The organism is Paenibacillus xerothermodurans, assembly GCF_002220865.2.
Taxonomy (GTDB): domain Bacteria; phylum Bacillota; class Bacilli; order Paenibacillales; family NBRC-103111; genus Paenibacillus_S; species Paenibacillus_S xerothermodurans.
Map to the genome: position 1 here is coordinate 1 of NZ_NHRJ02000018.1, position 57,671 is coordinate 57,671.

The 57,671-nt window shown below is 51.2% G+C and carries 50 protein-coding genes, 9 tRNA genes, 1 rRNA gene and 1 other RNA gene; 51 read left to right on the forward strand and 10 right to left on the reverse strand.

The genetic code is table 11. The features are described from left to right. From CBW46_RS18900 to CBW46_RS18940, 9 genes are all read left to right on the forward strand, one after another. Positions 1-81, forward strand: a 23S ribosomal RNA gene (locus tag CBW46_RS18900); the annotation flags it as partial. Positions 82-176: 95 nt separating this feature from the next. Beyond that, positions 177-265: transfer RNA gene (locus tag CBW46_RS18905), tRNA-Ser, on the forward strand. Positions 266-319: 54 nt separating this feature from the next. Next, positions 320-396 (forward strand) — tRNA-Met (locus CBW46_RS18910). 66 nt (positions 397-462) lie between these two features. After that, positions 463-538, forward strand: a tRNA-Val gene (locus CBW46_RS18915). 89 nt (positions 539-627) lie between these two features. Next, positions 628-703: transfer RNA gene (locus tag CBW46_RS18920), tRNA-Thr, on the forward strand. Between the two features lie 15 nt (positions 704-718). After that, positions 719-795, forward strand: a tRNA-Asp gene (locus tag CBW46_RS18925). A 30-nt stretch (positions 796-825) separates the two neighbouring features. Then, a tRNA-Phe gene (locus CBW46_RS18930) sits at positions 826-901 on the forward strand. Positions 902-937: 36 nt separating this feature from the next. After that, positions 938-1,022, forward strand: a tRNA-Tyr gene (locus tag CBW46_RS18935). Between the two features lie 7 nt (positions 1,023-1,029). Further along, positions 1,030-1,102 (forward strand) — tRNA-Lys (locus CBW46_RS18940). A gap of 62 nt (positions 1,103-1,164) precedes the next feature. On the opposite strand, the gene CBW46_RS18945 is transcribed toward CBW46_RS18940, so the two are convergent. Together CBW46_RS18945 and CBW46_RS18950 are read right to left on the reverse strand one after the other, a co-directional pair. After that, positions 1,165-1,470 carry an MTH1187 family thiamine-binding protein gene (locus CBW46_RS18945; RefSeq protein ID WP_089201535.1) on the reverse strand — a complete coding sequence of 102 codons (306 nt, stop codon included), beginning with the start codon at positions 1,468-1,470 and terminating at the stop codon, positions 1,165-1,167. Positions 1,471-1,531: 61 nt separating this feature from the next. Next, on the reverse strand, positions 1,532-2,794 hold the full coding sequence (locus tag CBW46_RS18950) for a nickel-dependent lactate racemase family protein (RefSeq protein WP_243633402.1): 1,263 nt from the start codon (positions 2,792-2,794) through the stop codon (positions 1,532-1,534). A 232-nt stretch (positions 2,795-3,026) separates the two neighbouring features. Between CBW46_RS18950 and CBW46_RS18955 the strand changes: the two genes are divergently transcribed. The 23 genes from CBW46_RS18955 (at position 3,027) to CBW46_RS19065 (ending at position 26,761) form a co-directional block, all read left to right on the forward strand. Then, positions 3,027-4,136 (forward strand): PucR family transcriptional regulator, encoded by a 1,110-nt coding sequence (locus tag CBW46_RS18955; RefSeq protein WP_089201536.1) that lies wholly within the window; start codon positions 3,027-3,029, stop codon positions 4,134-4,136. 93 nt (positions 4,137-4,229) lie between these two features. Then, on the forward strand, positions 4,230-5,354 hold the full coding sequence (locus tag CBW46_RS18960; RefSeq protein WP_089201537.1) for an ABC transporter ATP-binding protein: 1,125 nt from the start codon (positions 4,230-4,232) through the stop codon (positions 5,352-5,354). A 142-nt stretch (positions 5,355-5,496) separates the two neighbouring features. After that, entirely contained in the window at positions 5,497-6,438 is a 942-nt protein-coding gene (hprK, locus tag CBW46_RS18965) for an HPr(Ser) kinase/phosphatase (protein ID WP_089201538.1), read from the forward strand. Between the two features lie 34 nt (positions 6,439-6,472). After that, on the forward strand, positions 6,473-7,564 hold the full coding sequence (gene lgt / locus CBW46_RS18970; RefSeq protein ID WP_089201539.1) for a prolipoprotein diacylglyceryl transferase: 1,092 nt from the start codon (positions 6,473-6,475) through the stop codon (positions 7,562-7,564). 184 nt (positions 7,565-7,748) lie between these two features. Continuing rightward, positions 7,749-8,414 carry a pyrophosphatase PpaX gene (gene ppaX, locus CBW46_RS18975; protein ID WP_089201595.1) on the forward strand — a complete coding sequence of 222 codons (666 nt, stop codon included), beginning with the start codon at positions 7,749-7,751 and terminating at the stop codon, positions 8,412-8,414. Continuing rightward, on the forward strand, positions 8,398-8,895 hold the full coding sequence (locus CBW46_RS18980; protein ID WP_089201540.1) for an acyltransferase: 498 nt from the start codon (positions 8,398-8,400) through the stop codon (positions 8,893-8,895). Before ppaX ends, CBW46_RS18980 begins: the two co-directional genes overlap by 17 nt. Positions 8,896-9,355: 460 nt before the next feature. Then, on the forward strand, positions 9,356-10,555 hold the full coding sequence (locus CBW46_RS18985) for an ATP phosphoribosyltransferase regulatory subunit (RefSeq protein ID WP_089201541.1): 1,200 nt from the start codon (positions 9,356-9,358) through the stop codon (positions 10,553-10,555). A gap of 12 nt (positions 10,556-10,567) precedes the next feature. Continuing rightward, on the forward strand, positions 10,568-11,206 hold the full coding sequence (gene hisG / locus CBW46_RS18990) for an ATP phosphoribosyltransferase (protein WP_089201542.1): 639 nt from the start codon (positions 10,568-10,570) through the stop codon (positions 11,204-11,206). Between the two features lie 259 nt (positions 11,207-11,465). After that, positions 11,466-12,755, forward strand: coding sequence for a histidinol dehydrogenase (gene hisD, locus CBW46_RS18995; protein WP_089201543.1), 1,290 nt, complete (start codon positions 11,466-11,468; stop codon positions 12,753-12,755). After that, positions 12,748-13,353, forward strand: a complete 606-nt coding sequence (gene hisB, locus CBW46_RS19000; RefSeq protein ID WP_089201544.1) for an imidazoleglycerol-phosphate dehydratase HisB — start codon at positions 12,748-12,750, stop codon at positions 13,351-13,353. The genes hisD and hisB overlap by 8 nt, the downstream gene beginning before the upstream one ends. Position 13,354: 1 nt before the next feature. After that, positions 13,355-13,969 carry an imidazole glycerol phosphate synthase subunit HisH gene (gene hisH / locus CBW46_RS19005; protein ID WP_089201545.1) on the forward strand — a complete coding sequence of 205 codons (615 nt, stop codon included), beginning with the start codon at positions 13,355-13,357 and terminating at the stop codon, positions 13,967-13,969. A gap of 33 nt (positions 13,970-14,002) precedes the next feature. Continuing rightward, positions 14,003-14,761: an imidazole glycerol phosphate synthase subunit HisF gene (gene hisF, locus CBW46_RS19010; RefSeq protein ID WP_089201546.1), complete on the forward strand. Its 759-nt coding sequence runs from the start codon at positions 14,003-14,005 to the stop codon at positions 14,759-14,761. Next, entirely contained in the window at positions 14,758-15,477 is a 720-nt protein-coding gene (gene hisIE / locus CBW46_RS19015; protein ID WP_243633403.1) for a bifunctional phosphoribosyl-AMP cyclohydrolase/phosphoribosyl-ATP diphosphatase HisIE, read from the forward strand. Before hisF ends, hisIE begins: the two co-directional genes overlap by 4 nt. Before the next feature lie 15 nt (positions 15,478-15,492). After that, the gene (gene hisJ, locus CBW46_RS19020) at positions 15,493-16,311 is read left to right on the forward strand and encodes a histidinol-phosphatase HisJ (protein WP_089201547.1); all 819 of its coding nucleotides are present in this window, start codon (positions 15,493-15,495) and stop codon (positions 16,309-16,311) included. A 245-nt stretch (positions 16,312-16,556) separates the two neighbouring features. After that, positions 16,557-17,507: a ribose-phosphate diphosphokinase gene (locus CBW46_RS19025; protein WP_089201548.1), complete on the forward strand. Its 951-nt coding sequence runs from the start codon at positions 16,557-16,559 to the stop codon at positions 17,505-17,507. A 119-nt stretch (positions 17,508-17,626) separates the two neighbouring features. After that, a complete protein-coding gene (locus CBW46_RS19030; RefSeq protein WP_089201549.1) occupies positions 17,627-19,384 on the forward strand; it encodes a tetratricopeptide repeat protein in 1,758 nt (585 codons plus the stop codon). A gap of 37 nt (positions 19,385-19,421) precedes the next feature. Further along, on the forward strand, positions 19,422-20,369 hold the full coding sequence (gene trxB / locus CBW46_RS19035) for a thioredoxin-disulfide reductase (protein ID WP_089201550.1): 948 nt from the start codon (positions 19,422-19,424) through the stop codon (positions 20,367-20,369). A 128-nt stretch (positions 20,370-20,497) separates the two neighbouring features. Further along, on the forward strand, positions 20,498-21,445 hold the full coding sequence (locus tag CBW46_RS19040; protein WP_089201551.1) for an ROK family glucokinase: 948 nt from the start codon (positions 20,498-20,500) through the stop codon (positions 21,443-21,445). A gap of 97 nt (positions 21,446-21,542) precedes the next feature. Further along, on the forward strand, positions 21,543-22,442 hold the full coding sequence (gene rapZ / locus CBW46_RS19045; RefSeq protein ID WP_089201552.1) for an RNase adapter RapZ: 900 nt from the start codon (positions 21,543-21,545) through the stop codon (positions 22,440-22,442). Next, complete coding sequence (locus tag CBW46_RS19050) at positions 22,439-23,425, forward strand: gluconeogenesis factor YvcK family protein (protein WP_089201553.1); 987 nt, start codon at positions 22,439-22,441, stop codon at positions 23,423-23,425. Before rapZ ends, CBW46_RS19050 begins: the two co-directional genes overlap by 4 nt. A 6-nt stretch (positions 23,426-23,431) precedes the next feature. Then, positions 23,432-24,361, forward strand: a complete 930-nt coding sequence (gene whiA, locus CBW46_RS19055; RefSeq protein WP_089201554.1) for a DNA-binding protein WhiA — start codon at positions 23,432-23,434, stop codon at positions 24,359-24,361. Positions 24,362-24,516: 155 nt separating this feature from the next. Further along, positions 24,517-24,786: an HPr family phosphocarrier protein gene (locus tag CBW46_RS19060; RefSeq protein ID WP_076230567.1), complete on the forward strand. Its 270-nt coding sequence runs from the start codon at positions 24,517-24,519 to the stop codon at positions 24,784-24,786. A 190-nt stretch (positions 24,787-24,976) separates the two neighbouring features. Further along, complete coding sequence (locus CBW46_RS19065) at positions 24,977-26,761, forward strand: copper amine oxidase N-terminal domain-containing protein (RefSeq protein ID WP_089201555.1); 1,785 nt, start codon at positions 24,977-24,979, stop codon at positions 26,759-26,761. 84 nt (positions 26,762-26,845) lie between these two features. Here CBW46_RS19065 and clpP read toward each other — a convergent pair whose 3' ends face one another. Continuing rightward, positions 26,846-27,427, reverse strand: coding sequence for an ATP-dependent Clp endopeptidase proteolytic subunit ClpP (gene clpP, locus CBW46_RS19070; protein ID WP_089201556.1), 582 nt, complete (start codon positions 27,425-27,427; stop codon positions 26,846-26,848). A gap of 153 nt (positions 27,428-27,580) precedes the next feature. Continuing rightward, a tRNA-Arg gene (locus CBW46_RS19075) sits at positions 27,581-27,655 on the reverse strand. A gap of 339 nt (positions 27,656-27,994) precedes the next feature. Here CBW46_RS19075 and CBW46_RS19080 point away from each other — a divergent pair. From CBW46_RS19080 to CBW46_RS19135, 12 genes are all read left to right on the forward strand, one after another. Then, the gene (locus tag CBW46_RS19080; RefSeq protein ID WP_089201557.1) at positions 27,995-29,023 is read left to right on the forward strand and encodes a sugar-binding transcriptional regulator; all 1,029 of its coding nucleotides are present in this window, start codon (positions 27,995-27,997) and stop codon (positions 29,021-29,023) included. 61 nt (positions 29,024-29,084) lie between these two features. Next, positions 29,085-30,089 (forward strand): type I glyceraldehyde-3-phosphate dehydrogenase, encoded by a 1,005-nt coding sequence (gap, locus tag CBW46_RS19085; RefSeq protein ID WP_089201558.1) that lies wholly within the window; start codon positions 29,085-29,087, stop codon positions 30,087-30,089. Between the two features lie 245 nt (positions 30,090-30,334). Further along, the gene (locus tag CBW46_RS19090; RefSeq protein WP_089201559.1) at positions 30,335-31,516 is read left to right on the forward strand and encodes a phosphoglycerate kinase; all 1,182 of its coding nucleotides are present in this window, start codon (positions 30,335-30,337) and stop codon (positions 31,514-31,516) included. Between the two features lie 76 nt (positions 31,517-31,592). After that, complete coding sequence (tpiA, locus tag CBW46_RS19095; protein ID WP_089201560.1) at positions 31,593-32,342, forward strand: triose-phosphate isomerase; 750 nt, start codon at positions 31,593-31,595, stop codon at positions 32,340-32,342. A 1-nt stretch (position 32,343) separates the two neighbouring features. Beyond that, complete coding sequence (gene gpmI / locus CBW46_RS19100) at positions 32,344-33,876, forward strand: 2,3-bisphosphoglycerate-independent phosphoglycerate mutase (RefSeq protein ID WP_089201561.1); 1,533 nt, start codon at positions 32,344-32,346, stop codon at positions 33,874-33,876. A 72-nt stretch (positions 33,877-33,948) separates the two neighbouring features. Then, on the forward strand, positions 33,949-35,241 hold the full coding sequence (gene eno, locus CBW46_RS19105) for a phosphopyruvate hydratase (RefSeq protein ID WP_089201562.1): 1,293 nt from the start codon (positions 33,949-33,951) through the stop codon (positions 35,239-35,241). 222 nt (positions 35,242-35,463) lie between these two features. Further along, the gene (locus CBW46_RS19110) at positions 35,464-36,174 is read left to right on the forward strand and encodes a M50 family metallopeptidase (protein WP_089201563.1); all 711 of its coding nucleotides are present in this window, start codon (positions 35,464-35,466) and stop codon (positions 36,172-36,174) included. Between the two features lie 249 nt (positions 36,175-36,423). Beyond that, positions 36,424-36,663 (forward strand): preprotein translocase subunit SecG, encoded by a 240-nt coding sequence (secG, locus tag CBW46_RS19115; RefSeq protein WP_089201564.1) that lies wholly within the window; start codon positions 36,424-36,426, stop codon positions 36,661-36,663. A gap of 500 nt (positions 36,664-37,163) precedes the next feature. Continuing rightward, positions 37,164-39,677 (forward strand): ribonuclease R, encoded by a 2,514-nt coding sequence (gene rnr / locus CBW46_RS19120; RefSeq protein WP_089201565.1) that lies wholly within the window; start codon positions 37,164-37,166, stop codon positions 39,675-39,677. Positions 39,678-39,763: 86 nt separating this feature from the next. Then, positions 39,764-40,243 carry an SsrA-binding protein SmpB gene (gene smpB / locus CBW46_RS19125; RefSeq protein ID WP_089201566.1) on the forward strand — a complete coding sequence of 160 codons (480 nt, stop codon included), beginning with the start codon at positions 39,764-39,766 and terminating at the stop codon, positions 40,241-40,243. Positions 40,244-40,402: 159 nt separating this feature from the next. Next, positions 40,403-40,766: a transfer-messenger RNA gene (gene ssrA / locus CBW46_RS19130) on the forward strand. 133 nt (positions 40,767-40,899) lie between these two features. Beyond that, the gene (locus tag CBW46_RS19135; RefSeq protein WP_089201567.1) at positions 40,900-42,051 is read left to right on the forward strand and encodes a YecA family protein; all 1,152 of its coding nucleotides are present in this window, start codon (positions 40,900-40,902) and stop codon (positions 42,049-42,051) included. A gap of 240 nt (positions 42,052-42,291) precedes the next feature. Here CBW46_RS19135 and CBW46_RS19140 read toward each other — a convergent pair whose 3' ends face one another. Beyond that, a complete protein-coding gene (locus tag CBW46_RS19140) occupies positions 42,292-43,281 on the reverse strand; it encodes a sulfite oxidase (RefSeq protein WP_243633404.1) in 990 nt (329 codons plus the stop codon). Between the two features lie 382 nt (positions 43,282-43,663). Here CBW46_RS19140 and CBW46_RS19145 point away from each other — a divergent pair, with 382 nt between their 5' ends. From CBW46_RS19145 to CBW46_RS19175, 7 genes are all read left to right on the forward strand, one after another. Further along, positions 43,664-43,843 (forward strand): hypothetical protein, encoded by a 180-nt coding sequence (locus tag CBW46_RS19145; RefSeq protein ID WP_089201568.1) that lies wholly within the window; start codon positions 43,664-43,666, stop codon positions 43,841-43,843. 262 nt (positions 43,844-44,105) lie between these two features. Further along, positions 44,106-45,572, forward strand: coding sequence for a PTS mannitol transporter subunit IIBC (locus CBW46_RS19150; RefSeq protein ID WP_089201569.1), 1,467 nt, complete (start codon positions 44,106-44,108; stop codon positions 45,570-45,572). An 85-nt stretch (positions 45,573-45,657) separates the two neighbouring features. Continuing rightward, the gene (locus CBW46_RS19155; protein WP_165842375.1) at positions 45,658-47,793 is read left to right on the forward strand and encodes a BglG family transcription antiterminator; all 2,136 of its coding nucleotides are present in this window, start codon (positions 45,658-45,660) and stop codon (positions 47,791-47,793) included. A gap of 7 nt (positions 47,794-47,800) precedes the next feature. Continuing rightward, positions 47,801-48,241, forward strand: a complete 441-nt coding sequence (locus CBW46_RS19160) for a PTS mannitol transporter subunit IIA (protein WP_089201571.1) — start codon at positions 47,801-47,803, stop codon at positions 48,239-48,241. After that, complete coding sequence (locus CBW46_RS19165; protein ID WP_089201572.1) at positions 48,238-49,392, forward strand: mannitol-1-phosphate 5-dehydrogenase; 1,155 nt, start codon at positions 48,238-48,240, stop codon at positions 49,390-49,392. The genes CBW46_RS19160 and CBW46_RS19165 overlap by 4 nt, the downstream gene beginning before the upstream one ends. 31 nt (positions 49,393-49,423) lie before the next feature. After that, positions 49,424-51,142: a phosphoenolpyruvate--protein phosphotransferase gene (ptsP, locus tag CBW46_RS19170; protein WP_089201573.1), complete on the forward strand. Its 1,719-nt coding sequence runs from the start codon at positions 49,424-49,426 to the stop codon at positions 51,140-51,142. 1 nt (position 51,143) lies between these two features. Continuing rightward, positions 51,144-51,407: an HPr family phosphocarrier protein gene (locus CBW46_RS19175; protein ID WP_089201574.1), complete on the forward strand. Its 264-nt coding sequence runs from the start codon at positions 51,144-51,146 to the stop codon at positions 51,405-51,407. A gap of 281 nt (positions 51,408-51,688) precedes the next feature. Here the strand turns inward: CBW46_RS19175 and pdxA are convergent, their stop codons facing one another. The 5 genes from pdxA to CBW46_RS19200 form a co-directional block, all read right to left on the reverse strand. Then, positions 51,689-52,687, reverse strand: coding sequence for a 4-hydroxythreonine-4-phosphate dehydrogenase PdxA (gene pdxA, locus CBW46_RS19180; RefSeq protein ID WP_089201575.1), 999 nt, complete (start codon positions 52,685-52,687; stop codon positions 51,689-51,691). Next, positions 52,680-53,990 carry a four-carbon acid sugar kinase family protein gene (locus CBW46_RS19185; protein WP_089201576.1) on the reverse strand — a complete coding sequence of 437 codons (1,311 nt, stop codon included), beginning with the start codon at positions 53,988-53,990 and terminating at the stop codon, positions 52,680-52,682. Before CBW46_RS19185 ends, pdxA begins: the two co-directional genes overlap by 8 nt. Before the next feature lie 84 nt (positions 53,991-54,074). Beyond that, on the reverse strand, positions 54,075-55,034 hold the full coding sequence (locus tag CBW46_RS19190) for a 2-keto-3-deoxygluconate permease (RefSeq protein ID WP_089201577.1): 960 nt from the start codon (positions 55,032-55,034) through the stop codon (positions 54,075-54,077). Positions 55,035-55,167: 133 nt separating this feature from the next. Next, complete coding sequence (locus tag CBW46_RS19195) at positions 55,168-57,003, reverse strand: sigma-54-dependent Fis family transcriptional regulator (protein WP_089201578.1); 1,836 nt, start codon at positions 57,001-57,003, stop codon at positions 55,168-55,170. A 147-nt stretch (positions 57,004-57,150) separates the two neighbouring features. Beyond that, positions 57,151-57,489: a hypothetical protein gene (locus tag CBW46_RS19200; RefSeq protein WP_089201579.1), complete on the reverse strand. Its 339-nt coding sequence runs from the start codon at positions 57,487-57,489 to the stop codon at positions 57,151-57,153. Positions 57,490-57,671 lie beyond the last annotated feature (182 nt).

Genomic DNA, 57,671 nt, shown 5'->3' on the forward strand with positions numbered 1-57,671 from the left:
ACGACGAGGTTGATAGGTTCGGGGTGGAAGCACGGTAACGTGTGCAGCTGACGAATACTAATCGGTCGAGGGCTTATCCAACTTACTGTCATGCCAACACGCATGCACAGAGCAAGCGTTGCTCACGCTGTTGTTTCGGTTCTAGTTTTTAGGGAACAATAACATTGTTCTACTTTGGAGAGATACCCAAGTGGCTATAAGGGGACCCTCTGCTAAGGGGTTAGACTGCGTAAGTGGTGCGAGGGTTCGAATCCCTCTCTCTCCGTATGTTACCCAATTGGATGTTAGGGCAGACACAACCCGCTTCTCTATACTATATGGCGGTGTAGCTCAGCTGGCTAGAGCGTACGGTTCATACCCGTGAGGTCGGGGGTTCGATTCCCTTCGCCGCTACCATTTTAATTTTCCACTTGACTTACTTTCTCGAGACATGATATGATTTAATTTGTGCCACGACAGCATGGAGGCTTAGCTCAGCTGGGAGAGCATCTGCCTTACAAGCAGAGGGTCGGCGGTTCGATCCCGTCAGCCTCCACCATTTCTATTAAACTCTTGCACTCTGATTGAGAGATTCATACTTTTGCAACTTTTACATAATGGCAATCTCTTAAGAGTGAAGGTACATATGCCGCTGTAGCTCAATTGGTAGAGCAACTGACTTGTAATCAGTAGGTTGGGGGTTCAAGTCCTCTCGGCGGCACCATGTAAGTCACATTGCGGAGCCGTGGTGTAGAGGCCTAACATGCCTGCCTGTCACGCAGGAGACCGCGGGTTCGAATCCCGTCGGCTCCGCCATGATATGAACGAAATTCTTACACAACATATGGCTCGGTAGCTCAGTCGGTAGAGCAGAGGACTGAAAATCCTCGTGTCGGCGGTTCGATTCCGTCCCGAGCCACCATTAGCTGATCTGCACTCGCAGTGAAGGTTGATAGATGGAGGCTTAGTGAAGTGGCTAAACACGGCAGACTGTAAATCTGCTCTCTACGAGTTCGGTGGTTCGAATCCATCAGCCTCCACCATCATTGTGAGTCATTAGCTCAGCCGGTAGAGCACCTGACTTTTAATCAGGGTGTCGTAGGTTCGAATCCTACATGACTCATTCATACGTACAAATCGCACAAAAAAAGGACCCGTGAGGGGTCTTTTTTTTTGTTCGTGTGATCACTGCAATTTGTCTTCCACCGACTGTAGTTTTTGCTGCATTGATGATATTTGATCTCGGCGGTCATCGATTTTAATCGAGGTGGATACCCGCTGTGCACCATTGTGAAATGGGACTTCGTGCAGCCTGCGAAGGACTATGAGTAAATCCTCCAAGTCGCCTTCTATAATCGTACTCATCGGCGTCATCTGGTACTGAATTGGCTCAGGGGTATCTTTCAGCGTCCGTTGGATATCTGCGACATACTGACTAACACTGGTGGAGCCTGTCCCGACTGGTATGATGGTCAATTCCACGATCGCCATACTGCAGTTCTCCTCTCTCAATAGCCTACATGCTCCATTGTAGTTCCTTGCAAATCATCCTTCAATTGTTTTTCACTACAGGATAAGTGAGAGCGCCATGCGGCATGACTGCAATGCTGGGACTAACACTGTTTGAAATTATGTGCTTAAAGCTGCTGCGCAAGTCATCCACAGGCTCGAAACCTAGCAATTTGACCAGCGGCTGGGGGACGGTTGATTTTAAGTATACGGTATGTTTGCTTATTACTTCGTCCACATGCAAGACCTTGTGCGGCCCTAGCACAAATTGCTGCTTCAATGAAGCCACCGCATGCTCCCGGTCTTTTGTTTCCACCCAGAATTGAAAGAGCCCATTGCCGAACATCTCGGAGCATTCTGCGGCCATTAGGATCGTTCCGCCGGGTTTTGTGATGGTGGCAGCGTTGCGCAGAGATTTAATCGCTTGATACAGCTGAATGTCCTTTGGATGACCGCCCGGTGAAACAAGCACTATATCATACAGCTGATCTACGGGCACCAAAAAGTAGCACTCCGCCAAAGTGACACCTATTCTATGGGCAGTCACGGGATCTCCTGCGACGGCTTCCATCACGTTTTGGTTGTGGTCCACTACCACATTGAGCAAAAAGTCGATGCTGATGAAATTCAGAGCCTCTTCCAAATCGCGATGTATCGCATTATCCGGCTGTCCTACTATGGGTGTGTGCTGAAGCGATAGACTATGGTTATGTTCTATGCAGTTTCGGCTGGCAATGCCGGGGATCAAAGCTTTTACTCCTCCCGATATGCCAACCAGCGCATGGGGTTCGATATTACCGGTCGCTATACGCAAATCCGCTTTTGTGGCGGTGCGATTGATTTCAATTGGGGTACCTGCAGAAGTCACACCCAGCCTCACGCAATCTTGCTCTGCCGCTGAATGATTGTGTATGCGGACGCGATGGAATGTATCGCTGCCTACGAGCTCTTTAATCTCCGCTTCCGTATGTTTGCGGTGCATGCCTAGTGCGATAATGACGTCTACAGCATCGTCAGGCACGCCGGCTTCGTTAAGTTCGTGTAAGATCTCAGGCAGCAGGACGGCGCTTGGGCTTAAGCGGGTGCCGTCGCTTATGAGAATAACCACGCGCTGCTTGCCGCGCGCAAGTACACGAAGCGGTGCGGTGCCGTGCGGCTCAACCAATGCGTGGCGTATGCGTGATGCTGACGTGTCTGCGCTGACGGCTGCATTTTTATGTGAGTATGTAATCGTGTCTGCAGATAGTGGAGAGATAGAGAACTCCAAGGTGCTTTTACCGTACGGTAGAGTAATAATGCTGATCACCCTTTCTGTCAGTCCCTGTGGCAGGGCGTTAACACGTTAAATTGTCTCCAATCATGCAGATAATATCCGGCGCGGGCGGTGCAATCATCGCAGGAAGAAGCACCGGCCGACACGACGTACGCTCATTCCATCTTAATAGAAGAATCAATGATTTAATGGGATGTCTTTTTCTGCTATGATAAATTACGATACATCTTGTAGAGACAAATATCTTATGTGGGGAGTTCGGGATATGGACTGGGAGCCGTTGAGGAAGCAGCTTGAAGAGATCTTGGGCGTACCTATACATTTGTCTAAAATGAGTGGGGCAGACTGGGTTAGCCGGACTGGTCAAACAGCTCAGGGCAAGAGAAGCGTTACCAAAAGTATGGTGGCAGATGGAGATGTGTTATTTTTTGTTGAGAAACAGGGGGATGCGGCGGTGATCCTGTCCGTTGCTGCGCGCAGCATTACGCCGACCGAACGGCAGTTGGTGGAGCTTATGCTCGAATCTAGGCTGGCGGCGACCAAAAACAGTCCCGAGGTCAGTGACGATGAACGCACAGCGGTAATAGTGCGGGATTGGTTTAAGCGGCAGCAGGAACTTGGTTTAACTCATGCTGAACTGCCGGACTCGATCGTAACACAGCTATCATTATATAGTACAAAAATTCCATTGTTATTATACGGAGATTATTCACAGCCGCGCCGGGTCAGCTATAAGGAATTAAAGAAGCTGCTGGAATCATTTTTCGACTCGGAGTTGACGTTAATTCCCCTGATGGACAAGGAATGGTTAATTTTGGGCTCAGAAAGGCTCCTGACTATGGGTACCACGGATGACCGTGATCTGGAGGAGGAATGTCTCGAGGACACGCTGGCCTCGATCGGTCACGGATTGCACGAAATGCTGGAAAATGAATGGGTTGGTGAGTGCCACTTGGCGGTGAGCTATCCGACCGTGCCGGCCAAATCGCTGTACTCGACCGTACTGCAGCTAAGGGAGACGATGATGCTGGGCCGCACCTATCATGTGGGAAATAATATACATTTTCCGTGGCAGCTGCAGTTGGAGAAGTTGATCAACTTGATTCCGGAGGCGGACAAAACACAATTTTTAGAACGCGTGCTGAAGCGTCTGGATGCGGTTCTCGATACGGAAACGACCACAACGCTGGAGCATTTTTTTCAGCTGGATTGCAACGTCAGCGAAACGGCGAAGAAGCTCTACATTCACCGTAACACGCTGCTCTACCGGCTCGACAAATTTAAGCAGGAGACCGGGCTGGATGTGCGCACGTTCAACGATGCGGTGTTGGTCAAGATCGCGCTGTTATTGTATAAAGTAACGAAAAGAAACTGATTTTTTTGTGAACATTGTGCATAGTCACGCGATGGGAGGTACGGTATGATGGGTACATAAAGCTGATACTAAATATGTAGGAGGAATTAAACCATGGCAGGTGTACGCTTAAACCACATCGTGAAGAAATACGCTGGTGCAGAGGAAGCTACGGTGAAAGATTTTCATCTTGAAATCAAGGACAAAGAGTTTTTGGTTCTTGTAGGCGCTTCTGGTTGCGGTAAGTCCACAACTCTTCGTATGATTGCGGGCTTGGAAGAAATCACTGAAGGCGAACTGTACATCGGCGATCGCTTGGTGAATGACGTAGCACCGAAAGACCGTGATATTGCGATGGTGTTCCAATCCTACGCGTTGTATCCGCATATGAGCGTGTATCAAAACATGGCTTTCGGTTTAAAACTGCGTAAGTTCAAAAAAGCCGACATCGACGCCCGTGTGCAAGAGGCGGCTAGAATCCTTGATATCACACACTTGTTGGATCGTAAGCCAAAGGCTCTTTCCGGTGGTCAACGCCAGCGTGTAGCCTTGGGTCGGGCGATCGTACGTGAACCGCAAGTGTTTTTGATGGATGAACCGCTCTCCAACTTGGATGCCAAATTGCGCGTACAAATGCGTGCTGAAATCCAGAAGTTGGCTAAGCGTTTAGAAGTTACGACGATTTACGTAACGCACGACCAAACCGAAGCTATGACAATGGGCGATCGTATCGTCGTTATGGAAAAAGGAATCATCCAGCAAGCGGCTACGCCTGAAGAGATTTATAATCATCCTGTGAACATGTTCGTAGCGGGCTTTATCGGATCCCCGTCCATGAACTTTATCAGTGGAGGATTTTCAGATGAAGGCGGCACGTTGTACTTTAATGCAGAGGGTGTAAAAGTGGCCCTACCGGAAGGTAAAGCAAAAGGCATTCGCGAAAACGGCTACGTTGGGAAGTCCGTTGTGCTTGGTATTCGTCCTGAAGACTTGCACGAAGAGCCAGTGTTCCTCGAAGCATCACCTAACACCGTGGTCACTGCTAACGTTGAAGTTTCTGAGAACCTGGGTCATGAAATGATCCTGCACTTGAGCGGTCTTGGCAAAGGAAATGTGGTGGCTCGTGTTGACGGCCGTGCCGGTATCGTGGAGAACACACAAGTTAAATTGGCATTGGATATGAACAAAGTTCATTTCTTTGACCAAGAAACTACATTGTCCATCCTGAATAACAAGTAATCCGTTGATCGGGAAGGCCAGTCGATAGCGACTGGTCTTTTTCGTCGTGTGCTTGGGATTGTTATTTTCCCCCTTTCGGTTGATTTATCACAGCTTTTTTTATACGATGGGGGTATTGGGAAAACGAAGGAGACGGAACAACATGTCGAAAAAAGTGAAAGTGTCCGATCTGGTAGCCGAGTTCGATTTGGAAGTGATTTGCGGCGAAGGTGGGCTGAAACGGCCGATCACAACGGCCGACTTGTACCGTCCAGGCTTAGAGATGGCCGGCTATTATGAGTTTCACCCATCCGAGCGTGTTCAAATATTAGGCAGGACGGAATTAACGTTTTTCAACGGCTTATCACCAGCCGAGCGCATGGATCGCATGAATCGCCTGTGTGCTTACGACGATACGCCGTGTTTTTTGATCAGCCGAGGGTTGGATGTCCCCGAGGAGCTCGTGTCAGCAGCCTCGGATCAAGGCATTCCCGTGTTAAGAACCCCGACTGCAACAACGATTTTGGCAAGCCGTATCACCGGCTTTTTGGAGAATAAATTGGCCCCCTCGACTACTATTCATGGGGTGCTTGTCGATGTATACGGCATTGGTATGCTTATTTCGGGATCAAGCGGTATTGGGAAAAGTGAAACCGCACTCGAGCTCGTTAAAAGAGGGCACCGTTTGATCGCAGACGACGCTGTGGAAATACGGCAAACCGCTGATCACGTGCTGATAGGAAACGCTCCCGAGCTTATACGCCATCTGTTAGAAATTCGCGGGGTCGGCATCATCAATATGATGACATTATTCGGCGCTGGTGCCATTCGTAATGTCAAGAAAATATCCGTAGTTGTCAAGCTCGAAACATGGCAGCAGGACAAACAGTACGATCGGCTCGGCTTGGACGAAGAGACCACGCGCATCATTGACACAGATCTGCCGTTGGTAACCATACCGGTGCGTCCCGGCCGTAACTTGGCGGTGATCATCGAGGTTGCCGCCATGAATTACCGTCTCAAAAGGATGGGTTATAATGCAGCGCTGCAGTTCACGAACAAACTAACTGAATCGTTGGCGGAAGATATGGACGATATGGAATAGGAAATAATAGTAGATAATCGAAAGGAGGAACTGTATGTTTTTAGCACTTAATCCGGTGGCATTCACAATCGGTGCACTGACCGTTAACTGGTACGGCATTATCCTCGGTGTAGCGGCGATGGCAGGGTTGATGCTCGCCATTCAGGAAGGAAAACGATTCGGTATGAATCCTGATTTTTTTATGGATTTGGTACTGCTTGGCGTACCTTCGGCGATCATCGGCGCTAGGATCTATTATGTAGCCTTCAAATGGGAGGACTATAGAGATAACCCGCTGGAGATATTCATGGTGTGGCACGGCGGGATAGCTATTTACGGGGCATTGATCGGCGCGATTATTGCTGCTGTCTTTTACGTTCGCCGTATGGGTTATTCGTTCTGGCGAATTGCAGATATTTGTGCGCCTGGTTTAATTATCGGGCAAGCGATTGGCCGTTGGGGCAATTTCATGAACCAAGAAGCGCATGGCGGCCCTGTCAGTGAGGAATTTTTGCGCAGTGCGCTGCATTTGCCTGAGTTTATCATCAGTCAGATGTATATCAAGGGTCAATTTTACCACCCGACTTTTTTATATGAGTCCTTATGGAACGTAACTGGTCTGCTGCTGCTGCTGTGGCTGCGGAGACGACCATTCCTCAGAGCCGGCGAACTGTTCATCAGTTATTTCATTTGGTATTCTATCGGACGATTCTTCATCGAAGGACTGCGGACTGACAGCTTGGATTTCGAAGGTCCGGAGTGGCTGGCCTCGTTCATGGATGCGCTATGGGTGCCCATGCATTGGCTAGGATTTGAGCCGGGCTACATGACTTACGGGGGCAATGTGCGGATATCCCAACTGTTGTCCGTCCTCATTGTGCTTGCTGCCATAGCGCTGATTGTGTATCGTCGAAAAAGCGGTGCCGCAGCGGTCCGCTACGCTGATCCGATCGAACGGATCGGCGGGGCGCATGAGCAAACCAATGAACCTACGCCTACTGCTGAATTGACGAAGCCAACCGACGGTGATCCAGAGCTGCAACCGCGAACGAGTACTACAGCATCCGGGCCGACACAGCCGGAAAAATCCGATGGCGCACGGACGGCAGACAAGTCTCAGCAGTTGAGCACGAACGAGAACGTGTGAGTACCCAAAGATTCGTGCCTGCACCGTTCACCGTCGCACAGAAAAACTATTCACGCCATTAATAGGATGACACATTAACAGTTAACCTCATGAAATTAGTCTTCGGTGCTTGAGCCGAGATATGTGAGTGCCACCTGGCTAGAAAAAAGAGGTTGAAATGACAAAGAAGGAGCCGGAGTCACGTATGATCCATACGGTATTGTTTGATTTGGACGGTACGATTATCGACACGAATGAATTGATCATTCAGTCTTACCTGCACACTTTTGAGGGGCTCACTCCTGAACCCTTGACGCGGGAATACATCATTCCAAACATGGGCAGGCCTCTTGTAGAACAAATGAGATTATTTTCAGGCCAAGACGATGTCGACGAGTTAATCAAAAAATATCGCAAGTTCAATATTGCACGGCACGATGAGTTTGTAACAGGTTTTCCACAGGTACGCGAGACCTTGGCCGAGCTGCACGCTGCAGGAATCAAGCTGGGGGTCGTGACCAGCAAAATAAGGCTGACCACGGAGATGGGTCTGAAATTTTGCGGCATGTACGATTACTTTGACACCATAGTGACCGTGGATGATGTCGAGCGGCCTAAACCTGACCCTGAAGGCATACACAAGGCTCTCACGCAGCTAGGCACCTCCACAGACGGAGCCCTCATGGTAGGTGACAGCCATTATGACATCGAGGCGGCGCACAACGCGGGAATCCCTTGCGCAGCGGTAGCTTGGTCGTTGAAAGGAATAGATTATTTGCAGCAGTATAAGCCCGCTTATATCATCAACGATATCCGGGAGCTATTGCCGATCGTTGGAGTCGAGGGGATGCATATTGAGACAAACGGATAAGTATCCGGTGCAAGGTCCGAACTCGCTGTGGCAGGTGTACAGCACCATCAGCCGGTGGAAGGCGATTCGTAACTTTATATTCATTCAAATTTCACGGTATGCGCCCTCTTTGCCCTTTAAGCGTTGGATATATCGCAACGTGCTTGGGATGAAGGTGGGAGAGCATACCTCCTTTGCTTTAATGGTCATGGTAGATGTGTTCTTTCCAGAGCGGATTCAGGTTGGGGAGAACACGATCATCGGTTATAATTCAACTATTTTAACGCACGAGTACCTGATAGAAGAATATCGTCTTGGCAGCGTCAGGATTGGTTCGCATGTGATGATCGGTGCAAATACCACGATTTTGCCGGGCGTTACGATTGGGGATCACGCGGTTGTGGCTGCGGGCTCAGTTGTACATAAGGACGTCGCTCCATACAGCTTCGTGGCGGGCAATCCACTGCAGGTGATTCGGGAGGATGTTAGAGCGGAGGAATGAGCCGGCACGCGGTGTCAAGCGTTGAGTAAGCCGCACTTGGCCACACCAAGCCTAAGAGGGATCGTTGCACGGTGTTATAGCGCAAGCATAAGCCGCACATGGCAAACCAAGCGTAAGAGGGAGCGGTGCACGGTGTTATACCACAGGAGCAAGCCGTTCGTAGGGACCGAGCGTGAGAAGGCGCTGTGTGTGTGAGACCAAGCTAGAGGAAGGCACCTTCGGCGGCTGGCTCCCGTGCGGGTTACCCCATCGAGTTTTGGGGCGCAAACGGTGACAGCAAGGGATGGCTAAGCCGGTTATGCAGGGGAAATTTTCTGCTTCTAGCACACAGTTTTCATTGACGCAATCAGGTTTGGATGATAAACTTACGATTACATTCTTTATTTTGGTAGTATGGTAGCATATTATCGCGCTAAAGCGAATTATTACTTATAAAGGTTACTGATAGGCGGGTGAGCATGTGTCGAAACCGAAAGTGTTTGAAAAACCGGCCGGCGTAAAGGACTATCTGCCGGAGGCCGTGGGCAAGCTGCGTGCCATAGAAACGAATGTGCTTCAATGTATGGAGAGCTGGGGTTACCGGGAAATTATGACGCCGACGTTGGAATTTTATGATACGGTGGGGGTGGCCAGCTCCACGGAGGACAGGAAGTTGTTCAAACTGTTGGACCGTAAGGGTACAACACTGGTTATGCGTTCTGATATGACTGCGCCGATTGCACGTGTCGTATCCTCGCTGCTGCAGGAGCAGCCTTTTCCGATCCGGTTGTCCTATCATGCGAATGTGTTTCGGGCTATTGAAGAGGAAGCCGGGCGGGATGCGGAATTTTTCCAAACCGGTGTCGAACTGGTAGGGGATGCCTCTTCGGAGTCGGACGCAGAGGTTATTGCGTTAGCGATCGCCTGTCTGCAAGCCGCAGGAGTTCAGGAATTTAAGATCGCGCTTGGCCATGTAGGTTTCCTCACGGGACTGTTCGAGGAAACGCTCCAGGAGCATAAGGATGCGCAGCACAGTCTCAAGCGATGTCTGTTGAACCGCGATCACGTCGGCTATCGGGAGATTATCAGGTCATTAGCATTGCCTGACACAGTTAGTCAGGAGCTGGAGGGTGTTCTCAGATTGCGGGGGGGGCAGGAGATTTGCGAGCAAGCGCGGCAAGTGACGGCAGATCCCACGGCCCAAAAGTCAATATCCCATTTATGCCAGGTTTGGGATGTGTTGCAAGCGTATGGCGTGAGTGACCATGTGATGATTGATCTGACGATGATCGGGGATTTCTCTTATTACACGGGGATGACTTTTGAAGGCTATGCCGCGGATCTTGGTTTTCCGGTTTGCAACGGGGGGCGCTATGACAACTTACTCACTCATTTCGGCCGTCCGGCGCCGGCTACCGGCTTTGCGTTGAAGACTAACCGTATACTGGAAGTAGTAGGCACGCGGCCGGATCGGCCAACTCACCGGCAGCTGGTGGTTTATTCGGCATCACGCCGTGCAGAAGCATTCAAGATCGCCGGGGAGCTGCGCGCGCGGGAAGGTGCAGTGGTCGAGACTCGATTGCGCGAGGATGGAGCTCAAGCGGTGAAAGTAATCCGGCAGGGTGACGACAGCTATCTGGTAAATGGAGTGCTGTATCAAGACGTGATCGAGCTAGTATAGAGGAGTGAGGACATGCAGGATGTATTGAAGGTAGCCATGCCCAAAGGGCGTATATATAAGCAGGCCTCTAAGCTGTTTCGCGAAGCGGGGCTAGAGATTCCCGACGATATCGACGACTCCCGGAAGCTCATCATTGCGGTGCCTGAAGCTCATATGGAATTCATTATGGCTAAACCTGTGGACGTCCCAACCTACGTGGAATATGGAGTTGCGGACATCGGGGTGGTCGGCAAGGATGTGTTGATGGAAGAAAACCGCAACGTTTACGAGCTGCTCGATCTAGGTATCGCCCGCTGCCGGATGTCCGTGATCGGCCTACCCGACTGGCAGCCTATGTTGAACCCTCGTGTGGCGACGAAGTACCCGAATGTGGCTTCACAGTATTTTCGTGAACAGGGTCAGCAGGTTGAGGTTATCAAGCTGAACGGGTCAATCGAATTGGCGCCTCTCATCGGACTGGCCGACCGAATTGTGGATATGGTTGAGACGGGACAAACATTGCGCGAGAACGGTTTGGTAGAGCAGGAGCAGATTTTTGCTATTACAAGCCGGTTAATCGCGAATCGAGTGAGCTACCGCTTGAAGAATGAGACGATTCAGACACTGTGTGACCGATTGCAGCGGTTGATTGTTGCCAGCGGGAGAGCATAGCGTGAATGTTCACACTGTAACGTAGATGCCAAACGAAGCGAGCGTGCCACACAGAGGTTGGTGTATGTTGTAGTACAGTCATGTTGGTGTTATGTGTCGTGCAGTGAAGTTCGTGTATGTGGATGTGCGGTACAGCTAAGGTGCAATCGCCCTGTGTGACTGCAGCCAAGCGAATACGTGTTCACAGCAGTACGTGCGCTCGTTATAAAATAGATGTCAACGTAGGCCTGCGGCCTATCAGCGATAAGGGGGATGTGGGATGAAGATCATGCCGGCAGGCGCGTTTGCGCTGGAGCGCCAGGTGGTGTACGGTTCGGAGGAGCAGAACCGCCGCGTGAAGAGCATTATTGAACACGTGCGCAGCGAAGGGGATGCGGCGCTGAGAAGCTTCGCTCAGGAGTTCGACGGTGTGACGGTCGACCAACTCCGCGTGAGCGAAGCGGAAATCCAGGCCGCCTATGCCAGGGTGGACGAGAGCTTTCTCGCCGCCATCCGGGAGGCGGCGGACAATATTCGGCGCTTCCATGAGAAGCAGAAGCGCACGTCTTGGATGGATCTGCAGGCCGACGGCAGCATCCTGGGGCAAATCATGCGACCGCTGCGGCGGGTCGGATTGTATGTTCCGGGCGGAAAGGCAGCATACCCGTCTTCCGTCCTGATGAACGCCATTCCGGCCCAGGTCGCCGGTGTGCCGGAGATCGTAATGGTAACGCCGCCGGCTACAGCCGGGGTGGCAGGCATTGACCCGCACATACTCGTAGCTGCTGCAGAAGCGGGCGTGAGCGAGATTTACCGTGTCGGCGGAGCTCAAGCAGTAGCAGCGCTCGCATACGGCACGGAGTCGATCCCCGCGGCTGATAAAATCGTAGGCCCGGGCAACATCTACGTCGCTCTGGCTAAGCGTTACGTGTTCGGCGTTGTGGATATCGACAGCATCGCGGGACCGAGTGAGATCGTGGTGCTTGCCGATGATACGGCCGATCCGGCTTACGTAGCGGCGGATCTTCTGTCCCAGGCCGAGCACGACGAGATGGCCTCGGCGATTCTGGTGACGCCGTCGGCGGCTCTGGCGAAGGCGGTAGCCGCCGAGGTCGACCGGCAGCTGGAGTCGCTCCCGCGGCGGGCCATAGCGGAGAAGTCGATCCGCGACAACGGTGTAATTCTGACGGTCGCAACACTCGAAGCGGGCGTACGTGTCGTCAATCAACTGGCACCGGAGCACCTTGAGATTCTCGCTGCGGATCCGTTCCAGCACTTGAGCGCGATTGAGAACGCTGGCGCCATTTTCCTGGGACCTTACAGCTCGGAGCCGGTAGGGGATTATTTCGCGGGCCCCAACCATGTGCTTCCGACCAATGGAACGGCACGGTTTTCGTCCCCGCTCAATGTGGATCATTTTATGAAGAAATCCAGTGTCATCTATTATAGCAAGGAAGCAATACAGCAGAATGGTGATAAAATTATGGCGCTGGCCCGGCATGAAGGCTTGGAAGCACATGCGAGAGCCATTCAAATAAGATTGCAGAAAGAAGGGATTGCCCGTGGCTGAACAGCAGCAAAGCACACGCTCGTCTCGGATTGCACGCGAAACTAATGAAACTGACATTCAACTGTCCTTTAACGTAGATGGTACCGGTATTTCCGAGATTGAAACTGACGTACCATTCCTGAATCATATGTTGGATTTATTCACCAAGCATGGCCAGTTCGATTTGCAGGTTAAGGCGGTCGGAGATGTTGATATCGACGATCACCACACGGTGGAGGATATCGGTATCTGTCTAGGCCAGACGCTGCGTGAAGCATTGGGCGAAAAGAAAGGTATTAAACGGTACGCCAACGTCTTCATCCCTATGGACGAGGCTTTGGCTCAGGTCGTGATTGATATCAGCAATCGCCCGCATTTTGAGTATCGAGCGCAGTACCCTTCCCAACAGGTCGGCAGCTTCTCAACCGAAATGGTGCACGAATTTCTGTGGAAGCTCGCTTTGGAAGCCAGAATTACTCTGCACGTCATCGTGCATTATGGACAAAACACACATCACATGATCGAAGCCATCTTCAAAGCTCTCGGACGCGCGATTGACGAGGCGACCACGATTGATCCCCGGGTGAAAGGCGTACCGTCGACGAAGGGAGTACTGTAGCATGATCGCGATCTTTGATTACGGCATGGGCAATCTGCACAGCGTGAGCAAAGCGGTGGAACGGCTTGGCTACCAGGCGCTGGTGACAAGCAATGAAGCGGAAATCATGCAGGCCGATGGTTCGATCCTGCCGGGCGTCGGCGCGTTCGGAGATGCCATGCAGCAGCTGCGGGAAACGGGCTTGGATGATACGGCGCGGCGCTATGCGGCGAACGGCAAACCGCTGCTTGGCATTTGCCTGGGCATGCAGCTGCTGTTCACCCGCAGTGAGGAGCACGGCTCCTATGAGGGACTCAATTTACTACCAGGGCGGGTTGTGCGCTTCAACGGCAGATACAAGGTACCGCACATGGGTTGGAACCGACTGGAGTATAAGCAACCGAGCCCGCTGTTCGCCAATGTGGCTGAAGGACACGTCTACTTTGTTCATTCGTACTACGCACTGCCGGAACAGTCTTCGGATCTGCTCGCCGTCACTGATTACAATGAGCAGGTGGCAGCGATTGTCGGCCGGGACAATGTGTTCGGAATGCAGTTTCATCCGGAGAAAAGCGGTGAGACCGGCATGCAACTGCTTGGCAATTTTCTCGGTTTCTGTGCCGGGACTCGTAAATAGTAGTTTCAATTCGCTGAGGGAGAGTGAAAAAGAATGCTGGCAAAACGGATCATACCGTGCTTGGATGTGAAAGATGGCCGCGTGGTTAAGGGTGTTAACTTCGTGAACTTGCGCGATGCCGGCGATCCCGTGGAGCTAGCTGCGATCTATGACCGCGAAGGCGCCGATGAACTGGTCTTTCTCGATATCTCGGCTTCGGTAGAGGGTCGTGCCACGATGGTGGAGGTAGTCAAGAAGACCGCTGGCGAAATTACCATCCCGTTTACGGTAGGCGGCGGAATATCCAGTGTGGATGACATGAAGCGCCTGCTTCGTGCCGGGGCGGATAAGATCGGTATCAATACGGCTGCAGTGACAAATCCCCAATTGATTTCGGATGGAGCCCGGCGCTTCGGCGTACAGTGTATCGTAGTCGCAATCGATGCCCGTTATAATCCGGCTTGGGGTGAATGGGAAGTATTTACCCACGGCGGGCGCAAGGAGACGGGGATTAAGGCATTAGAGTGGGCCAAACGGGTCGAAACGCTCGGGGCGGGGGAGATTTTGCTGACCAGCATGGATGCAGATGGTACAAAGGACGGTTTTGATCTGCCGCTGACCAAGGCGGTGTCGGACAGCGTTGGCATACCGGTTATCGCTTCCGGAGGTGCCGGCACGACGGAGCACTTCTATGATGTGTTTACCGAAGGTAAGGCGGATGCGGGGCTAGCGGCAACTATTTTTCATTACAAAGAGCTAACCATACAAGAGGTCAAAGATAGCCTTAGAAGTAAAGGAGTGGAGATCCGGTGAGCAACGATAACATACAGCAACCGGACGGCCAGCCGGCCGTTGCGAATATTGAGCAGTTAGAGGCAGCTATTAAGTGGGATACGAACGGGCTGGTACCGGCGATTATTCAAGATGCAGCCAGCAAAGACGTGCTGATGATGGCTTACATGAATCTGGATTCCTTGAAGCTCACGCTTGAATCCGGCCAGTCTTGGTTTTGGAGCCGTTCGCGCAGCGAACTGTGGCACAAGGGGGCGACCTCGGGCAACATTCAAAAAGTCAGGTCGTTGAAGTACGATTGCGATGGCGACACATTGCTGGTTCTGGTAGAGCAAATCGGTCCCGCGTGCCATACGGGCAAATACAGCTGCTTCCAGCACGAAGTGCCGGTGGCAGGACAGGCGGGTGAGCAGCAGTTGGCACAAGACGCCGGTGCGGCTGGAGACCGTTTTGCGATGCTGTCTAAGCTGGAATCCGTGATTGCACAGCGCGAAGCGGAGCGTCCGGAGGGCTCTTATACGACATATTTATTCGAAAAAGGGATCGACAAAATACTGAAGAAGGTCGGCGAAGAAAGCGCCGAGGTGATCATTGCCGCCAAAAACCGCGACAGCGTCGAGCTGCGCTGTGAAACCAGCGACCTTATTTTTCATACCATGGTATTGCTGCGCGAAGCCAAGCTTCCGCTCGACGATGTGCTGCGTGAGCTGGATAAGCGCCACAATTCCAAAAAATAAACAGGAGAGATTCCCATGCTCATCGATTATCATACCCACCATGTCCGCTGCGGGCATGCGTCGGGCGAGCTGGAGGAATACGTGCAAAAGGGCATTGAGCTCGGATTGACCCAGTTGGGCCTTTCCGATCACATGCCCTTACTGCATGTAGACCCCGCCACCTATCTTCCCGGCATGGCTATGCCGATGGAGGAGCTGCCGAGATATGCCGAGGAGGCTTTGCGGCTGCAGCAGCAGTACAAGGGGCAAATTGACATCCGCGTAGGCTTGGAAGGTGATTATATCGAGGGGTACGAGAAAGAAATAGAACAAATCGTGACGGCTTACCCATGGGATTATGTCATTGGGTCCGTGCATTTTCTTGGAGAGTGGGATATTACCGATCACCGTCAACTCGCGGGCTGGGAAGGCCGTGACCCGTATGAGGTGTATGTACAATATTATGATGCGGTAAATAAAGCGGTCCGCACGGGTTTTTTCGATTATATAGGGCACATTGATGTTATCAAACGGTTTGGCTTTAAGCCGGAGCGAAGTGCGACTCATCTGGAGGACGATGTGCTGTATGCGGTGAAGGCGGCGGATATGGCTATCGAACTTAACGCATCCGGCTTGCGTATGCCTGCGAATGAAATGTTTCCCAGCCGCCGAATGTTGGAAAAGTGCCGCGAACTCGGCATTCCCGTTACGCTCGGTTCGGATGCACATCAGCCCGAACGGCTGGCGCAATTTCTCGATCAAGCGGTGGCGATGTTACAAGATATCGGCTTTAACGAGCTCGCGACTTTCAGGAACCGGCAAAGAGGCATGCTGTCTATGCAAATTAGACCATAACATGAAATATTAGACATAAAGGACCTGTTATTTTCACCGAAACGCCTTTTTCTTAATGAGTTTTTTTCATGTATAATGGAGTTGTGAACTTTGTTTATGTATAATGACTGTTGGTGTTCTAATATGGTTTCGAGTTGCTACACAAGAGATTCCACCATGACGCACTATACGTACAACGTCCCTGCCATGACGTTCTGGGAACGTTCTGCACACGTGAACGTAAACAATCCATAGCGGAGGTAACCATGTACAGCGACAATTTTAAAGTCTTTTCGGGCTCTTCCAATCCCAAACTGGCCGAAAGGATTTGCAAGGAACTGAATGTGCCGCTCGGCAAGGTTAAGTTGTCTCGATTCAAAAGCGGCGAAATTTACTGTCTTTATGAAGAAAGTATGCGAAACTGCGATGTGTTTCTGGTACAGACGTTTTCCCATCCGATCAACGAGCATTTCATGGAACTGCTGGTAATGATGGATGCAGCCAAACGGGCTTCGGCCAGAACGATCAATTTGGTTGTCCCTTACTATGGTTATTCCCGTCAGGAGCGGAAAGCAGCGCCACGTGAGCCGATCACTGCCAAGCTGGTGGCCGACTTGATGAATGCCGCCGGTGCTGACCGCGTGATTACGATTGATTTGCATGCTCCGGCGATACAAGGATTTTTCGACATTCCGGTGGACCATTTGACTGGGCTGGATTTGTTGAGTGCACATATTAAAAAGAAAAACCTCGAGAATCTAATCGTCGTCTCCCCGGACGCGGGCGGCGTTACACGGACGGAAAACTTGGCTAACGTGCTGGGAGCGCCGATCGCGATGATGTTCAAAAAGCGTTACGCCCATAACGAAGCGGTAGTTACGCACGTCATCGGTGATGTCGAAGGCAAAACTCCGGTAATCATCGAGGACTTAATCGATACGGGCACGACGATTGTTAACGTGGTTGAGAGCCTCAAGGAGAGAGGCGCCAACGACGCTTATATACTGGCAACGCACCCTGTATTCTCAGGCCCGGCCCTGCAGCGGCTGGATCACCCCAACATCAAGGAAGTCGTAATCACCGACTCAATTGCCATACCTGAGGACCACTCGGCCCGTTTTACAGTACTCAGCGTAGCGCCGCTTTTGTCGCGCGCGATCAGCATTATCAAGAACGGTGGATCAATTAGCTCACTATTCAAATATGGTGGCGTTTGATCGTATCACTTAGCATTTGAGCAGGAGTGTGCTATACTTTTGTTAGAAGCTTTTCAATTGCCACGCAATAACGCTGGTTTCTTGTATATTCCAGACGGAACCGGAGGTGCCTTATTTTAATGGAGAAGAAAAAGCGTGCCAACCCAACACAACCCGCCAAAGTGATCTCGATGAAAATGGATGCCACGTTCTTTTTCGAGCGAGCCGTTCAGTCTCTGGACAGATATCATTATGATAAGGCACTCAAGTATTTTCGTCGGGCGGCCGAATATGAGCCGGAAAATCCGGTGAACCATTGTAATTTGGCGGGCCTTCTCTCGGAGATGGGAAATTATGAGGAATCGAACCGCGTACTTCAGCATGTGCTGGACCAAATTGACCCTCAGATGACAGAATGTTATTTCTACATGGCTAACAATTTTGCCAATATGGAAAACTACGAGTCGGCGGAGAAGGCTATCATCCACTACTTGGAGAACGATGAAGCCGGGCAGTTTCTTGAGGAGTCCGAAGAGATGATCGAGCTGCTCGCTTACGAGCTGGATCGTCCCACTCAGCTTACTTCCATTAAGAGCCGCGAGGGCATGTTCGAGCACGACCGCGCCCGCTCTATGTTGGAGGAAGGCAAGTTTGGCGAAGCTGTGCGAATTTTGGAGAATATTATCAAGAAGTATCCGGACTTTATGGCTGCCCGTAACAATCTGGCACTCGCCTACTATTATATGGGGCATTTCGACAAGTCAGTTGATATGATTCGACAGGTGCTTGAGCTGGAACACGGCAACCTGCACGCGCTGTGCAATTTGGCGATATTTTATCAACATTTTGGCGATAAAGACAAGCTCGGCGAACTGCTTGCGGTGCTGCGCAAGATGTATCCTTTTCATCAGGATCATGTGTTTAAGCTTGCGACCACGATGGGCATCTTAAGCGAGCATGAGACGGCCTACCGTTTATTTAAAAGATTGCTAAAAACGGGAGAGGCGGGCCTCGACCCTTGTTTGTTCCACTACACGGCAGTGGCAGCTTACAATACGAAGCGCTATGACGAAGCGGAACGACAATGGCGACAGGCGCAGAAGTTCGATCAGGGCTCGGAAATTCCCGGATTCTACTTAACGCTGCTGGAGAAGTCTCGCGATGAGCACGTTAAACCGCCGGTCAGCTATCACTACCACCTGCCGTTCGAAGAGCAGTTTCGCGGCTTGGAAAAGTCGACGGAAGGCCTTCCCGATCATTTGAAAAGGGATCCGCTGGTTAGGTCATCCTTTTTCTGGGCACTTCGCCACGGAGATATGGAAACTAAGCTGCAAGTAATCCAAGCATTCGGCCTAATCGCTGACAGCGAGGTGCGCGAAGCTTTGCTTGAATTTATACAAGAGCCCGCTGAGGATGATTACCTGAAAAAGGTGGCCATCTTCGTGCTTCGCAACATCGGGGTGCATGAGCCCGTAACGGCGGTACTGGATGGTCGGAAGCTGACTGTACCTGCCTCCCCTTTTTCACCGAATCTCCCGGTATGGCAGGCCAAATGGCAGCAGATTATGGAGATGGCCATGACTGAAATGAGCCGGCGGTACGATATGGTGCAGCAGTATGACCTTCAGACGCTTTGGGTGGAGTACCTTTCGCGCGTGTACCCTGATCGGGAACCGAAAATCAACAAAGTTGAAGGCTGGGCGGCGGCATTGGAATATTTGACAGCCAAAATGCACCGGAGGGCGATCTCCTATCAGGAGCTGGCTCAGCGGTACGGAGTGTCTGTGGCCACGATCAGTAAAAACGTCAAAATTATAGACGAAGCCTGCGGACTAAAGGAGAAAATGCAAGCCATTTTTCCAAAGTTCTCAAGCTTTGATCATAAGATAAATAAATAAAGTCACAAGCTCGCTTATCGGTGAAGGAGGATATCGCATGTATAAAACTATCGTTATCGGTACTGGTCCTGCAGGATTGACTGCGGCTATTTATCTGGCTCGCGCTAACCTCAACCCACTGGTGATCGAAGGACCGGAGCCAGGCGGTCAGCTGACAACTACAACTGAAGTGGAGAACTTTCCCGGATTTCCTGAAGGCATCATGGGTCCTGAGTTGATGGCCAACATGCGTAAGCAGGCGGAACGTTTCGGAGCCGAGTTCAAAACCGGCTGGGTCAACAATGTGGACATGTCCAAGCGCCCATTCAAGCTGTCTGTGGAAGGCATGGGCGATATTGAGGCAGAAAGCCTTATCATCTCGACCGGCGCTACCGCTAAATTGCTGGGCATTGAAAACGAAAGGGAGTCAGTTGGGCGCGGTGTCAGCACCTGTGCTACATGTGACGGATTTTTCTTCCGCGGGAAAAAGATCATCGTGGTCGGCGGCGGGGACTCGGCAATGGAGGAAGCAAACTTCCTGACCCGCTTTGCTTCCGAAGTTCGTGTAGTGCATCGCCGCAGCGAGCTGCGTGCATCTAAGATTATGCAGGACCGTGCGCGTGAGAACCCGAAAGTGGCATGGGAACTTAACAAAACACCGTTGGCTGTTATCTCCGGCGACAAAGGGGTAACCGGTTTAAAAGTGCGTAACAACGAAACCGGCCAGGAAGAAGTTATGGAAACCGATGGAATTTTCGTTGCGATCGGTCACAAGCCGAACACGGAGTTTCTCGGCGGACAGATCAACACCGATGAGCTAGGCTACATTTTGGTAAAGCCAGGTACAACTCAAACCAATGTCGAAGGCGTATTCGCCTGCGGCGACGTGCAGGACAGCACATACCGTCAGGCCATTACCGCGGCCGGCAGCGGCTGCATGGCAGCGTTGGATTGTGAGAAGTTCCTGGAAGGACATATGGTGCACGACTGGAGCCAATCCTTGTAAGTCATACCAAACGTGGAACGCCGGTTCCACGTTTTTTTCATACCCCTTATCTTGACCTGTGATTGGGGTTAGCTTATAGTTGGGAAAGAAGAAAATACGTGATCATGATTGTATGAGGTGACCAAGGCATGACAGACAAGATATACGTCGGAGTCGATTTAGGTGGTACGTCTATAAAGGTTGGACTGTGTGATATCACCGGCAAACTGCTGCACACATATGAGGGTCCGACAGGGACGGAGCACGGCGCCGATGTCGTATTGGAAAACATCGCTCAGTATGTGCGCAAGCTGGTAGCGGACACTTCATATGATTGGGACCAAGTGGCTGGCATTGGTGCGGGAATCGCCGGATTCATGGATATACCGACGGGGTTTATGAAGCTGTCGGCCAATCTGGGATGGCGTGACGTTCCGGTGAAAGCGATACTTGAAGAGAAACTGGGCAAGACCGTGAGGATAGATAACGACGCCAACGTAGCGGCGTTAGGCGAGGCATGGGCTGGCGCCGGCAGGGGCATACCGAACGTGGTGTGCTACACGCTTGGAACAGGCGTCGGCGGCGGTATTATCATAAACAACCGTATCATTCAAGGTAACGGTATGGCCGGTGAACTTGGGCACATGAATCTAATTCCGGACCTGGAAGCCATTCAGTGCGGATGCGGTATGACAGGCTGCCTAGAAACGGTCTCATCGGCTACGGGTATTATTCGTATGGCCAAGGAGGCGGTTGAACGCGGTGAGCACACCTCGCTGGCGTTAATTGAAAATATCACGGCCAAGGACGTATTCGACGCAGCAAAGTCAGGAGATGAAGTCGCTCACCGGATTATTAACCGTGCAGCGCTGTACTTGGGCAAATCCATGGCTATGATTGCGGTAGTGTTGAATCCGCAGCGGTTTATCGTTGGGGGCGGCGTGTCCAACGCCGGTGACATTTTATTCGACGCAATTCGTAAATATTTCGATCAATTCGCCGTGGCGACAGCGAAAGAAGGCGTAGATATTGTGCCTGCTATTCTCGGCAATGACGCCGGTGTGGTCGGAGCCGCGGGTTTGAACCTGCACTCTTAATCTTAAATTCAGCAGATCAGCGCGTTGGGTGTCCCACGCGCTCTATTATATAATTGATGGGACTCGCCCACCTGACGGCATGAAGGAGGAGCAAGCCATGGATGAAATGCATACCCTAGGCAAGCTGGTCATTATCACCGGTATGTCCGGTGCCGGCAAAACGATTGCTGTGCAAAGCTTGGAAGATTTGGGCTTTTTCTGTGTGGATAACCTCCCTCCCGTTTTGATTCCGAAATTCGCGGAGCTCATCGAGCAGTCCAAGGGCCGCATAGGCAAGGTGGCGCTCGTGATCGACCTGCGGGGGCGGGAATTTTTCACCTCTTTATCAGAGTCACTGCGTTATATTAAAGACAATCATACGCTCACTTATGAGATCTTGTTCCTAGACGCCACCGATTCTGTCCTGGTACAGCGCTATAAGGAAAGTCGGCGGAAGCATCCACTGGCGCCAACTGACGCGCCTCTTGAAGGAATCTCGCAGGAACGCAAACTTCTCGAAGAATTAAAAGGTGCCGCCACACAAGTGATCGACACTAGTAATCTGAAGCCGGCGCAGTTGAAAGAGAAAATAGTTGCACGCTTTACCAACCTGGAGTCGAATGGCATATCTATTAATGTGATTTCCTTTGGCTTTAAGTATGGAGTCCCGATTGACGCAGATTTGATCTTTGATGTGCGCTTTCTGCCAAATCCCCATTATATCGAAGGCTTACGCCCCAATACCGGTCAAGATCCCGAAGTGTACGAATACGTGATGAAATGGAATGAAACGCAGGAATTTTTGAGTAAGCTTCTCGACATGCTGCATTTTCTTGTACCTCAGTACAAAAAAGAAGGCAAGAGTCAGGTGGTAGTCGGCATAGGTTGTACCGGTGGCAAGCACCGGTCTGTAGCAATTGCTGAATACCTTGGCAAGATGTTGGGCAACAGCGAGACAGAATTTGTGCGGGTTAATCATCGCGACGCTGAACGGGATCGGGTTGAGGTGAAAAAATGACAGCCATTCCAGGGGAAACCGGTAAACCGCGCATCGTTGTGATAGGCGGGGGTACAGGTCTTTCCGTTATGCTTCGCGGCTTGAAACAGAAACCGGTTGATATCACAGCTATCGTGACGGTAGCGGACGATGGAGGCAGCTCGGGCATACTTCGTGCCGAACTCGAGATGCTGCCGCCGGGGGATATTCGTAACGTGCTCACCGCTCTGGCGGACGTAGAGCCGTTGCTGGGACAATTGTTGGAGTATCGTTTTCACAAAGGACAGGGATTAGCGGGCCATAGTTTGGGCAATCTAATTTTGGCGGCAATGCAAGATATTACCGGTGATTTTGTCACCGGAGTGGGTGAACTAAGCAGAGTATTTGCCGTGCGCGGCCGGGTATTGCCTGCTGCGGATTTGGCTATCGTGTTGAAGGCGGAAATGACGGACGGTTCCATCGTAGAGGGCGAGTCCAAGATACCGAAAGCGGGCAAGACGATTAAACGGGTGTTTATCGAACCGGGTAATGTGTCAGCGCTGCCTGAAGCGGTTGAGGCGCTGAGACGGGCGGATGCCATTCTGATCGGACCGGGCAGCCTATACACAAGTATACTGCCGAACCTCCTTGTGCCGGAGATCACCAAAACTATCGTTGCATCATCAGCGTTGAAAATATTCATATGCAACGTGATGACTCAGCCTGGTGAAACCGATGGCTACGCGGTGAGCGATCATTTGCGTGCCTTGCGGGATCATATTGGCCAAGACTTATTTGACTATGTTATCGTGAACAACGGTGAGATTCCTCCGCAGGTGCAGAGCAAATATGCCCAGAAGGGGGCTAAAGCCGTTCACTTGGACATGGATGAAGTGACGAAACGAGGGTACAAAGTCATCGCCGACCAGCTCGTTCTCTTTCGCACCTACCTTCGTCACGATGCGGAAAAGCTGAGTCAGCACATTTATCAGCTGGTCGAGAATTGGATGATTAAGAAGAGGTGATTTATCATGTCCTTCGCCTCACAAACAAAAAAGGAACTAACATTGATACAATCGGATGTATGCTGTGAAATCGCAGAACTATCGGCGCTAATCCGAATGAATGGCGCGGTGCAGTTGACCAATCAACGGATTGTGCTCGACATTTCGACCGAAAACGCGGCGATTGCACGACGAATATATACGCTGCTCAAGAAGAAATTCCAGGTGCACACCGAGCTGTTAGTCCGTAAGAAGATGCGGTTGAAGAAGAACAATGTTTACATCGTACGTGTGCCTCATCAAGTTCAGCTCATTTTATCGGAACTGCACATTGTTTCCGAAGGATTCCTGTTTACACCGGGAATTAAAGAAGCAATCATCCAGGAGAGTTGTTGTAAAAGAGCATACCTCCGCGGGGCATTCCTCGCCGGAGGGTCGGTGAATAATCCGGAAGGGTCATCATATCATCTGGAGATTTCATCTATGTATGAGGAGCACTGCCAGGGACTTTGCACGCTAGCCAATGAGTTTGACCTCAATGCACGCTGCATTGAGCGGAAGAAAGGTTTCGTCTTATATATCAAGGAAGGCGAAAAGATCATTGAATTTCTAAGCTTGATAGGGGCGCATCAGGCGCTGCTGAGGTTTGAAGACGTGCGGATCATGAAGGATATGCGGAATTCCGTGAACCGGCTGGTGAACTGTGAGACGGCGAACTTGAATAAAACCATCGGCGCGGCGGTGCGGCAAATTGACAATATCCGGCTGCTGGAAAAAGAAATCGGGCTTGAAAATTTACCGGAAAAGCTGCGTGAGGTGGCGGAAATCCGTATGAAGCATCCGGATATGAATTTGAAGGAAGTCGGGGACTTGTTAAAAGGCAACGTCAGCAAGTCAGGTGTGAATCACCGTCTTCGCAAAATTGATGAACTGGCTGAAAAAATCCGAAAAACGTAAGCAGAACGGTGAAATATAGATATTTTGTGTAAATTCACAGTGTTTCTAGTGTAATGCAATGAAAAATGTTATAATAATGGATAAATCGCTTATTTTGTGATCATTTTGCATATATGGTCATTTGCAATTTAAGATTGTAGGGGGTATGGGTTGGAATGTCGAAACGCCCAGTAGTTGTGAAGTTGAAAACAGGCCTGCATGCCAGACCGGCCGCACTGTTCGTGCAAGAAGCCAATAAATTCTCCTCGGAAATTTTCGTAGAGAAGGATGAGAAGAAAGTGAACGCCAAAAGTATCATGGGTATCATGAGTTTGGCGATCAGTACGGGAACGGAAGTTTACATTAGTGCCGAAGGTTCGGACGCCGAACAGGCTGTAAACGCTTTAGTCACATTGGTGAGTAAAGAAGAGCTGGAAAACCAATAACCAACCGAGACGGGCTTCCTTTTCAGGGAGCTTTTTCCCGTTTGGTCGGCCGTTTGTATCAAGTGATTTGCTGGTATATATGACGAAAAGTAGCGCAACCTTTTGTCGAGTTCAGCGTCTATATTGACGTGTCTTCCGACGGAAAGGTTTTTTGGCATGCCATCTATTTTCAACAGCAAGGAGCAGAGAAATGAAACAGATCAAGCGGGAATTATCACTCATCACGATCATCAGCTTAATCATGACCTTTTGCCTCTCATCGTTCGCTTCGGCACAGCCCATGTCTTCGGCTACAAGCTACATTTTGCTTTACGTGGACAAAACTGAAGCCTTCTTGAACGACAAAAAGGTCACGTTGGAATCGCCGGCCACAATTATTAAGGACAAAATGTTTGTGCCAGCGAAATTTTTGGGCGATGTAATGGGCCTCAAGGTAGAGTGGAATGCAGCAACGAGACAAATCGAGATGACCACTCCCGGCTACCACATCGTATTGGATAGCGATCACAAATCCGTTTGGATCAACGGTGTGCTCGAGCCATTTGATTCGGTTGCATCAATTAGCAAGGAAGGCAAGCTGTTAATCAAGCTGACTTGGCTGGCTGACTACATGGGCGCGCGGTACACTTACAACGATGAACTGCGCCGCGTGGAAATCGTTCATACTGTGACACCGGCGGGCACGTACATACCAGATACGGGCAATTCGAAGCCAGTAGCAAAATTCGCTTTTGGTAAAAGCACATATCAACTGGGCGAACCGGTGAAATACATCGACTTGAGCTACGATCCGGATTCTGAGGGCATCGCGAAGTATGAGTGGAAAGGCAACGAAGAAACATTCTTCACAGCCGGTACGTTCCCCGTGACATTGACCGTGTGGGACAAACATGGTAATCAGAGCGAGACGTATTTGCGTTACATTACCATCGAAGATAAGACCTATCTCAACGCCATTGAGTACCCAATCTACATGAAACCAGTGGGTGCGCACATCAAGACGGATTGGAGCATGATCTGGGGCAACTTCTGGAGTCTGCCACAACTGCCGAAGAAGGTCGCGACGGATGACACCAGAAAATTGCTGGTGAGTGACAGTCCGGAAGAGTTCAAGCAACGAGGTATTCTGTATCAAGATAAAGTGAACGGAAAAGGCCGTCTGTACGCCGATCACATCAATGGAACTCAGGAAAAAGTGACTCTTGCCATTCTGGCAAGGAACAACAGTGACCGGGCGATAACGATCAAGACGACGAACAAAGGCGAGGTTTTCCCTTCCGTATACGCGAATCTGATCGGTAACGAAGCCTCCGTGGACTTTTTGATGAATGATCCGCGCAATGAGACGCTGGTTGTACCGGCGAAACAGACATTTGTCTACTCGCAAATGCCCGAATTCTATCCAGGGCAAGGTGTGAATTTGTTCTACGACGTAGAGACGGATGGAGAAATTGAATTTTCTTTTGTAGCCACGGATCGGATTACCGAACAAACGCTGCAACAACTGCCACTGCTCCCGTTCAGCGGGCATGTGAGAGGCTCCTTCCCGGTATCCGAAGTGAGATGGGATATTGACGCCAGTGCATTTTATGAGCCGTCGCGCATTATTATCGGCGATGGGCAAACCGACCCGTTCCAGCCGGGTTACGATACGATGCGGAAAGAGAACGTGTTAAATGAAGGTAACTATGGGGTTGTCTATAAGATACACGCTGTCAAGCCCCGGAAGATGGCCATTATGATTATGCCGCATGGCGGCGTGTTTAAAGGGCCGTTCAAGATCAATGGCGAGATGCAGCTCGTGCCGCAATCCGGTGTGCTCACTGCCTTCGACGGTATGCAGATCCTGGCAAAAACGACAGGAACCGAGGAATCCCTGGACATTGAGTTCACGCCGCCTGCAGGTTCCGCGTTCCCGATTGACCTCATTTTCTATCCGTTGGCGGACGATAAACAGATCGTAACAGGCAATTAAAGTAAAAAAGAGTTCCGAATGGTGCGCAGGCAGCATCTGGAACTCTTTTTTCATGTGCACATGGTTTTTTAACTGAGTACACGATTAAACTTTTTCAATTACTTTGTCGATCAGGCCGTAAGCGGCAGCTTCGTCAGCGTACATAAAGTTGTCGCGGTCCGTATCCCTTTCGATTTTTTCAATAGGTTGACCTGTGCGCTCGGCCAAAATCTGATTCAGCCTATCACGCATCTTCAAAATACGTTTCGCGCGAATTTCAATATCGCTCGCTTGTCCTTCAGCGCCGCCGAGTGGTTGGTGAATCATAACCTCACTGTTCGGCAGAGCAAAACGTTTGCCCTTCGCGCCGGCAGCCAGCAGGAATGCGCCCATCGATGCAGCCATACCAACACAAATTGTGGACACATCAGGCTTAATAAACTGCATTGTATCGTAGATAGCCATGCCCGCTGTGATCGATCCGCCTGGGCTGTTAATGTACAGGTGGATGTCCTTCTCCGGGTCCTGAGCGGCTAGGAACAGCAATTGGGCGATAATGGCGTTCGCCACTACATCATTGACCGGCGTGCCAAGAAAAATGATCCGGTCCTTAAGCAAGCGGGAGTATATGTCGTACGCGCGTTCCCCTCTTGCATCCGGTTCAACTACCATAGGAATAAAACTCATAGGTCGCAGCCTCCTCAAATTAGCTTAACTATAACACTATAACCATGATAGCCGAAAAACAAACAAAGGTCAAGAAAGGTCAAACAAACTGTGTTAAAAAACCTCATCGCGGCTGTAGACGTCTGCAGCAGTGAAGAGGTTATGTATGTAATATGGCGCGCCCGCAAGGAATCGAACCTTGATCTCAGGCTCCGGAGGCCTACGTCATATCCATTGGACCACGGGCGCATAGTGTGCATATTATAACAGAAACGCTGATAAGTCAATCTGATCGTTCGATTTTGACCAGCAAAATTTATTATATGACATTGTGCGAAAAAATGCAACCCCCAGCGGAACTTTTCGTGTGTGTGCGCGATTGCTTCAAAAAAATCAAACGAGTATGACACACACAGGTGCATAAGAACCAGATTTTTTGTCTAAATTGTGATTATTAAGTTGAAAATGGGAAACGAGTTATATATAATGGAATAAGCTAAGAATTCAACTTAGCGTTTTTTTGGAAGTTGTGGGACTGAAAACGTATCGCCGGGACGAAAAAGGTCCATATTCGCGGGAGTGTGTTTCATGAAGGAAATACTCAATATTCAAAAGCAGCTTCTGCCGGATCTAATCGACACGATGAAAAAAAGGTATACAATTCTACAGCACATTATGGTGTCAGGCGTTGTGGGGCGTCGAACGTTAGCCGGTTCGCTGAATATGACCGAGCGCGTACTGCGCGGCGAGGTGGATTTTCTCAAGGCGCAGGGATTGCTGGAGATTGAATCATCCGGTATGCGAATTAGCGACTCGGGACGCCATCTGCTGGAGAGCATGGAGCCGCTCGCCAAGGAATTGTTCGGTTTGAATGAGCTGGAGGAGCGTATACGGCTGCACTTCGGACTCAAACAGGTCGTTGTTGTGCCCGGAGACTCCGATGTGTCGTCTCACACCAAGAAGGAGCTTGGGCGGGCAGGCGCAGCAGTGCTGAGAAAGTATGTCGCCCACAACGAGGTTATTGCTGTAACCGGTGGCTCAACAATGGCGGAGGTCGCTTATCATTTAACGTCTTCCACATCTCTGAAAGGGAGCTGGTTCGTGCCTGCGAGGGGCGGACTCGGTGAGAGTGTGGAGCTGCAGGCGAACACGATCGCATCGACCATGGCCAAGAAAACTGGGGCCAGCTACAGGCTGCTGCATGTCCCGGATCATCTCGGCGAGGAAGCTTATCAGTCGTTAATGCAGGATGCCACGATTTCCGAGATTATCGATTTTATCCGTAGAGCTCGTATCGTCATACACGGCATAGGAGAAGCTATGGTGATGGCACGGCGCCGTAAGGTGGACGAAGCCACTACGGCCAGTCTGCGCGCGGACGGAGCTTACGCCGAGGCGTTCGGGTACTATTTTGACCGCAAGGGCGAAATATTACATAAAATGCCAACCGTAGGCTTACGAATTGAAGATATTCAACAGATGGACCGAGTTATCGGCGTCGCGGGTGGTAAGAGCAAGGGAGAGGCGATAGCGTCCATCCTGCAATTCGGCCACGAAGATATTCTGGTGACGGATGAAGCCGCCGCGACAGAAATCGTAAATATGTTGTCATCTTGATGGGCTTTTGCCTGTCTTGACATATAAAAACTACTATAAAAATTTTTAGGAGGCCATACTCATGGTAAAAGTAGGTATTAACGGTTTTGGACGTATCGGTCGTAACGTATTTCGTGCTGCATTTCGCAACCCGGATTTAGAAGTAGTAGCTATCAATGACTTGACAGACGTGAACACACTGGCCCACTTGTTGAAATACGACACTAACCATGGCATCTTTGACGCTAGCGTTGATGTGGCGGACGGTGCATTGGTTGTTGACGGTAAAAAAGTAAAGGTATTCGCTGAACGCAATCCTGCCGATCTACCTTGGGGAACGGAGGGCGTTGAGCTGGTAGTTGAATCCACCGGTATTTTCACATCCGGCGAGAAAGCTCGTTTGCACCTGAAGGGCGGCGCTAAGAAAGTTATCATCTCCGCTCCTGCGACAGAAGAAGATATCACTATCGTAATGGGCGTTAACGAAGAGCAATATGATCCTACTAAACATACAGTCATCTCCAATGCTTCTTGCACAACCAACTGCTTGGCACCTGTTGCAAAAGTGTTGAACGACGAGTTCGGTATCGTAAAAGGTATGATGACAACAATTCACTCCTACACTAACGACCAATCTGTGCTCGACCTGCCGCACAAAGATTTGCGTCGTGCTCGCTCAGCGGCTGTGAACATCATTCCAACCACTACTGGTGCGGCTAAAGCTGTTGCACTTGTGCTGCCTGAGTTGAAGGGCAAGTTGAATGGTATGTCTTTCCGCGTACCAACTCCAAACGTGTCCGTGACCGATTTCGTGGTCGAGTTGAAGCAAAACGTGACCGTTGAGCAAGTGAACCAAGTGCTGCACGCTGCTGCTGAAGGTCCTCTGAAGCACGTGATGCGCTATACAGAAGAGCCGCTTGTGTCCAGAGATTTCAACGGCGATCCTGCTTCTTCGACTGTCGATGCTTTGTCCACGATGGTAGTCGGCGAGAACATGGTGAAAGTCGTTGCTTGGTATGACAATGAGTGGGGCTATTCCAGCCGCGTAGTGGATCTGATTTCTTACATGACGAAAAAAGGTTTGTAAGTTAAGAATTGTGGTTATGACATAAGCGCTTGTCACTGGTTTCGCGTATGAGGCATAGCGAGGTACTCACGCGTCTAGGAGTGAAGTGGCTGTGAGATGTGTCTGCAGGCTGTGGACATTCTCACTGTCGTCACTGGCTCTGGACTGCACGAGTACGTTCGCCATCGCCCGTGCGCGAAAGCTTTGGCGCTGCCTAGTCGTACCCACAATTTTTTGTGTAAGAACGAAAAGGAGGCGTGTGCGGAATGAATAAAAAAAGCGTTCGTGACGTAGAAGTGAAGGGTAAAAAGGTATTTGTGCGTGTGGATTTCAACGTACCGATGGAGAACGGTGAAATTACGGATGACACCCGGATCCGTGAGACCGTGCCTACCATTCAGTTTTTGACGGAGAGAGGGGCCAAGGTCGTTCTGGCGAGCCATATGGGTCGGCCGAAGGGCCAAGTAGTGGAAGAGCTTCGTTTGACACCTGCTGCCGCACGCTTGTCCCAGCTGTTGGGCAAGCCTGTTGCAAAGGCGGATGAAGCAATCGGCGACGCGGTCAAAACGCAAGTGGACGCATTGGAAGAAGGCGACGTGCTCCTACTGGAAAACGTCCGCTTTTACCCGGGAGAAGAGAAGAACGATCCCGAGCTGGCAAAAGCATTCGCCGAGCTGGCGGATTTGTATGTGAATGACGCGTTCGGTGCGGCGCATCGTGCTCACGCATCCACGGAAGGCATTGCACATCATTTGCCGGCGGTTTCAGGATTGCTGATGGAGAAAGAACTAGACGTGTTGGGCAGAGCGCTGAATAATCCGGACCGGCCTTTCACAGCTATCATTGGCGGCGCGAAGGTCAAAGATAAAATTCAGGTGATCGACAACCTGTTGAATATCGCGGATAACATTATCATTGGCGGCGGCCTCTCCTACACATTCCTGAAAGCTCAAGGACTTGAAATCGGCAAATCGCTCGTTGACAATGAAAAAACGGATATGGCGATGGGCTTCATCAATAAAGCAAAAGAAAAAGGCGTGAACTTCATGCTACCGGAGGATGTCGTGGTGGCGGATGATTTCTCTGCCACTGCTAACACACGCGTTGTGGCGGTGAACGAAATCCCTGCCGACTGGGAAGGGATCGACATCGGGCCCAAGACTCGAGAGAAATATGCGAAAACCATTGCTGAATCCAAATTGATCGTATGGAACGGACCAATGGGTGTGTTCGAAATCGAGCCGTTCTCACACGGAACTCGTGCGGTAGCTGAAGCATGCGCATCTACCGAGGGATATACGGTCATCGGTGGCGGTGATTCTGCCGCGGCGGTTGAGAAGTTTAATTTGGGTGAAAAGATGGACCATATCTCTACTGGCGGCGGCGCCTCCCTGGAGTTTATGGAAGGCAAGGCGCTGCCGGGCGTAGTTGCCTTGAACGACAAGTAGAGGGCAGCTTAATCCTGCCTGGGAAGTCCGCCTGAAGAGCAGGTTCCACCGCAGTACAATAAAAGGAGTGGCGATTATGCGTAAACCAATCATTGCCGGCAACTGGAAAATGTTTAAAACTGCGAGCGAGGCAGCCGCGTTCGTAAATGCTGTCAAAGGCCACGCGGAGATCGAAGGCGTGGAAAGCGTTATCTGCGCTCCGTTCACGGCTCTGCCCATGCTGGTCTCTGTGAAGGGGACGTGGCTGAAAGTGGGCGCACAGAACCTGCATTGGGAAGACAATGGCGCGTTCACTGGCGAAATCAGCGGGGTGATGCTGAAGGATCTAGGCGTGGACTATGTGATTATCGGACACTCGGAGCGCCGCGCTTACTTTGGTGAAACGGATGAAACCGTAAATAAAAAGGTGCACGCTGCATTCAAGCATGGTCTCACACCGATTGTTTGCGTGGGCGAGAAGCTGGAAGAGCGTGACGCGGGTCAAACTAAGCAAGTGTGCAAGGAACAGACGGAAGCGGCTTTCGCGGGGCTCAGCGCAGAGCAAGCTGGACTAGTGGTGATAGCTTATGAGCCGATCTGGGCGATTGGAACCGGTAAATCTTCTACAGCCGCCGATGCCAACGAAGTCATAAGCTACATCCGGGAATTGATTGCCGGACTGTACCGCAAAGATGTGGCGGACGCCGTACGTATTCAGTACGGTGGCAGCGTCAAGCCAAATAACATCGCTGAGTACATGCGTGAATCGGACATTGACGGCGCGCTTGTCGGCGGCGCTAGTCTGGAACCGGACTCCTATATCGCACTGGTCAAGGGGGCACAGTAACATGGCCACACCAAAACCGGTAGCATTGATTATACTGGACGGCTTCGGCCTTCGCGGCGAGACCGTTGGTAACGCGGTAGCACAGGCGTTCAAACCGAACTTTGACCGGTACTGGGCGGAATATCCCCACACAACTTTGACGGCTTCCGGTGAGGCAGTGGGGCTGCCCGAGGGCCAAATGGGTAATTCAGAAGTGGGCCATTTGAATATCGGCGCCGGACGCACCGTGTATCAGGATTTAACACGTATCTCCAAATCCATCCGGGATGGCGAATTTTTCGAGAATGAGACGATTCTCGGTGCCATACGCCATGCGAAAAACGCAGGAAAAAAACTGCACCTGTACGGGCTGCTGTCTGACGGCGGAGTACATAGTCATATAGCCCACTTGTTTGCGCTGTTGGAAGTGTGCAAGAAGGAGCAGTTCACGGAAGTGTACATTCACGCGTTCCTGGACGGCCGCGATGTCGCGCCGGACAGCGCTAAGGCTTACATGTCTGACCTGCTGGCCAAGATCGACGAGATTGGGGTAGGGAAGCTCGCAACAGTCCAAGGGCGTTATTATGCCATGGACCGGGATAGCCGATGGGAACGGACGGAAAAGTCCTATCGTGCGATGGTATATGGCGAGGGTCCGCAATATAACGATCCGATGAAGGCAATCGTCGAATCGTACGAGAAGTCGGTGTTCGACGAGTTCGTAATGCCTACAGTGATAGTGGAAGCTGACGGCTCGCCCGTGGGTTTGGTGGAATCCGGAGACGCAGTTGTCTTTTTCAACTTCCGACCGGACCGCGCCATCCAGCTGTCTCAGGTGTTCACGAACAATGATTTCCGTGGCTTCGAACGCGGCGAGAAGGCTCCCACTAATCTGCATTTTGTCTGTCTGACGCTTTTCAGCGAGTCTGTTGACGGTTATGTCGCGTATAAGCCAAAGAACTTAGACAACACGTTAGGTGAAGTGCTCGTTCAGAATAACTTGAAGCAGCTGCGTATTGCAGAGACGGAGAAGTATCCCCACGTTACTTTCTTTTTCAGCGGCGGCCGCGATGTTGAACTTGAGGGTGAAACCCGTATTCTCATCAATTCACCGAAGGTAGCCACTTACGATCTCAAGCCTGAAATGAGTGCGTATGAAGTCGCGGAGGCGGCAGTGGCTGAAATCGAAGCAGAGCGGCAGGATGTGATTATACTTAACTTTGCCAACCCCGACATGGTAGGCCACTCCGGTCTGCTGGAGCCCACGGTAAAAGCCGTGGAAGCAACAGATGCTTGCCTAGGCAAAGTAGTGGATGCCGTGTTGGCTAAAGGCGGCGTCGCGCTGATCACAGCGGACCACGGTAACGCCGACCTGGTCACCAATGAGGACGGAAGCCGTAATACGGCGCACACGACGAATCCGGTTCCTTTTATTCTCACGTCCAAAAATGTTACACTGAGAAATGACGGAATTTTGGCGGATATTGCTCCGACCATTCTGAAGCTGTTGGCAGTGCCGCAGCCGGAAGAGATGACGGGAACCGCATTGATCTAAGCCTGACGGATGGACCGTTTCTAAGGTCTGTCACCCGGCGAACTTAACAAAAGATGAAGGAGTGTTTGTGTCATGACAATGATTACTAATATCTACGCTCGCGAAGTATTGGATTCCCGCGGTAATCCGACTGTAGAAGTGGAAGTGTTCCTTGAGTCCGGCGCAAAAGGCCGCGGCATTGTGCCTTCAGGCGCATCGACCGGCGCATACGAGGCTGTAGAGCTGCGCGACAATGATAAGTCCCGTTACCTAGGCAAGGGAGTTACCAAAGCCGTAGAGAACGTGAACGATATTATCGCTCCTGAGCTGATCGGGTATGACGCATTGGATCAAGTTGCGATCGACAACAAAATGATCGAGTTGGACGGTACGCCGAACAAAGCCAGACTGGGAGCGAATGCAATTCTGGCGGTTTCCGTAGCGGTTGCCAGCGCGGCCGCCACAGCTCTGGATGTGCCTCTCTATGTTTACTTGGGCGGATTTAATGCGAAGCAGCTGCCGGTTCCTATGATGAACATCATTAATGGCGGCGCGCACGCGGACAACAACGTAGACGTACAGGAGTTCATGATTTTGCCTGTTGGTGCTCCTAGCTTCAAAGAAGCTCTTCGCACCGGTGCCGAGATCTTCCACAGCTTGAAATCCGTATTGAAAGACAAAGGGTTGAACACAGCCGTGGGTGACGAAGGTGGCTTCGCGCCAAACTTGGGCTCCAACGAAGAAGCTATCACAACGATCCTAACTGCGATTGAACGTGCAGGCTACAAGCCAGGAGTTGACGTGTTCCTGGGTATGGACGTGGCTTCCACTGAGTTTTACAAGGATGGCAAATACCACTTGGAAGGCGAAGGGAAGTCCTTCACTTCCGCTGAGTTCGTTGACTTCTTAGCCGGTTGGGTGGAAAAGTATCCTATCATCTCCATCGAAGATGGCTGCTCCGAGGATGATTGGGAGGGCTGGAAGCTGCTCACCGAGAAATTGGGTAACAAAGTGCAGCTGGTTGGCGACGATCTGTTCGTGACAAACACCGTGCGTTTGGCACAAGGTATCGAGGGCAGAATCGCAAACTCGCTTCTGGTTAAGGTGAACCAAATCGGTACGCTGACAGAAACCTTCGACGCAATCCAAATGGCTAATCGTGCAGGCTACACCGCTGTTGTCTCTCACCGTTCCGGAGAGAGCGAAGATGTGACCATCGCGGACATTGCGGTTGCTACTAACGCAGGCCAAATCAAAACCGGTGCGCCGTCCCGCACGGACCGTGTCGCGAAGTACAACCAGCTGCTTCGCATCGAGGACCAACTGGGAGACAGTGCACAGTATCTGGGCAAAAAAGCGTTCTTCAACCTGAGAGACTTTAAATAGCAGCAGTATGTGGTGGGTAAGCCCACTGTAGACTGTTTTCACATGGTGGTGGTAGCCTATACCGCCACCTTTTTATGTCCGGGATATGCAATCGGCCTGCGCCACAGTTACTATGGAGGATGGCCTATGGGCGTTAAGGGAACAGCCAGCTGTTCACGTACTCACGCGCACTGCTGCCGTGCCCAGCTGGCAGAGCTCACATATCCAGTAGGAGGGATCTGAATGAATTGGGTGAAAACTGCATTGTTTCTCATCGGGTCGGCTGTGCTGACCCGATTGATCCCTTTTTCCTCGTTTTTTCGCAGTCTGGATACGATGGTCCATGAATTCGGCCACGCGCTGGTCACGTTGGCGCTGTCAGGACAGGTTATGTATATCGAGCTCTTCGCTAACCATAGCGGTTTGACGTATACGCGGGTAATGAACAACTGGAGCCAGATTCCGATCTCTCTGTCCGGGTACATCACGGCTTCGTTGTTTGCCGTATTTTTATTCAAGCTGCGTGCCCGCGACAAACACCGGTTAGGACTACAGCTTATCACATTGGTGGCGACTATATCGCTGGTTTTATTCGTCCGCAATGAATATGGGATGATGTGGTTGATCGGATTTATTCTGTTGAACATCATTATGTTGGCGCTGATGCCCCGTTGGTTGAGCAGCGGTTACTATCTGCTGCTTGCATTTCTTACGTTAGAGGAATCGGTGTTGGGCCCGATCTCGCTGATTGTTTACGCATGGGAAAATCCTGCCGCTGCCGGTGATGCCACTAATTTGGCGGAGCTTACGGCGATGCCGGCAATTGCTTGGGCGGTTTTGTTCACGTTGTTTGCACTGGGCTGCGCAAAAAGTGCGATCCAGGCATTGTCGGGCGGGAGAAAACGGACGCGCACGCCTAATCCGGCAATGCAATACGACCGGCGCATAGAGTGAACGGTGCATCAGATACAGCACGGCTATTGGTGGGGCGCTTGTCGCGATATTGTTGTGAATCCACTGGCTCGCTTGAGTTTCGCTGCAGCGCAAGCAGACCAATTCTACTAGACCGGTGACTACCCTGCGCCGCAAGCATAGATTGCCAGTAGGAAGGCTTCATGTTATAATATGATTACTGTCTATTTTACGATTTAAGGTCATGGCGGCCTTTGTTTTTACGGGAGATCTTTTGCAGGAGGTGGAAACATGGAAGTTGTTTTGAAAATCATACTAGTGATAGCTTCTCTGGGTTTGATTGCGGTCGTACTACTTCAACAAGGGAAAAGCGCAGGGTTATCCGGTGCCATCTCCGGTGGTGCGGAGCATCTGTTCGGTAAGCAAAAGGCGCGCGGTCTGGAACTATTTTTGGCACGTTTAACTATGGGATTGGCAGTCGCATTCTTCGTTCTTTCGCTTGTGGTTGCTTACTTCGTGCAGCAAACTTAAAAACCTCGAACAATGCAGCAGGGCAATGCAGCTCCTGCTGTTTTTTTGTGCCAGATGGAGGAGGGCGCGGCGGGGTGCGTTGACAGCGGATCAGCCTGTCCGGCACGTTTCCCAGCACGGACAAGCCTGTCCCGCACGTTGCACCAGCACTAGCTTGGTTGGAGAATCCTGGCAATGCATTCCGGTTAACGGCGGCTTGTTGGAGAAGCCGAGTTAGGACCTGGAAGGTGCAGCGGCGTTGAAGCTCGGACAAGCGCGATGGAGCGCCAGTATGCCAACAGATGACCACGCCGCTGCCAGTGAGCAAGCATATCATACTAATAACATCCCTCAGATGTCAGCCAGCCGCTGGCAACGGCGAAGGACCTGGCGAGCCGGTAGACACGGGGTAGAAACTTGCGTTGGCAGAAATAAAGCGTGCAGCAGATAGCACGCCAGTGTTTTCCCAAACCAAAAATGGGTAAAACTATAGATAGGTTGTAAAGAAGGAGGGTGAGATTATGATACAACGCGATGATATATTGGATTTTATGAGAGAAACGGCATATAAACCGATGACATATCAAGAGTTGGAAAAACATTTTCAAATTGACAGCGCTCAGGATTTCAAGGATTTTCTAAAACTGTTGAACACATTAGAAAATGAGGGTCATATTTTAAGAACACGCAACGAGCGTTACGGTGTGCCGGAACGGATGAATTTGCTGCGCGGAAAGCTGCAGGCTCACGCAAAAGGATTTGGGTTTCTTATTCCTGAGGACCGTGACCATCCGGACGTGTACATACACGCCAATGATATGGCTGGAGCCATGAACGGAGACACCATTTTGGTGCGTATTACGGCTAAAAGTGCTGGCGGCGGTAGAATGGAGGGCGAAGTCGTACGTGTTGTGAGTCGCGCGAATAAGGAAATCGTCGGCTTATTTCAGATGAATGAAGGCTACGCTTTTGTGATTCCCGATGACAAGCGCGTCGTGCGGGATGTTTTTGTTCCTAAAGAAGCATTCAATGGAGCAATGGATGGGCACAAAGTGGTCGTCCGTATTGTGACATATCCGGAGGGCCGTGCGGCTGCTGAAGGGGAAGTCATTGAAATTTTGGGGCACAAGAACGATCCGGGTGTGGATATCATCTCCATTATACGTAAACACCAACTGCCGGAGTCTTTCCCCGAAGAAGTCTTGGAGGAAGCACAGGCGGTCCCTGAGACCATTTCGGCAGCTGACTTGGTTGGCCGTCGGGATTTGCGGAAAAAACGCATTGTCACTATTGACGGTGAGGATGCAAAGGATTTGGACGATGCTGTAAATGTGGAACGGCTCGAGAACGGCAATTACCTGTTGGGCGTGCACATTGCCGATGTGAGTTATTATGTGACGGAAGGTTCGGCGTTGGACCGTGAGGCATATAACCGCGGGTGCAGCGCGTATTTAGTCGACCGGGTGATTCCTATGCTTCCGCACCGACTGTCCAACGGCATCTGCTCTTTGAATCCACGGGTGGATCGGCTGACCATGTCCTGTGAGATGGAGTTCGACCAGAACGCTAACGTGGTGCGTCACGATGTTTTCACAAGTGTAATCAACACCACTGAGCGCATGACCTATAACAACGTTCGTAAGCTTTTATCAGATGAGGCGGAGCCGGAGTTGCTGGAGCGCTATGAGCATCTAATGGATGATTTCCGTGCGATGAAGGAGCTTGCAATGAAGCTGCGCGGGCGCAGAATGAAGCGCGGTGCGATTGACTTTGACTTTCAGGAAGCCAAAATTTTGGTGGATGAAAGCGGCAAGCCCACGGGCATTGTGAAAAGGGAGCGCTCCAGCGCGGAGCAAATCATCGAGGAGTTCATGTTGGTCGCAAACGAGACGGTCGCTGAGCATTTTCATTGGCTGAAAGTGCCGTTCTTGTATCGCGTTCATGAGGATCCTGATTCTGAAAAGCTGATGCACTTCATGGAATTCATCACTAATTTCGGTTATGTGGTGCGCGGCAAAGGGAACACCGTTCATCCAAGGGCGCTGCAGACGCTATTGGACGAGATCAAGGGCACGAAGGAAGAAACCGTCATCAGTACGGTGATGCTTCGTTCCATGAAACAGGCGAAATATGACGCGCAAAATACGGGACATTTTGGACTCGCGGCGGAATTTTATTCTCATTTTACATCTCCGATACGCCGTTATCCGGATTTGATCATACATCGCGTAATACGTGAAGTGTTGGAAAAAGGGTTAATGCACGACGAGAAACGACACGAATATCTGTCCGCGCGAATGGATGACATTGCTAAACAATCGTCTGAGCGCGAGCGTGTGGCCGTTGATGCGGAGCGGGAAACCGAGGCTTTGAAAAAGGCGGAGTTCATGCAGGATAAGGTCGGCGAGGAATTTGACGGCATCATCAGCAGTGTCACGAGCTTCGGTATCTTCGTAGAATTGGATAATACGGTGGAAGGCCTGATTCGCTTAAGTGATATGCATGACGATTATTATCATTATCATGAGGCGCAGCATGCTTTGATCGGGGAGCGCACATCGAGAATTTATCGCTTGGGCGATGAAGTGAAGGTACGTGTAGCCCGCGTTAGCACGGAGGAGCACACGATTGATTTTGAGCTCGTGGATATGAAACCACGGCGGCAGAAGGTAAGCTTGGTGGACGCGCTGGGTGCAGTGCGCCGCGGGAAAAAGGGCGGCCGCGGAGCGCGGGGTCAGCGGGAGCGGACCGCAACAGCGGGCGGACGGCGCGGTGCAGCCGGTGCTGCCGGCCGTGCTGTGGCAGGCGCCAAGACCGCAGCCGGCGCCAAGAGCGCGGCCGGAGCCAAACGCGCCGCCGCCGGCACGGCGAGCCGGGCCGGAGCGCGTAAGGGCGCGGCGGCAACCGGAGCCGGAGCCGCGAGGGGCACCGGCGTCGAGGCCGCCAAGGCGCGCGGGCTTGAAGCGGGCGCCGCAACAGGTGCACGCGCAGGCGCCGGAGGACGGCGGCGCAAGAAGAAGCTGGCGAAAAAGTAACGCCAGCGCTTGCTTCGAAGGGATGGAGTTGGTAAAATAAACTCCAGTCCCTTTTTCGGGTGTTATGGGGAAGGAGTGACGGTTGCATGAGTAAGAAAGCCGACGGCAAAGTTCTTGCGCAGAACAAGAAGGCTTCACACGACTATTTTATCGAAGACACCTATGAATGCGGCTTGGTATTAACGGGCACGGAGATTAAATCTTTGCGTCTCGGTCGCGCAAATATCGGTGATGCATTCGCAACCATCCGCAACGGGGAAGCGTTCGTGCATAACATTCATATCAGTCCGTTCGAACAGGGAAACCGTTTTAATCCCACAGATCCCACACGCGCACGCAAGCTGCTGCTGAAGAAGGCGGAAATTCGCAAGCTGCTTGGCCTAGCCAAGCAGGAAGGTTACACGCTGGTGCCGCTAAAGATTTATGTGCGTAACGGCTTTGCCAAGCTGCTTTTGGGCTTAGGCAAAGGGAAAAAGCAATATGACAAGCGCGCAACGGCAGCCAAACGCGATGCTCAGCGGGATATTCAACGGGCAATGCGCGAAAAGCAAAAGATCGCCAGGTAGGTTACACCAGATGTGCCACACGGTGGCGGCGCTTCCATGAACTAACCCTGCAATTAGTGCGGAAGTATGCTATACTGAAAGGGCATCAAGGATAAACTTTTTTTCATAACCTTTTGTTTTATAGAGCTTCCCGACTAGCCACCGGGAGCTCTTCTATGCGGGGACGTTCTTGGATTCGACGGGGATAGTTCGAGCATGGGTAGCGGGTAGTGGGGACGCGACCACTTCATCAACGCTAAAGCCTATTAAATGGCAAACAACAACAATCTTACGCTTTCGCAGCTTAATAACCTGTGAGCGTGCTTCTACCTTCCATCGCCCATGTGGCGGGATAGGGGCTCAACTTTAGTGGGATACGCTGTCTAGTCTCCGCCTGGGGCTAGCTGAAGAAGACAATCAGGCTGACCCAACGCACAGCCGGTTACGGGGCGATGCTCGGGTGACATCAAAACTGTGACTACACTCGTAGAAGCCTATGTGGCGTTATCTTCGGACAGGGGTTCGACTCCCCTCGTCTCCATAAAAAATGAGAAAGCACTGACCTAACGGTCGGTGCTTTTTGATAATAGTAATACCGAAGGTTATCTATTTCATAGATTGCATGGGATAAGATACAATATAATCATATCGATTGAGGAAAGCAAAGGGGAGTGTCAATGGATTTCGCAAAAAGGTTAGACGAATTGAACGTCGGACATGCGATAAAAGGTGAGGTTTTAACCAAGCTGAAGGATATCCTTCCCGTCCTTACAAAGGCACGGTTGAGCTTTCTTGCTGCTAATTATCAGCTGCCTGGACGCTCGAAGATGAAGAAGCTGGAGCTTGCAGATGCGTTGTACCAACACTTGACGGATGTCAATGTGCTACGAAATGCCATACTTCTTGCAGAATCAGAAGAGTGGGAAATAGTACATAGGCTTCTAAAAGCACCTTATGTCCAAGATAACACTATATTTCCGGGAATGTATTTATTTTTGATGGATAAAGGCTTAGTGTACTCTTTTTATAAAGAAGCGAACCTTTTCATCTTAATCCCTGAGGAGATCAAGGAAGCATATGGTAAGTTGCCTCTGAAGGCTTTCCGTGAAGAACGTGATCGTTTACAGCTAATTCTTCAATATATCAATGCGTCGGCCAATTTATACGGAATCTGTCCATTGGCCAAGGTTATCGAAATTTTCAATATACAAAATGAGCGTCCATTAACTGAAGCCGAGCTATACGGGGCGTACACGAAGATTACAAGCAGGGCTCGAACGTGGTATTTTGAACGCGGAAATGTAATCAATGATTATTTCGGTTACGAAGCTGAGGATGAAATGGAGTTGCTTTTGGAGCAAGTTAAGGACAAACCTTACTATATTCCAGACAAGCAAGAGCTGCTAAAATATGCGGATTCAGGTTATTTTGAAAAGACTCCTCAGTTGAATAGATTGCAAGAATATGTTTCGCAGCATTTATGCAAGGATGAAACGCTTGTAGATGATCTCGTGGATGATATTCAACTTGCTTGCTCTATGGAAGACTCTTTAGATGCAATCATCTATGAATTTCAACGAAGGAGTATTAGCTTCACAAAAAGAGAGCAATTGCAGGCAATTTTACCGTTGATTATGGATGTTTATAATCACACCCGGATTTGGTCTAATCGTGGACATACACCTGCCGAACTAGGCTCGGGCTTCAGTCAGTCAAAAAACAAAAACAACGTTATATATCTTGGCCAGCAAGCAGTGTCTTCCAAAGTTGGCAGGAATGACCCCTGCCCTTGCGGGAGCGGTAAGAAGTATAAGAAATGCTGTGGCTAGGTGGCGCGAGCAGGTCAGGTGAGATCAAAACTGTAACCACACTCGTAGACGTTTATGTGGCGTTATCTTGGGACAGGGGTTCAACTCCCCTCGTGTCCATACAGGCACAGGCACAAAAGCCACCGAACCAACTGGGCCAGTGACTTTCATTCTGCTGAATTAAAGGAAGTCACCGCTAGTTTTTCACGAGCTTGCTCAACGATAACTCAGACGGAACGTCTGTTATTTTTGCGCGTGGCTTCACTGCACCTTCACATTCACCGTTGCTACCGCGTTGTAGCCGTATCCTTTGGTATTCCAATGTGCTTCGAGGGGCTGTGCGTTGCCAGCTGAGTCGAGCGCTCTGGACATAATCTTATAGACTCCTGTTTGTGTGGCATGCCAAGCGTATGACCAAACAGACCATCCATAAGGATGCTCAGGCGTTGATTGCAGGCTCGCCGTGTGCCATGAATGCCCACCATTCACACTGATCTCTGCGGCGGTGACTGCCCCAATGCCTGACCAAGCGAGCCCGTGAATTCGATGCACTCCAGTGTTCACTCTGCCCCAATCCAGAGGATACTGAATAATAGAATTAACTCTCATGTGTGTGACCGGCGTGCCGCTATCGCTTTCTTCATCGGGGTAGTACACGTAATCCACTGTTTGAAAAGGCCCTTGGAACGTGTGATCGATCACGGTGATCTTTTGCAGCCACTTGACTGACGCCATCGCATACCATTGCGGCACAATGAGCCGCAGCGGATACCCATGCTTGTAAGGAATCGGTTTTCCGTTATATGCGTAAGCGATAATCGTGTCTGGGTGAAGGGCCTTTTCCAGCGGAAGGCTTCTGGCGTACAGAAAATGTCCTTTCATATTCGTGCGCGTGCCGAAATCATAGCCATCGAAAACCACTTCGACAGCAGTTTTTTTCACGCCTGTGAACGCCAGTAAACTTCTCAAAGGCACCCCTTGCCAGACACCTTCGCTGATCGCCCCCTCTTTCCACTGCTCGCCGAACACTTTGGGCTCGAAATACGATCGTTTGTTGCCGGCGCATTCCAGAACCACCTGTAATGTTTTTGCAGGCAGACTGAGCAGGTCATGATATTGGAAAACGGCTGGCTGATGCACCTCTCCGACAACGGGGAGAGCAAAGGCTTTTTTAGATACATATTGATAGGCAAAATGATTTCGACGGTACATCAAATGGTCAGGCGTGATATGGTTTTTTATAAAATGCACAGGGGACTCTTGATTTTCGGGGACAAGGCTTCTCGTGGTAAGAGAGGGCGAAGGAGAAAACAGAGCCTGCTTCAATCGACACCACCACCGTATTTAAAATGTAAAATAAATCGTTTCACATTTATCAATATGTGATTCTTAGCGGCTGAATGCCACGTGGATGTAGAACTGCGGTGCAGAGAACAGGGGGGCAGCCTTCCATCGCTGACAAAATAAGAGGATCGGGGAGGATGTTTCCGAATACCCGGCGCTCAGTGAGGCTGATTCAAGCTCAGCCCAATTTATCTCAACCAAGGCAGCCAGAGACGGTTTTCCAATGCAAATTGTGTTCTGCTATACTTATAAAAGACCGATGGGGAATGACGTACAGGGAGATGACTGAATGAATTACACGGAAATGCTAGGACGTCGAAGTGAAATTTTGCAACGCCACATTGGGAATTTGATCAACAAAGAGAATCAGTTTGGATTGACGAAGCAGGAAAACAATTTTTTTCAAGCTATGGTGAAAGAGTATCATCGCAATAAATATGAGCTGCAAGCCAGCAGAAAACAATCTTAAATGCACTCATGCCAGAGTATTCGAACAGGGTTCGACCACAGGGTCGGACTCTTTTTTTTCATATCGGCGCGGAGGCATCCTTGCCGGCTCTTTCTAAGTCTAAGTGGCAAAGGCAACTTCTTAAATCATGTCAACAGCGCCATAGACAAAATCGGCTTTTCATTTGGTTGTTATAACGCACGGTTTGTTTTAGGATGAACTCAAGGGCTGCTAGTCACAGTCCGAATAAAGAAAGCGATTTTATGCAGGGGAGGGAACCCACATGGAACAAGTTCAAAGCAATTCTGCACCCGGGGGTATTCGTGTTGGGGTTCAAAAGTTTGGCCGGTTCCTCAGCGGTATGGTGATGCCGAATATCGGCGCGTTTATCGCATGGGGGATTGTGACGGCACTGTTCATCCCTACAGGACGGCTGCCAAATGAACATTTAGCCAGATTGGTCGAACCGACCATAACATATTTGCTTCCGTTATTGATCGCGTACACCGGCGGTACGATGGTGCACAAACAGCGCGGTGGGGTAATAGGCGCTTTGATGACGATAGGCATTATCGTCGGTACCGACATCCCCATGTTCATGGGAGCGATGATTTGCGGGCCTTTGGCCGCATGGGTTTTGAAGCAATTTGACAAATCGATTGAAGGCAAAGTGAAATCCGGCTTTGAAATGCTGGTAAATAACTTCTCATTGGGTATCATAGGTGCCATACTCACTGTAATCTCTTATGTCGGTGTTGGTCCCATCATTCAGCAGCTCACCAGATGGTTGTCAGCTGGAGTAGAGTTCATGGTAAGCCACAACCTGATTCCGCTGGCCAACATTATCATTGAACCGGCTAAGATTTTGTTCCTGAACAACGCGATCAACCATGGAGTGCTAAGTCCGATCGCATTGGACCAAGCGTCAAGAACGGGCCATTCCATCCTGTTCATGATGGAATCCAATCCAGGTCCGGGCCTTGGCATCCTGCTCGCTTACATCATCTTAGGGCGCGGCACAGCGAAGCAGTCCGCTCCGGGCGCAGCAATCATTCACTTTTTCGGCGGTATTCACGAAATATACTTCCCGTACATCCTGATGAATCCGCGTTTGATCCTTGCTGCAATTGCAGGTGGAGTGGCCGGTACCTTCACGTTTGCGTTGTTTGGAGCGGGCTTGGTAGCGCCGCCATCTCCGGGCAGTATCTTCGCTTACGCTGCTATGGCGCCGCGAGGCGGGCTGCTTGCAGCATTTAGCGGTGTCGCAGTAGCAACTGTCGCATCGTTTGTTGTGGCTGCGGTCCTTCTCAAGACAACTAAAAAGGGCGCGGAAGATGAAGCAGATCTGGAGCAGGCTTCTGCCAAAATGAAAGAGATGAAAGCAGCAGGCGGTGCTACCGCGACGAAGGAAGCGGCGGCCACAGCGGAAGTGCAAGCTGCTGGTACGAATGCCACGGAAGTGGGTAAAGGAAAAGCGGAGGTACGCAAAATTGTGTTCTCCTGTGACGCGGGTATGGGCTCAAGTGCTATGGGAGCGTCCATCCTACGTAAGAAAATGAAAGCTGCAGGCTCCGACATTACGGTTATTAATACGGCGATAAGCGAAATTCCGAGCGATGCGGACATTGTCATCACCCATAAATCACTGACCGACCGGGCGAAGCTTCAAGCACCGAAGGCAGAGCATATCTCCATAGATAACTTCTTGAAGAGTCCGGAGTATGACACATTAGTAGAACGACTCACTTAAAATCGACCTCACAGCTAAAGGCTGCTGACGCCGGCGTCTATCGCCGGCGTTGGGGCCATTCTAATGTTATAGGCAGGTTATGTGTATGAATGCATCTAACAGGACACGCCAAATATTGGAGTTGTTGCTTAGGAGCGATCGGGAATTGACTGCCGCTGAGATCGCATCGGAACTACGGGTAAGCGCTAGAACGGTGCATCGTGAATTGCCGGCGGTCGAAGTACTGTTGAGTACACAAGGTATTGAGCTGCAGAAAAAAGCGGGCTTGGGCATCCGGCTCGCCGGGGACGAGGTCGCGTTGGAGACGCTGCGCCGAATTGTCGCCACTTCGGAAGACGTTGAGTTTTCGCCTGACGAGAGACAGTTGTACCTGCTATGCAGACTGTTAGACAATGACGAGCCGCTAAAGCTTTTCACGCTGGCTCACGACTTCAAGGTGACCGTGTCCACCGTGAGCGGTGATTTGGATGAACTTACTCAGTGGTTGCAAAAATTCGGCATATCCTTGATTCGGCGAAGAGGATACGGCGTTCAGCTGTCCGGCGAGGAGGCCGATCTGCGTGACAGCATTCGGCGGCTGATCAAACTTAGGTTAGATGATACTGAGCTTATCACAGCCCGGGATGAAGACACCATGCATCCGCTGGACCGCCAGTTGTTCGAGCTCGCGGGCAAGGCGCATATGGCTGCTGTGGAGGACGTTCTATGGCGTTGGGAGGAACATTGGACCGGTCGATTGAGTGAGTCCGCTTATACCGACTTGCTGATCCGGCTTTCCATCGCGCTGGCCCGGATCCGGGCAGGAAAGACCGTGTCGGCGGACCTCGGGCTGTTGCGAGGTGGCAGTGAGACGCCGCGCACTGCGGCTGAACCAGCTGCGGGTGGGGCGCGCCAGAGGATCGGCGGTGACGATGACAGCAGTCGGGACGAGCAGCCCGCACGACGGCTGGCGGATATGTTGTCCGAGCGTTTGCACCTCAACTTCTCTGCAGCGGAGACGGGTTATCTTGCACGGCTTCTTAGCGCGGCCAGGGCCAACGATCTGTCCGCTCTGCCAGGCGATGATCTGGCATTGGCGGACACGGTCCGTGCGCTAATACGGAAGGTGCAAAGCACAACGGGAGTGGACTATAGCGAAGACCGCTCCCTACGCGAGGGTTTGTTCCAACACATGAAGGAAGCCTTAAGGCGGTTGGCAGACGGGCTGATCATCCGTAATCCGCTGTTGGATCAGATCAAAAAGGATTACGTCAGCCTGTTCGCCGCGGTTCGGGAGGCGGTGAATCGTGAACTACCGGATGTGGATGTGCCGGATGAGGAAATCGGGTTTCTCGTTATGCATTTTGGCGCGTCGTTGGAGAGGCTCAAGCAGCTGCGCCGCGATGTGCGAGCCATTCTTGTATGTACGAGCGGAATCGGCTCCTCAAAGATGCTGCAAATGCGGCTCAGTAAAGAACTGCCGCGGATTGAGATCGTGGATCGCGTTTCTTGGTACGAAGCTGTCAGGATACCGGCAAATAACTACGATCTGATTATATCGACAGTGGATTTGCCCATCGATTCCACGCAATATGTCAAAGTTAGTCCGCTTTTGACACAACCCGAAACCGAAAGGGTGCGGTCATTCATAAGAGAGCGCGTGGACCGCAGCCGCCCTGCTGCAGCCAGCACGACCGACAAGGGGCCGGCACCGCCCGCCTTCACGAGCTTGCTCAGTCTCAAGACGACACTCGATGAGATTGTGAATCTGATAGAGCAATTCGAGGTCGTCCAGCTTAGGGAGCGTGGCGGTGAACTGCCGGTTATATTGCAGGAAGCCTGCCAGCACGAGTCTCACAGGGGTACTCTCTCAGACGCAACTTCTGTCACTGAACGGCTGTTGACACGCGAGCAAAACGGCAGCCAGCTGCTTCCGGGCACGGATCTTGCCTTGTTTCATGCTCGCAGTCCGGAAGTGAGACGCCCGAGCCTCGTTTTATACCAGCTGGCGGAACCCGTGGAAGTCGGCACGGAGCCGTCCGCTCAATTAAGTCAATTTCTGCTGATGCTGGCCCCTGAGCGATTACCAAGAGAAATTCTCGAGGTACTTAGCGAAGTGAGCGGCATGCTGTTGGACGCTGAGATGATCTCGTTGCTTGAGGCTGGCGATGAATCTGCAATTCGCAATTACTTGACGCTAAATTTGAAAACATTTTTCCTTAATAAGACAGAAAGTGAGTGAGAACACGATGAGTATACTTTCCACAGACAAAGTGAAATTGAATGCAAACGTGAAGGATAAACACGAGGCGATTCGTATGGCGGGCCAGTTGTTGGTAGACGCAGGACATGCAGAACCAAGTTACATTGAGAGCATGATCGAGCGTGAAAACTCTCTTTCCACGTACATGGGCGGAGGCCTTGCAATACCGCACGGCACCAGCGAATCCAAGGGAACGATTAAATCAACCGGACTTTCTATCGTACAGCTGCCACAAGGCGTAGATTTCGGGGAGGGCAATGTAGCCCATCTGGTTATCGGGATCGCAGCGGTCGGAGACGACCACTTGGATATCCTGACGAACGTAGCTATGGTTTGCTCGGATGATGACAGCCTGGAGCGGATTTTGAAAGCTTCGACTCCGGAAGAAATGATCGAAATATTCAAAAGCGGGATGGAAGAACAATGAAGGCTGTACATTTCGGAGCGGGAAACATTGGCAGAGGTTTTATCGGGTTGCTGCTTTCACAATCCGGCTATGACGTTATTTTCTCCGACGTGAACCAGACGCTGGTCGGCGCGTTGCGTGAACGCGGTGAGTACACGGTCACCTTGGCAGGTGACGACCAGGAACAGCTGCACGTGACCGGCGTAACCGCCATCGATGGAACAGATGGTGACGCCGTGGCTGCCGCTGTTGCTGAGGCCGATTTGGTTACAACGGCTGTCGGCGTGAACATTTTGAAGCATATCGCAGCTGGCATAGCACGGGGTATTGAACGCCGTCTAGCCGCTGGTGCTGAACCGCTTCATATCATCGCCTGCGAGAACGCCATAGGCGGCAGCAGTCAGTTGAAGGAGCATGTTTACGCTCATCTGGGCGAGGAAGCTAAGGCGAAAGCTGCTGGTATCATCGCTTTTCCTAATGCGGCGGTAGACCGAATTGTCCCGATCCAGCACAATGATGATCCGCTTGCAGTTACCGTAGAGCCGTTTTATGAGTGGGTAGTAGACGCATCTGCCATGCTGGAAGGCTACAAACCGGTGCAGGGTGTGCATTATGTGAATGATCTGACTCCCTACATTGAGCGGAAGCTGTTTACCGTGAACACCGGACATTGCGCGGCCGCTTACATTGGCAGCTCACGGGGATACGGCACCATTCAACAGGCGATGGCTGATGACAGCATTGTGGATGACGTAAAGGCGACTTTGAACGAAACCGGAGCTGTACTCGTGGGGCGTTATGGTTTTGACCCGGACGAGCATAGCAGGTATATTGCAAAAATCATCGGCCGTTTCCGCAATCCTCATCTAACTGATGAAGTGGCACGTGTTGGCAGGTCGCCAATCCGCAAACTGTCACCAAATGACCGGCTTGTGAAGCCGGCTTTGCAAGCACATGATATGGGCATCGAACCGAAACATTTGGCTAAGGTGATGGCGGCGGCGCTTCATTTTGCTAACCCGGACGATCCGGAAGCTGTCGAACTGCAGCAGTCGATTATAGAAAAAGGAGTCGGGCGGACAGTGACGGAGTACACCTCCATTGCCGACGGACACCCGGTGCATCGTCTCATTTTGGATTATTATGCAGGCATGACTGCCCCGCGCAGTTAAACAACTCAGCGCACAGAGAGGAGAGAACAACATGGCTAACACATTCACTGGTGTCGCTGCATCTCCCGGCATTGCCATTGCGAGAGCTTTCCGGTTTGCCAACGTGGAGTATACCCCGGAAAGACAGATTATTGCCGACGCCGAAGCGGAAACGGCCCGGTTTCGTTCGGCGATTGAAACAGCTAAAAATGAGATCGAAGAAATACGTCAGCTGACGGAGCAAAGATTGGGCGCACAGAAGGCTGAAATTTTTGAAGCGCATCTATTTCTGCTGGAAGACCCGGATCTTGTCGATGCGGTAGTAGATAAAATCTCTGATGAGAAAGTAAACGCGGAGTACGCATTGCGTGAAGTGACAGCTGCGGTGGTCGAAATGCTGCTCGAGCTCGACAACGAGATGGTTCGTGAACGGGCCGCGGATGTCAAAGACGTATCCGGACGGGTGATGAGTCACCTGACAGGGAAACCATACGCGACGCTATCCGGCATTTCCGAGGAAACGATCATCTTCGCGGAGGACCTGACTCCTTCGGATACCGCGCAGCTCGATCTCAATTATATTCGTGGCTTCGTAACTGAAATCGGCAGCCGCACGTCACACTCTGCTATCATGGCCCGTTCGCTGGAGATCCCCGCGATAGTGGGTGCTGGAACGATGTTAGCCTCGGTGCCGGACGGAGCCTTGGTGATTCTTGATGCAGCGGAAGGCAAAGTGCTAGTGGATCCTTCGGAGCAGGTGTTGGCGGAGTACCGCGAAAAGAAGGCTCGCTACGACGAGCGCAGAGAGCAGTTGAAGCGGTTGGCGGTGCAGCCTTCGTTGACCGCGGACGGCGAGCATTTGGAGCTTGCCGCGAACATCGGCAGCGTGGAGGACCTTGCAAAGGTACTGGAAAACGGTGCGGACGGTATAGGCCTGTTCCGAACGGAGTTTCTGTACATGGGGCGGAGCTCGTTCCCGACAGAAGAAGAGCAGTACCGTATTTATAAGCATGTGCTTGAAAAATTAAATGGCAAACGTGTCGTAATCCGCACATTGGATATCGGCGGTGATAAGGAGCTGCCTTATCTGGAGCTGCCAAAGGAGAGCAATCCGTTCCTCGGGCTGCGTGCGCTGCGGTTGTGTCTGCAGCGTGAGGATCTGTTCCGTACGCAGCTGCGCGCGTTGCTCAGGGCCAGTACAGCGGGTAAACTTAACATCATGTTCCCGATGATCGCGGTGCTGAGCGAATTGCGTGAAGCGAAGCGAATCCTCGCGGAGGAACGGGAGAAGCTGCAGCAGGAAGGCATCCCGGTGTCCGATTCCATCGAAGTGGGCATGATGATCGAAATTCCTGCGGCGGCGCTCAGCGCGGATCATTTTGCCAAGGAAGTGGATTTCTTCAGTATCGGTACTAACGATCTCATCCAATATACGATGGCGGCGGACCGCATGAATGAATCCGTGGCTTACTTATATCAGCCGTATAATCCTTCCATACTCAGGCTCGTCCACATGGTCATCAAAGCTGGGCAGAGGGCAGGCATATGGACCGGTATGTGCGGTGAAATGGCGGGCGACCAAACGGCTATTCCATTGCTGCTTGGCATGGGACTGCACGAATTCAGCATGAGTGCCGGTTCCGTACTGCCCGCACGCGAGCTTGTGTCCCGTCTGTCCAGAAAAGAATGGGCCGAACTGGCGGAAGAAGCGTTAGCTATGGGCACTCAGGAAGAAGTTAAACAATTCGTGGAACAAAGGAGTACGACATAAAATGCTATCAGAAACTTTCACTGTCATTCATCCATCAGGTTTTCATGCGCGTCCTACTAAGCTGTTCGTCCATGCTGCGACGCAGTTCCCTTGCAAAGTCAGCCTGATCAAAGGCACGAAAAAAATCAACGGCAAAAGCTCGCTCGGCGTACTGGCCCTTGGTTTGGCAAAAGGCGACGAAGTAACGCTTGAAGTCGATGGAGAGCGTGAAGACGAAGCACTGCGTGAGCTGGGCGCCATGCTGACGCAGATCTTTGAAGAGTAGGCACTCAGGGTGTGTTTGGCGCTATGGCGACGCGGATCCACAAGGAGTAGGCATCCAACTGGGCGTCATGCTGACACAGCTACTCACGAGTAGGCATTCGGTGCAGTTGGCGCCACATGCACGTGAGTGGAAACAAAACACCCCCGGCGGGTCCTCTCCTGCCGGGGGTGTTTCGCGTGTCGTCAGCGCTCTTGCACACCGCGTGTCAGCGCCCAACGACTAGAAAGGAGTCCCCCATGAGCAGAGGGGAACTCCCGCTTTGCATACGTATTTGGCTGCTATTACTCTTCCCGCTTGGGCGCTAATTCAACGGCCTGGCGCAGGGCTTCCTTCATGCTCTGCTCGTCCGCGATGCCTTTACCGGCGATGTCGAAGGCGGTGCCGTGGTCGACGCTGGTGCGGATGATGGGCAAGCCCACAGTGATATTGACTCCGGCTTCCAGACCAAGCACTTTGATCGGTCCGTGGCCTTGGTCATGGTACATAGCGACCACGATGTCGAAATCGCCGCGCGTTGCACGGAAGAACAATGTATCGGCAGGCAGGGGGCCCACCGCTTGAATGCCCTCTGCTTGAGCCTGCTCCACAGCAGGTACGATTTTTTCCTCTTCTTCTCCATAACCAAACAGTCCGTTTTCACCTGCGTGCGGATTAATTCCGCACACGGCAATTTTAGGGGACTCGAAGCCCGCTTTTTGCAGCGTTTCGTGGGCCATACGTATCACTTTATACACACGTTCCGGATTGATCATTTTTACGGCATCAAGAATACCGACATGAGTCGTAACATGAATCACCTTTAACTTCGGTGCGGAAAGCATCATGGAAAAGTCCTTGGTTCCCGTCAAATCAGCCAAAATTTCCGTATGCCCCGGATAAATATGACCGCCTTTGTGCAATGCTTCCTTATTCAGCGGAGCGGTGCAAATCGCATCGATTTCGCCCACGTTGGCAAGCTCGATTGCTTTCTTCAGGTAGCTGAATGCCGCATGGCCGGCTTCAGCCGAAACCTGCCCGATCGGCAGATCGGCAGGAACTAAATTTAAATCCAGACAGTCTACGGTACCATGTTGAAACTGAGCTTCCTGTACCGACGCAATGTTGTGCACGCGCAGTCCGGTCTGGACGACACGCTCGGCTCTCTCCAATATTTTGCTATCCCCGATGACAAAAGGTCTGCAGGACTGATACACGTCAGTGTCCCGCAAGGATTTCATAATGATTTCAGGGCCCACACCTGCGGCGTCTCCCATGGTAATGCCTACGATTGGTCTATTCATTCGAAGATTCTCCCTTCAAAACATGTTGAGCATGAAGCAGGCTTTGTTCATTGCCGAATGCCCCGGCTTTTGTTACCACCCACAAAGGCATTTTGCCAATAAGCTTCCCGAGTGGGATGCCTGGCTCTATTTCTTCGAGCAGTTGAATGCCGGTTACTCCCAGATGTCTGCAAACTGCTTTTGCCGTGTCGCCGCCGGTCAATATGACTCCTTGCAATTGTACCTGTTGCACGATGCTGGAAGCAATTTCGCCCAGCGTATTCGCGATACGATTCGACACCTCGGTATCATCCAAGCCCCTGTCAGCGCCTGCGGACTTAGACAATTGAACTTGCTCCGGGGAGGAGCTGGCATACAGTGATACGTCCGATCCCCGTGAGAGTGCCTTCAGCAGCACTGCTTGACAGCGTGCAATCTCTTGCAGGCGGCCTTCCTCCGTCGAGATCATTCGAACCGCGTCTAACTCCACGGCCGTTACATTGGAATTCAAGTTAAAAGCGGCAACCTGACTTCGTGTTACTTTTGAAATACTTCCGGCAGCGAGAAGTACCGGCTTCCCGGATAAAGTCATCTCATGCCGAGTATCGCTTCGTGATGGCAAAGATAGCGCCTTGGGAAGATAATCTGCAATTCCTGCCGAGCCCGCCCAAAGTATCTTGTAATCGCTTGTGGCCATCATTTCGGCAATCTGACGCATATCGTCCTCGGTCACCGCATCGAATACAATCAGCTCAATTTGCTCCTTCAGCAGTGCATTAATTCGGGCAAAAACCGCCTCGGGGCCGGAATGAAGCTGATCTAAAGCAATCAGCCCGACCTTCCGCCGTGACTGGGAGGCGAACAGGTCTACCAGATTCGATTGTTTCACTGGGCATTTCGGATCTTGCGCAATCTCCGTTTGATGGATGGGCAGCCCGTTCAAGGAATGAACGCCGTGCAGGGTGGTGCGGCCGATTTTGGGAAAAGCCGGTGCCACCACTGCGAAATCAAATGGAATTTCATCCATGACAGCATCAATCTCAGCCCCCAAATTACCGCGTAAAGTAGAATCCATCTTTTTGTAGAAATGCTGGAAACCGGCTCTATACACTTGACTCGCGGTATCCCTAACCCTGCGGTAAGCATCCTGCGGGGCATCAGCGCGGCTGTCCGTATCCACCACCACAGCGTCTATGTCTCCGGTCTCGGCAGCGAAATAACTCAAGTCAAATATCACCTGGGTAGCCAGGCACTTTCTAGCAAATTGTACGCCCGAGTCGGAAGCCCCGGTCAAGTCATCTGCAATGATCGCGATGTGATTCATCTGTTGGTTACCTCCGTGTCATTTATTCGCTCGAAGGACTACAAAGGTCCCGGAGTCTGTTCCGGGACGGGTGGTGAATTCTACTTATACAATTTGGCTTTTGACGCCGATTCTTTTAGCCCACCAAGCCGTGACAATCGGCACTAGGATTGATGTTACGATTACACAAGAAGCTACTAAGGCTGTCGCGGATGGTACTAGGGGAGCGTAGGCTGCGTTGGCGGCAGCGACCGCAGCAGGCACGCCGACTGCGTTACCCGCGGTGGACGCCGCAGACAAACCGGCGATACCATTGCCACCGATCAAGCGGTCGATCAATAGGAGAGACAAGCCTGTGATCAGAACTACCGATGCTCCGAGCAATACGCCTAGAAAGCCAGCCTTCCACACGTTTTGCAGGTTAAGTCCGGCACCCAACGCGAAAGCGAAGAAAGGAACTAGAACTGGAACCGCTTTAGCAAGAAACTCACGCATGTCCTTGTCAAGGTTACCGAGGATCATTCCAACGATAAGTGGCAGCACTGCGCCTACGAAGGTTTGCCATGGGAACGCTGCCAATCCAGCCACGCCAAGAGTAATCATGGTGAAGAACGGCCCGGATTCCAAACTCATAACAGAATAAGCTCCGACATCTTCCTTTTTACCGAATTGACCCATCAGAGCCATGTACAGTCCGCCGTTGGTGTCATTCATCGCTGCCACAATCGCGAGCACGGAGATGCCCGCGAAAAAGCCGCTGCTAATCATGCCGTTACCGAGAAATTGCGCAGCAATAAAACCGATGCCCATCGCCGTCAAGATTTTCGTGCCCAGCAGGGTGCCCCCCTTTTTCAGAATGTAAGGGGTTGCCTTGAAGTTAATCGTTGCCCCCATACATACATAAAAGACTGCCAATATCGGTAATGCTCCCGTCATAAGGGCACCTGTGAATGAACCGAATGTTTTTCCCATGTCAGGAAATAAGGTGGTGATTATGGCTCCCAAGAGCAGCGGCACGATCATCATGCCGCCAGGAATTCGTTCGATCGATGCTTTGATTCTCATAGCGGATCCCTCCTAGCGGTATTAAGCGGTTCCATGTTAATAATTGTTATAAATTGCAACAGTGGTTTACAATGAAACCGCTTATACGCCTATTATAATGGAGCGGTGAGTGGGTCCACAATACTACATATGTTTAATTTTGCAACATATTTTTTAGTTTTCGCCACAATGTAGACCTGTTTATGCCCAATCTTTTGGCAGTTTTCGACTGATTCATCCCTTCATTCTGCAAAATTTCCAACAAAACCCGACGTTCTATTTGGTCCCATGTACCTGATAGATTAATTACGGAATTATGGTTGGATGCTTCCATTTGCAACGTGTCCTTCACTTTCAGCCAGCCTTCCTTTGCTTCTTTCGGACCTAAGTAATGACCGGTAGTGAAGGCTAGCATAGTTTCCAGAACGATCGTCAGCTGCTTGACATTGCCCGGCCACAGCCTTTGCATGAGATCATCATCGAGCACCTCTTGCCGGACACCAACGATTTGTTTGCCATGCTGAGAATTGTAGTCGGCGATAAGCACGCGGGCTATATCCCCAATGTCTTCAAGACGGTCACGCAACGGCGGCACAACGAAGCTGGAATCAGTAAACAAATGAGCGAATTCAGGGTGTACTTCTTCTTTTTTGATCAGCGTTTTTCTGGGCAGAAGAGAGGTCACAATTAACCGCGGTGCGATGCCCGCTTGTATAGCTTCAAGCAGACGCTGCTGAAGCTGCGAGCTAACATGTTGAATCTGCTGCAAACAGATCGTTCCGACGGATTCCGCATAGAGCAGGCCGGGTTCACTATCACTGCCGAATAAGAGGGACTCTTGCTCTATATCCGTCAACTGGTGGCACGGGAGGACATACAACGAGTCGCTTTTGTGCGGGCTGGCAGAGTGTATGGCTTGTGTGAATAAATGCTTGCCGGTGCCTGCTTCTCCCGCAATCCACACAGGTTTCTCGGTAGCGGCCAGTGCCGCCGCACGTTTGATCGCCTGGCGGATGACGACGCTCGAACCAATGATTTGTCCAAAGGTTCCGATGCGGTCGGTCACTTCAAAGTTGCTAGAGAAACGGTTTTTAGCTTTCTCCTCCAAAGGATACATATATATTAGAAAAGTACGGTCCTCTGTCGCACCAGGGGCGATGATCTCAATATGAAGCTGACGGTTATTGAACCATTTGGTTTTTCTGACAGGGAGGGCGGCATCGAGGGCGGCCTCTTCCAAATACCGCTCCCAGATCGGCTCGATGCCTGCGAGAGACATTCCTGCCATCGCGCCGGCTTCGTAGCCCAGCAGCAGTGCAGCGGCGGGATTTGCGTAGCGGAGTACACCTTGGCTGTCCGCCACCAGCACGCCGGTCCGCTGATGTTCGAGAATATGGCCAAACAAAGGCTCATTTTTCCTGGCTTTCATCACAACTTCATGGATGCGCTCCACCTCGGACAGTGCCTCAAGCACAGATTCCTGACCGGATGTAATGAGAATGCCGTTATAGCCCATTTCCTGTGCGGTACTAACGGTGACGACGTCTCCGAGTACCAAGGTCGCTCCATGTTTAAAAGCTTTCTGCAGCGTGGCAGGAACCTCGGCCGCGCGTTCAATCGAATAAATGGGAATTTCGAAGTCCAAGACGCTGAGAACGGCGGCTGCCCCCCGACATATGTTGGGAAAGCCGATAACTGCGACTTTACTGTTCGAGTTTTTCACGAGAGTAAGCACGCGTAAGATATCGTACCCCGACACGGGGATATCGACCACGGGTGTGGAAACCCGCTCCCGGATGACGTTTGAGGTGCCTCCGCGGCTCATTATAATGTCATACGATTGCGCCTTGGCGCTCGCCACGATCGGTATGGCTTTTTTCAAATCAGCTACTTCAATATCAATCTCGAATCTTGCATCTTCTTTGGAGACCTGCTGCAACAGATCTTTTAACCCCGGATATGGGGCGATCGCTAATACTTTTATTTTCATCTGCTCACCTTGTATACATAGAGTTATAGTTTGTCGTTGCAATATACAACACTACTCTAAAGTATACATCAAAGCAAATAAAAGACTCACCCCGAATATGCAAGGCGAGTCTCCTAACGGCCGATTATTAATTTCCGGCATAATTCACTAGATTTTTTGGACACGAATCAAGCGATTCCTCACATCCTCGATTTCTTGGTCGCTCACGCGGCAGCCCATGGCTTGATTCAGATAACGGGCCAGTTCCACCGCGGCATCCGGCTGCTTGGTATACACGTTCCAACCGGAGCCCTGCGGCTGCCGCTGCGTCCCGGATTGGATGATGAATCGTTCAGCATTGCCAATGTCGTCGGCCAGCTTGGTTTTCAGCGTTGGCAAATCATCCATTCCCATGCGGGAGTCCACTTGAATTGTGTACACATCTTCATTTGGAGTCGAGTCATTTTGAATACCAATTGTGACCATGCCCAACATAATCGAATTCATGTCCGGATCTCCTCTCTCTATGACCTGGTTTTCGCAGTGCTAGTTTTCAACTGCGCGTACCTATTATTACACCGGGAGAAGGACGGGCAATCAGACATTACGTTGAGGTTATATGCAAACCTATGGTTAGGGGCATTAAAGATTAATATGCTTAAATCATAACGTAACAAAAGAAATTGCGC

What these genes read in the sequence shown, in the direction of transcription:
- gap (WP_089201558.1), top strand. Translation starts at nt 29,085, where the DNA reads ATGGTAAAAGTAGGTATTAACGGTTTTGGACGTATCGGTCGTAACGTA.
- CBW46_RS19030 (WP_089201549.1), top strand. Translation starts at nt 17,627, where the DNA reads ATGGAGAAGAAAAAGCGTGCCAACCCAACACAACCCGCCAAAGTGATC.
- CBW46_RS19090 (WP_089201559.1), top strand. Translation starts at nt 30,335, where the DNA reads ATGAATAAAAAAAGCGTTCGTGACGTAGAAGTGAAGGGTAAAAAGGTA.
- CBW46_RS19025 (WP_089201548.1), top strand. Translation starts at nt 16,557, where the DNA reads ATGTACAGCGACAATTTTAAAGTCTTTTCGGGCTCTTCCAATCCCAAA.
- CBW46_RS19080 (WP_089201557.1), top strand. Translation starts at nt 27,995, where the DNA reads ATGAAGGAAATACTCAATATTCAAAAGCAGCTTCTGCCGGATCTAATC.
- rnr (WP_089201565.1), top strand. Translation starts at nt 37,164, where the DNA reads ATGATACAACGCGATGATATATTGGATTTTATGAGAGAAACGGCATAT.
- CBW46_RS19060 (WP_076230567.1), top strand. Translation starts at nt 24,517, where the DNA reads ATGTCGAAACGCCCAGTAGTTGTGAAGTTGAAAACAGGCCTGCATGCC.
- hisJ (WP_089201547.1), top strand. Translation starts at nt 15,493, where the DNA reads ATGCTCATCGATTATCATACCCACCATGTCCGCTGCGGGCATGCGTCG.
- hisF (WP_089201546.1), top strand. Translation starts at nt 14,003, where the DNA reads ATGCTGGCAAAACGGATCATACCGTGCTTGGATGTGAAAGATGGCCGC.
- rapZ (WP_089201552.1), top strand. Translation starts at nt 21,543, where the DNA reads ATGGATGAAATGCATACCCTAGGCAAGCTGGTCATTATCACCGGTATG.
- clpP (WP_089201556.1), bottom strand. Translation starts at nt 27,427, where the DNA reads ATGAGTTTTATTCCTATGGTAGTTGAACCGGATGCAAGAGGGGAACGC.
- CBW46_RS19195 (WP_089201578.1), bottom strand. Translation starts at nt 57,003, where the DNA reads ATGAAAATAAAAGTATTAGCGATCGCCCCATATCCGGGGTTAAAAGAT.
- hisH (WP_089201545.1), top strand. Translation starts at nt 13,355, where the DNA reads ATGATCGCGATCTTTGATTACGGCATGGGCAATCTGCACAGCGTGAGC.
- smpB (WP_089201566.1), top strand. Translation starts at nt 39,764, where the DNA reads ATGAGTAAGAAAGCCGACGGCAAAGTTCTTGCGCAGAACAAGAAGGCT.
- CBW46_RS19200 (WP_089201579.1), bottom strand. Translation starts at nt 57,489, where the DNA reads ATGAATTCGATTATGTTGGGCATGGTCACAATTGGTATTCAAAATGAC.
- CBW46_RS18960 (WP_089201537.1), top strand. Translation starts at nt 4,230, where the DNA reads ATGGCAGGTGTACGCTTAAACCACATCGTGAAGAAATACGCTGGTGCA.
- CBW46_RS19160 (WP_089201571.1), top strand. Translation starts at nt 47,801, where the DNA reads ATGAGTATACTTTCCACAGACAAAGTGAAATTGAATGCAAACGTGAAG.
- pdxA (WP_089201575.1), bottom strand. Translation starts at nt 52,687, where the DNA reads ATGAATAGACCAATCGTAGGCATTACCATGGGAGACGCCGCAGGTGTG.
- CBW46_RS19040 (WP_089201551.1), top strand. Translation starts at nt 20,498, where the DNA reads ATGACAGACAAGATATACGTCGGAGTCGATTTAGGTGGTACGTCTATA.
- eno (WP_089201562.1), top strand. Translation starts at nt 33,949, where the DNA reads ATGACAATGATTACTAATATCTACGCTCGCGAAGTATTGGATTCCCGC.
- ptsP (WP_089201573.1), top strand. Translation starts at nt 49,424, where the DNA reads ATGGCTAACACATTCACTGGTGTCGCTGCATCTCCCGGCATTGCCATT.
- CBW46_RS19175 (WP_089201574.1), top strand. Translation starts at nt 51,144, where the DNA reads ATGCTATCAGAAACTTTCACTGTCATTCATCCATCAGGTTTTCATGCG.
- trxB (WP_089201550.1), top strand. Translation starts at nt 19,422, where the DNA reads ATGTATAAAACTATCGTTATCGGTACTGGTCCTGCAGGATTGACTGCG.
- hprK (WP_089201538.1), top strand. Translation starts at nt 5,497, where the DNA reads ATGTCGAAAAAAGTGAAAGTGTCCGATCTGGTAGCCGAGTTCGATTTG.
- CBW46_RS19065 (WP_089201555.1), top strand. Translation starts at nt 24,977, where the DNA reads ATGAAACAGATCAAGCGGGAATTATCACTCATCACGATCATCAGCTTA.
- tpiA (WP_089201560.1), top strand. Translation starts at nt 31,593, where the DNA reads ATGCGTAAACCAATCATTGCCGGCAACTGGAAAATGTTTAAAACTGCG.
- CBW46_RS19165 (WP_089201572.1), top strand. Translation starts at nt 48,238, where the DNA reads ATGAAGGCTGTACATTTCGGAGCGGGAAACATTGGCAGAGGTTTTATC.
- CBW46_RS19155 (WP_165842375.1), top strand. Translation starts at nt 45,658, where the DNA reads ATGAATGCATCTAACAGGACACGCCAAATATTGGAGTTGTTGCTTAGG.
- ppaX (WP_089201595.1), top strand. Translation starts at nt 7,749, where the DNA reads ATGATCCATACGGTATTGTTTGATTTGGACGGTACGATTATCGACACG.
- CBW46_RS19145 (WP_089201568.1), top strand. Translation starts at nt 43,664, where the DNA reads ATGAATTACACGGAAATGCTAGGACGTCGAAGTGAAATTTTGCAACGC.
- lgt (WP_089201539.1), top strand. Translation starts at nt 6,473, where the DNA reads ATGTTTTTAGCACTTAATCCGGTGGCATTCACAATCGGTGCACTGACC.
- CBW46_RS18955 (WP_089201536.1), top strand. Translation starts at nt 3,027, where the DNA reads ATGGACTGGGAGCCGTTGAGGAAGCAGCTTGAAGAGATCTTGGGCGTA.
- CBW46_RS19190 (WP_089201577.1), bottom strand. Translation starts at nt 55,034, where the DNA reads ATGAGAATCAAAGCATCGATCGAACGAATTCCTGGCGGCATGATGATC.
- hisD (WP_089201543.1), top strand. Translation starts at nt 11,466, where the DNA reads ATGAAGATCATGCCGGCAGGCGCGTTTGCGCTGGAGCGCCAGGTGGTG.
- hisG (WP_089201542.1), top strand. Translation starts at nt 10,568, where the DNA reads ATGCAGGATGTATTGAAGGTAGCCATGCCCAAAGGGCGTATATATAAG.
- CBW46_RS19050 (WP_089201553.1), top strand. Translation starts at nt 22,439, where the DNA reads ATGACAGCCATTCCAGGGGAAACCGGTAAACCGCGCATCGTTGTGATA.
- CBW46_RS18945 (WP_089201535.1), bottom strand. Translation starts at nt 1,470, where the DNA reads ATGGCGATCGTGGAATTGACCATCATACCAGTCGGGACAGGCTCCACC.
- CBW46_RS19110 (WP_089201563.1), top strand. Translation starts at nt 35,464, where the DNA reads ATGAATTGGGTGAAAACTGCATTGTTTCTCATCGGGTCGGCTGTGCTG.
- CBW46_RS19135 (WP_089201567.1), top strand. Translation starts at nt 40,900, where the DNA reads ATGGATTTCGCAAAAAGGTTAGACGAATTGAACGTCGGACATGCGATA.
- gpmI (WP_089201561.1), top strand. Translation starts at nt 32,344, where the DNA reads ATGGCCACACCAAAACCGGTAGCATTGATTATACTGGACGGCTTCGGC.
- CBW46_RS19185 (WP_089201576.1), bottom strand. Translation starts at nt 53,990, where the DNA reads ATGAATCACATCGCGATCATTGCAGATGACTTGACCGGGGCTTCCGAC.
- secG (WP_089201564.1), top strand. Translation starts at nt 36,424, where the DNA reads ATGGAAGTTGTTTTGAAAATCATACTAGTGATAGCTTCTCTGGGTTTG.
- whiA (WP_089201554.1), top strand. Translation starts at nt 23,432, where the DNA reads ATGTCCTTCGCCTCACAAACAAAAAAGGAACTAACATTGATACAATCG.
- CBW46_RS19150 (WP_089201569.1), top strand. Translation starts at nt 44,106, where the DNA reads ATGGAACAAGTTCAAAGCAATTCTGCACCCGGGGGTATTCGTGTTGGG.